Here is a 47,451-nt window from a genome sequence, read left to right on the forward strand (position 1 = left end):
ACACAGAAGTGAAATGCAGTTACGCCGATGGTAGTGCAACGTACGTTTGTGTGAGAGTAGGTCACTGCCAGGCATCCTTTTTAGAAAAACCGCAGTCTTTTGATTGCGGTTTTTTCGTTTCTGTACTACTATAAATTCATGATTAGAAAAGCAAGATTTACTGATATCACAGCAATTAATGATATCTATAATTATGAAGTTATTAACGGTACTGCTACCTTTGATACTGAAAATCGTTCATTTCTAAAAGCTGTTTCATACTATTTCAATCATCGCAGTACCATACACCCTCTGTTTGTTTATGAATTAAATAATAGTGTGGTTGGATTCTGTTCTTTATCATCATATAGACAAAAAACAGCATTTAGATCAACCGTTGAAATCTCACTGTATGTTCATGTGAATCACCGCAATAAAGGAATAGGTTCTAGTCTTCTTTCTTATGTTATAAATTATGCTAAAAAATCATGTGAGATATCTAATATTGTTTCTGTTATTACTAGTGAAAATAAAGGAAGTCTAGATCTGTTTTTTAAAGCCGGTTTTATTAAAAGTGGTTCTATTGAAAAATGCGGTAGGAAATTCAATAGAGATCTTGGAATAACCAATATGTATTTACTTGTATAGGTGCTTTTATGAATGTTTTAGAATGTATAAAAACACGTCGATCAATCAGAAAATTCAAACCAGATCCTGTCAGAAAAGATCTGATATTAAAAGTTATTGAAGCAGGAACATATGCAGCTACAGGCAGAAATGCACAGTCTCCTGTCATCATCGCCGTTACTCAAAAGAAGTTAAGAGATGAAATTAGTAGATTAAATGCAAAAATCTATGGCAATGAGAATATGGATCCTTTCTATGGTGCACCTGTTATTCTAATAGTTGCTGCAAACAAGGCTAATCCTACTTTTGTATATGATGGATCTCTTGTACTTGGCAATATGATGCTTGAGGCACATGAGCTTAATCTTGGAAGCTGCTGGATCCACAGAGCCAAGCAGTCAATGGACTATCCTTTATATAAAGAACTATTTGAAAAACTCGGCATTGAAGGTGAGTATGAAGGTATAGGACATCTTGCACTTGGATATATTGATGGAGATTATCCTGAAAATAAACCAAGAAAAGATGGCTGGTTCTATTTTGTAGAATAAAAAAAGGGACCGAACGTGGTCCCTGTTTATTTGATATTTTTTTACCAGATGTTTATTTCATACTGAATTACCAGACAAACTGCAGTAATTGATAACCAGCATGCTAAACCAAGCATAATTGGCATAAATCCTGTCTTTATCAGTTTTACGATATTGCAGTTAAGACCGATAGCTGCCATTGCCATAATAATGAAGAATAAAGATACATCCTTGAATGGTCTGAATACTGATGCATCTACACCATAATAAACAGCTATTGTGGTGATTAGAGCAGCAATGATGAACATAATGATGAAGCTTGGTACAAGGTTAATTATCTTAAGTCTTGAAACTCTTTCCTGCTCACTAACATTATGCCTTTTTGCATACCATACAGATAAGCAAAGAACAATAGGAATAATTGCCAGTGTTCTTGTAAGTTTAACTGTTACAGCCTTATCAAGAGTGTCGTGACCTAAAGAGAACATGCTATCCCAGGTTGAAGCTGCTGCAGTAACTGATGATGTATCATTGACAGCGGTACCTGCAAAAATACCGAATGCTACTGCATCGTGGCTCATTCCAATAATGTCACCAAGTGTTGGGAATACTAATGCTGCAACCACGTTGAAGAAAAATACAACAGATATTGCCTGTCCGATTTCCTCATCATTTGCCTTGATAACTGGTGCTGTAGCTGCAATTGCAGAGCCACCACAGATTGATGATCCAACTCCGATTAGTGTAGCAAGTTTTGTTGGGAGCTCAAAAATCTTACACATTGCAAAAGAAACAATAAGGGATGTTGCAATAGTTGAAATAATAATAGGGAGAGATTCTTTTGCTGTCAGAAATATAACATTCAGGTTTAAACCAAAACCTAACAGAATTACAGCATACTGCAGAACTTTTTTGGATGTGAATTTGATACCGGCTCCTGCAGCGCCATGATTAGTCCAAAACATGCAGATTAACATACCAATAAGGATTGCAAATACAGGACCGCCAATAATAGGAAACATTTTTCCAAGATAAAATGCTGGAATTGCAATTAAAATGCAAACCAGAATGCCAGGTAAATTTTTCTTAATGAAATCCATATAAAACTCTTAGTAAAAAAAACGAATGACTTATTTTAGATTATTTGATTTGGATATGATCAACTTCATCAATAAAATATGTAGAAACAATCAATTTAATTAAAGGCGCTGTACGCTTTCCACATTCCTTTAAGGCTGATATAGGCATTGATTAGTAAGGTGTATTTTGCTCTGTATGTACTATCTGTAAATAAAAATAGTGATGCTTTAAAAGGAAGACACAAAATAAGAGAACATAAATAATTCTAAGCACCTTTAGAATTTGAGCAGTGAAATATTTTGTGAGGTAATTAGTCACAAAGACTAGATGAACATGCTGATTAAAAGTAGAATATCTAGTATGATAAACAACAGTTTTCACTAAGATTAGAAGCTTTAACATGCAATGATCTGTAGTGAGTCTGGTTAAAAAAGCAGAGTGACTGTATTTTTTTAAGACTTAAGAAAGCAAAACCTTACATTTTTTTTGGGAGTGTAATCATGATTAAGCATATTGTAATGTGGAGATTTAAAGAAGGCACTGAAGAGCAGATGCACAGATTCTTAAACGGTCTGAAAGGATTAGTTGGCCAGATCGAAGTGATCCGTTCTTTACAGGTTGGTGTTAATGTAAATCCAAAAGAGAAATTCCACGCAACCTTAGTATGTGAATTTGACAATATGGATGATCTCAATTCATATGCAACTGATCCAAGACACATTGCTGTTGCAAGTATCTGCAGAGAGATAGCTCTTGAGAGAGTTGCTGTGGATTTTGAAGAATAACCAGTCTCTCTTTATAATTTTTTTTACACTGTTAAGATTTCAAGTAAATAAGCTTTGAAGACTCTCCATTAAGTCTGAAAACCAGCTTAGCTACTGCAGGTTTTGATGGTATAAGAAAGCATATGAACGTGCAGATTAAAAGTAGAATGACAAGAGTGATAAACAACAGTTGTCACCAGGATAACGAAGGATTAAATGCAAGCATAAGATAATCAGTTCAGATTAGCATATAAGCTTGAGCAAAAGTAAAACCTTTTCAGTCTCATCTTTTGCGTCTTTTTCTGACATCTTATTGTGCTAAAGCAAGATGTTATCCTCGCTCAAGGACGAGCATGCAGATATAAGCACTGCAGTAGGGCGCCTCTTGCTTTTGCAAGAGGATGTATCAACAAATGAAAAAAGGAGTTTATATGATTAATCTTGCTATTATCGGTGCAGGTTCCATAGCAGCTGTACTTGCAAAGACCATCGTTATGATGAATTCACGAGGCGATAGCAAAGTAAAACTTTATGCTGTTGGCTCACGTTCAAAAGAAAAATCCGAGTACTTCTCAAAAGAATATGGAGCTATCAAAGCTTATGGCTCTTATGATGAGGTCTACAATGATCCTGAAGTTGATCTTGTCTATATAGCAACACCACATAATTTTCATTATGAACAGGTAAAAAAGGCTTTAGAGCACAAAAAGCATGTTCTGTGTGAAAAGGCCTTTACCATCAATGCAAAGCAGGCACAGGAGCTTTGTGATCTTGCAAAAGAGAATAATGTCCTGCTATGCGAGGCTATCTGGACAAGATATCAGCCAATGCGTCAGATTATAAATGATGTTGTAGCCTCAGGAATTATCGGTGTTCCGATGATGGTTACTGCAAACCTGTCTTATTCAATGGCGCACAAGGAAAGATTGCAAAAACCAGAACTTGCAGGTGGTGCCTTGCTTGATGTTGGTATCTATGCTTTGAATTTTGCAAATATGGTGCTAGGCGATCCTGATTATGTTGAAGCTCTATGTATTAAAAATTCATTAGGCGTAGATATGTCAGATTCTGTAACCTTCACTTATGAGAAAACTGGTCAGATGGCTGTTTTATGTGCAAGTGCTCTTGCTGTATCAGACAGATACGGAATGATTCACGGCACTAATGGTTTTATTCAGGTTGAGAATATCAATAATCCTCAGAAACTTACTGTATTTGATAAAGAGTACAAAGTAGTAAAGGAGATCAACTGTCCTGAACAGTTAACAGGATATGAATATGAGCTTACTGAATGTGCAGAGTGTATTGAAAAAGGTCTGATTGAGTGCCCTTCAATGCCTCATGAAAGAACCATTTATATGATGAATCTTATGGACTCAATAAGAGCACAGCTTGCTGTAAAGTATCCTTTTGAATAGAGGCGAAATATGAAGAATTTACTAGTTGCACTTGATTTAACACAAGAAGAGATAGAAATATTCAAATCAATTCCTGATGTTGCCCTTACTGTAAAAAAGCAAAGTGAGGTTACAGCTGATGATGTAAAGGACAAGCATATTATTGTCGGTAATATAAATCCCAATCTTCTTGAAAGTGCTGCAAATCTGGAATTTTTGCAGTTAAATTCAGCAGGATATGACAACTACATAAAAAAGATTTCTGATAAAACTGTTCTTTGTTCAAGCGTTGGAGCTTTTTCTCCTGCCGTATCAGAGCATATGCTTGCTATGACATTTTCACTAATCCGCCATTTTCATATGTACAGAGATAAGCAGAATAACAAGGACTGGTCAGATCTTGGAAAGATTATCTCTGTTGAGAATTCAACTATAACTGTATTAGGCCTTGGTGATATTGGCAAAAGCTATGCTAAAAAAGTAAAGGCCATTGGCGCATCATGTGTTATTGGTGTTAAAAGAAATATTAGTGAAAAGCCAGAATATATTGATGAGCTTTATACTCTTGATGACTTTGAAAAGGCAGTAAAAAAAGCTGATATTGTTGTTAATGTTCTGCCATCTACACCTCAAACTGTAAATCTGTTTGATAAAATTCACTTTGATATGATGAAGAATGGAGCTTACTTTATAAACGTAGGCAGAGGCGATGCTGTAGACGAGAATGCTCTTGTGCAGGCTGTTAAGGATGGAAAACTCTCAGGTGCTGCACTTGATGTAACAAGACATGAGCCATTAGATAAAAACAGCCCAATCTGGAGTGAGCCTAGAATTTTACTTACTCCTCATGTTGCAGGCTGGTTCTTCTTGCAGGAAACCAAAAACAGAATCGTAAAGATTTCATCTGATAATGTAAGAGCTTTTGTTACAGGTCAGAGTATGAGAAATGTAGTAGAACATTAGGAGTCTGTATGGAATATATTGAATTTGGAAAGCATAAAACTAAAGTTTCAAAAGTAGTTTTGGGTCTAATGAGAATTCCTTCTCTTGATAATTCAAAGATTGCAGAACTATTAGAATGTGCTTTAGAAAACGGTATCAATATTGTTGATCTGGCTGACTGCTATTCAAAAGGAGTAGCTGAGAGCAAATTTGGTGAGGTTCTAAAAGATAATCCTTCTTTAAAAGATAAGTTCTTCATTCAAAGCAAATGTGGTATCAGAATTGGTGAGAAATTTACCTACTACGATTTTTCAAAAGACTATATTCTAAAGTGTGTTGATGCTTCGCTAAAAAGAATGCAGGTTGACCATCTAGACTCTCTGTTACTGCACAGACCAGATGCTCTTATGGAAGCTGATGAGGTTGCTGAGGCTTTTAATATTCTAAAAGAGCAGGGGAAAGTCATAAATTTTGGTGTAAGCAATATGAATTCTCAGCAGATAGAGTATCTGTCTTGTGCTCTTGATCAGGAGATCTGTGCAAATCAGGTTCAGTTAAGTATCTGCCATACACCTATGCTTGATGCTCAGTTTAATGTGAATATGTCAAACAATCGTGCAATTATGCGAGAAGGTGGAATTCTTGAGTATTGCAAAATGAAAAAGATTGTCGTTCAGGCATGGTCTGTAATGCAGTATGGATTCTTTGAAGGTGTATTTATTGGTTCAGATAAATATCCAAAGCTTAATGAGGTTTTAAACAAAATTGCATCAGAAAATGGTGTGACTCCAACGGCCGTTGCAATTGCTTTTGTTCTTAGAATTCCAAATCAGATGCAGGCTGTAATTGGAACAACCAATATAAACAGAGTAATTGAATCATCAAAAGCATGTGATTTCAAACTGACTAAAGAGCAGTGGTATGAGCTGTATTTAGCTGCAGGAAATATCCTTCCATGATACATACACTGTGCACTCTTAAAATAGCACAGAATGCACAGTGACATAAATCAAATCCTCATTTATAGTTTTGCAAAATATGCAAAAAAAAAATTAATCAATATCAAATATAAATAATTTGAAATAGCTCATCTCTTTAATAATATTTTTGCATTATCCTTTTACTGATAGCTTTTAAATAATACATTTTGAGCGATAAAAATGATAATAAAAAAGACTATACAGAGAATATTACTAGGTATGTGCATTTTACTTCCAATGCAGTTAAGTTCAGCTGCACAGGTAAGTAACAACTATTACAACATGCTGTTAGATGATGTATCAGCTAACAAGTATCGTCATGGTGTAGACAAGGCAACTGATGTCTATCAGTTTTTCAAGGCTACAAACACATTTAATGATGTTCTTGTGTATCCTGATTTTGCTGGTTTTTCAAATCTCATCCTGCCGGATACAACAAAAGAGCACCTTAATTATCCTTTAAACATGCTTTCAAAGATAATGACTTTACATAGAAATGTAAAAACAGTTAATACTTTAGAAAGTCTTGAGTATCTTGCAAAGGAATGTAAGAAGGGAAAACAGGTATTCTACTCTTATTATACTGACGAAGAAGTAAAAAAAGATCCGTCACTTCAGAATACAGGCCTGTTCTTCTTTAGAGGAAAGAGGAATGCTCCATATGCAATTGTGGTTCCTGGTGGTTACAAGTACAGAACAATTCTTCATGAGGGCTTTCCTATAGCCATTCCTATTTCAAGACGTGGCTATAATGTATTTGTTTTATCATACAGAATTGGTGAGGTATCTAAGGGATCTGAAGATCTTGTAAAAGCCATTAAATATATACAGAAGAACAGTACAAGATTAGGAGTAAAAGCAGATCAGTATTCATTATGGGGGGCATCTGTTGGTGCACAGGTAATTATCAATGTAAGTCATAAAGCATTAAAAGATGATAAGATCCTGCAGAATCTGCCATCTTCAAATATATTAACCTATCCTTTAAGTTTCTTCCCAACAAAGAAAGAAATTCCTACATTCATAGTAATTGGTGATCAGGATAAGATTGTTAACAGCACAATTCTTAAATCATCAATAGTAAATCTAAAGAAGAATGGAATTGAAGCTGATTATCTTGTAATGCCAAGGTTAGGACATGGTTTTGGACTTGGAATCAATCAGGATTCATCTGTAGGTGTTAACTGGATTTCAAGAGCGGTAAGTTTCTGGTCTGATGTATCAGATTTTTCAGAAGATTGATTTATTCTATTTTTGGTGACAAACAAAAAGGGTTAGTTGAAACTAACCCTTTTTCATATTTAAATCTAGTGATAGATTCTATCTAGTGCATACAAGCAACTAGACTAATTCAGCCATGTCTTACGACAAAGTTGCGTGATTAGTAAAGTCTTGTATGGCGCGCATTTTCGCGGGCCAACTTCTTGGCGTGGCGCTTAATTGCAGAAGCCTTTGCACGCTTACGTACAGTTGTTGGCTTCTCGTAGAATTCACGAGCTCTTACATCGGCTAAAATACCGGCTTTTTCGCAAGAGCGCTTGAAACGTCTTAAGGCAACGTCAAATGGCTCGTTCTCACGTACTTTAATGACTGGCATGTGGAAAACCACCTCACTTTTAAATTTCCAATGTCAAAGACGGAAAGTCTCTGACGGTAAAAAAACATGCAGAATTTTACAGTAAATATGAAGTTTTGTAAATGTTTTGATGTCTATTTTTTTATTCTGGTGCATAAAAAAAATAAGTCTCAGATTGATTTTCGAATTTTTGATCCAACACTTATTTGTGCCGAGCAAAAAAAATCATCGCCATAGAATTTTATGGCGATGATTATTTGATTAAATGACTAATTAGTATTTTTTCATCATAAGTGCATTAAGATCTGCTTTTGTTGTTTCTTCACCAATACATATAAGTTCAGTGCCAGTCAGCATTGCAAACAGAGCAATATCATCTCTTGTAAGAGCAGTAGACACTACACTGTGATGTGCTCCACCTGCAATACACCAGCCTTCAGTACCAATCTTGAAGTTTGGCTTATGTCTGTACATGATTCTTGCAACTGGTAAATTTGGCATTGGTTTTGGCTGTTTAACAAGTTCAATATCAGCACAGATGATTCTGTAATGATCGCCCATGTCAACCATTGTTACCTGAATACCATCACCTTCAACACCGTCGAAAATCAGTCTTGCAGGATCTTCTTTTCCACCAATTCCAAGTGGCATTACATGAATTTCTGGTTTTGTTGCAGCAAATGTAACAGGAACCTCAAGCATGTGAGATGCAAGTTCAAGCTCTTTTCCCTGAGTTAGATCGTAGGTGTAATCTTCAATAAAGCCTGTTGCCCCCTTTCTGCCCTCAGACATCTTCATAAGAACAGCTGCAAGTGCATCAATCTTATAATCACCTTCAGGACCGAATCCGATTCCCTTGGCATTTAGATCCTGTACAGCAAGACCAGGTAACTGCTTTAATCCATACAGATCCTGGAATGTGTCTGCAAAAGCACCTATTCGATTATCCTTTAAGAATTTTTCAAGCCCAATCTGATATCTTGCCTGTTCTCTTACAGCTTTGATGTTATCAGTTTTAAGTTCATATTTTGACTGGTATTCAGTCATCTTTGCATCAATTTCACTTTCTGATACATTGTCAATAATCTTTACAAGATCGCCCAGTGCATAGTAATTGCACTCCCATCCGTACTTAATCTGTGACTCTACACGATCACCGTCAGTCACAGCAACCTCTCTCATATTGTTACCAAAAGAAGCTACCTTAAGGCTACGTGAGAAAGCAATTGCTTTGGCAACATCAACGAACTGTGAAATACCCTCAATTACGTCATTATTCTCATAATATCCTGCCAATACCTGATGAGGTATTCTCATTCTTGAGAGGATAAAACCATATTCTCTATCACCATGAGCTGACTGATTTAGATTCATAAAGTCCATATCGATTTTGTCGTATGGAAGTTCACGGCTGTAGAAATATCGGTCTGATTGGCTGGGAGCAGGGTGATGCTACATGGCTTGGCAGATGGAAAGGATATAAGGCCGGCGTTGAGGCATGGAACAAGGCTCATCCTGACGATTTAGTTGTTTTATCAGAGCCTCAGTATGCTGGTACTTCATCAGAAGGTGGCTCAAAAGCTGCTGAAGCTTTAATGGCTGCAAATCCAAAACTTGATGCTTTATTCCAGCAGGCGGTGGCGGTGATCCTTTACAGGGTGCTATCGCTGCAGTTGAAAGAGCAGGTAAGACCGGCAAGATCAAGATCGTTTCAACAGACTTCCTACCAGATTTAGGTGAAAGACTTACAAATGGTTCAATGGCTGGTCAGTCAGGTGGTCATTACTGTGATCCTTTAATTGCTTTCATGGCTGTATACAATGCTGTAAAAGGCAACTACACAGGATTTGAAGGTAAGTTTGAGGATATCACCTTCCCATATCTGTATGTATCATCACCTGCTGATTATGGCGATTATGACAAGTACTTCGTAAAACAGCTTCCTTTTACAGCTACAGAGTTAGTTGAAATGTCAAAGCTTACATTAGATGATTTAAAGGCTGCAGCTTCAAGAATTTCTATTGAGGATGCAGCATCAAGAGCTGCAAAGTAAAATAGTAATCGTATAGTAAAGCATGAACGACCGCATTCTTTTGACTGCGGTCTTTTTGATTAAATCGATGATTATTCGTTTGAATAGTCCTGTTTTGAAATATTATTTCCTATAACATAAAACATGACTGCATTATTAAATGAAACTACTCCAAAATTTGTTTTCTCAAATCCATCAAAGTTATCTGCCTTTACATTATCAGTATCATTAGATTTATTTACCATACTGTTTTTAATCTGAATGAAATACTCATCATCATAATAGGTTTCAATCTCATCATAATTATTACCGAATATAAAATCCATTATCTTTGACATACTCTTATCCTCATAATATCTTTATCTACATTTTCATGATAAAAAACGATTGTGAAAATATATATGTGACTTTGTAAAAATTAAGAATTATCTAACTCTATTTTTGCAGTACGATCTTAACTAAAGAATTGCTTAAAAATGCGGTCTGGTACCACATTTGCAGTTTAAAAATCAATTTCTTTACTTATTGGGATAATGGTTAGAAGAATTGAAACTTTTGAAGTAAAAATTGCTATTTTAGTACTAACAGATATGCTTCATGTCTAAAAGAATAAGTAATATTGAAATAACTTAAAAATCAGCTAAACTACATATAGTTACTATATATTTGGATACAAAAATGACCGAAAAGACATTCAAACCATTGCCACTTGGCAATGAGGACTTTGTTTCATTAAGAAACAAAGGTCATTACTATGTTGATAAGACTCCATATCTAAAAAAAGTCTTTACCGAGCCTTCATCAGTACTTCTTTTTACAAGACCAAGACGTTTTGGTAAAACTCTTTTAATGGATATGTTTGCCTCATATTTGAGACTTGCACCAGATGGCAGTGACAACAGAGAATTTAAAGAAAAAATCTTTGATGGTCTTGAGATTCTAAAAGATAAAGAATTTACAGATAAATACTTAGGACAGTTCCCTGTTATTTTCATTTCTCTTAAAAGTGTAGATGGACAAGATTTTAAGGATGCTTATGGAAAGCTTGCTGAGCTTGTAGCAGGTCTTGGAGAGCAGTTTAGTTTTCTAAAAGAAAGTGAAAAGATTTCAAAAGAGCAAAAAGAAGTATTATCTATACTTAAAAATCAGGTAACTTTGCAAAATCCTAATTACAGGAGCATTCTTACTGGTGCATTAAAGACTTATTCTAACTGCCTGTACAAACATTATGGCAAGAAAGTCATACTTTTAATCGATGAGTATGATGTACCCTTAGCAAAGGCATCAGAAAAAGGTTATCACGATGAGATGGTAACTCTTATAAGCCAGTTCTTTGATGTCATGAAAATCACACCGAACAATAATGAATATGAGACATCCCCAATAGAAAAGATAGTTCTTACAGGATGTTTAAAGGTAGCAAAGAACAGTATTTTTACAGGTGTGAACAACATCACTGTAAATACTGTGCTTTCAGAGAATAGCAGTTTTGATTCAATCATAGGCTTTACAAAAGAAGAAACAATACAGTTTTTAAAAGACTATGAGCTTGAAGAGTATGCAACGCTGGTTAAAGAAAATTATGATGGATACAGATTCAATGAAAAAGAGATGTTCTGTCCATGGGATGTAGTCAACTTTATAGCAGAGTCATTAGATAAGATTAGCTCTGGAAAAACAATATTACCTGGAAACTACTGGATAAACTCAACCTCAAGTAATGCATTATTATCATATGTAGGATATCTGACTGATAAGTCAACAGACAAGATGCAGTCACTGATGGATGGTTTGAGTATTGAAACATATATCAATGATTCAATGAATTATGATACTTTATCAAAACATGAAGAGATGGATTTCTTCTCCCTTCTTTTGCATACAGGATATCTGACATCTGATGGTTACAGAGTTGAAAATGAAGAGACAGAAAAGCCAAAAGCAATCTATTCACTTAGAATTCCAAACCTTGAAATAAGAGAATGCTTTGAAACTAACATATTGCAGCATTTTAAAGAATCATCAACACAAGGTGAGAATAAAGCTATGCTTATAGCTAAAGCTCTGTTTGAAGGTGATTGTGAAACTGCATCAGATAAAATCTATGATTTACTGCTAAATTATGTATCAGTAAGAGATTTTGCAACAAAGGCAAAACCTGAGAACTACTATCATGGATTCTTATCAGGGGTATTTGCTTGTTGTGGCGATTATATAAATAATTTCAAATCAAATACTGAAACAGGCAATGGTTATGCAGATATTACATTCCTAGATAGAAGAGGATCAAAACTTGTAATTATTGAACTTAAAGCATCAAAAAATATTGAATCTGTAATAATTGACGCAAAAAATGCAATAAAACAGATTGATGATAAAGAATATGCAAAAAGTTATATCACTCATCCATTTGTAAATAAAATATACAGCTATGGAATCAGTTTCTATAAGAAAGACTGCTATATCGAAGTGGAAAAGATTAAATAATCAGATATTTGACCTTAGCTTATCCTTACTAATTTACCAAAGTTCCTAAATAGTTAAACAAATTGATTTTTTTTAACTGGAATTGTGGTGCTAAACCGCATTTATATGCCGACTTTCAGTTAAATGTCAGAATGCAAAAGTTGAGTTATCTAAATTAGAGGACTTTAGAGTATTTTTGATTGATGAAAATGTTTGGAGTGTTTGTTGATTGATGTATATAGGTGAAGAAAAGCTGCCATAAGGCAGCTTTCTTGTCTGATTACTTGTTTAAGTAATCTGTTACATTCTTTTCGATTCTTGCAAGTACGTCACCTGCCTGAACCTTTTCAAACTTCTCGCCAACGATGTTCTCGTATAGCTCTAAGTATCTGTCAGAGATTGACTGAACAATTTCAGGAGTCATCTCAGGAACCTTCTGGCCTTCCTTACCCTGGAAGCCATTGTCCATTAACCACTCACGAACGAATTCCTTTGATAGCTGCTTTTGTGGCTCACCCTTATTGAAGCGCTCCTCATATCCATCCATATAGAAGTAACGGCTTGAATCTGGTGTGTGGATCTCGTCCATTAAGTAAATCTTGCCGTTGTGCTTACCGAATTCATATTTTGTATCAACAAGGATCAGACCACGCTTGTTTGCAATCTCTGAGCCTCTCTTGAAAAGAGCTAGAGTATATTTCTCTAAAAGCTCATATTCTTCAGGTGTTGCAAGACCTCTCTTTAAGATTTCCTCTTTAGAGATGTCAGCATCGTGCTCACCAATTTCTGCCTTAGTTGTAGGAGTGATGATAGGCTCATCAAACTTCTGATTCTCTTTCATGCCATCAGGTAGTTTTACACCACAGATTTCACGAACACCACTCTTATATGCTCTCCATGAGCTACCGCACAGATAACCACGAACAATCATTTCTACAGGGAATCCTTCACACATAACACCAACGGTAACCATTGGATCAGGTGATGCTAATTTCCAGTTAGGGCAGATGTCAGCAGTAGCATCTAAGAATTTAGCTGCGATTTGGTTTAAAACCTGACCTTTGAAAGGAATACCTTCAGGAAGGATTACGTCAAATGCTGAAATACGGTCTGTTGCAACCATAACAAGCTTTTCATTATTGATGTTATAAACATCACGAACCTTTCCGTGATAAACACTCTTTTGACCTGGGAAATTAAATTCTGTGTTAGTTAATGCATTGCTCATGATAAATCTTTACCTAATTTAGCGTGCAGGAAATAGTAAATTATCAGTTCTGCCAAAGCAGAAGATATTGTACAGAGTATATAGTAAAGCTATATAGCATTACTGAGAAAGTGGTATAAAAAACAACCTTTTTTATGCTTCTGTACGATTGTGAAATTATACACGAATTTTAGTTTCTGTTCTGATTTATTGGATTATTTTTATCTAATGCAAGCATATTAAAGGTTATAAAACTAAAGATACATAAATAGATTCAAATCAAAAATTCTGTTTTTAACTCTGTTTATGTCAGCAGTTTTATGATCAGTATCTGTGGTATTAACAGATATATCTTTTAGGCATCTTTGTCTTAGATCCTGCAGTTGATTTAATGAAAACTCATTATCTCTTTTGAATTTTGCAACTTTAGTTTTCTTTTTCATTGTAGACTCCAAAGATTAAGTTCCTATATAAAGAAAACTATAAAAACAGATTGTTAAGATTGCTGTTATTTTCTGTTAAGAATTATCTATAAACTATGTCGATTCAACTAAGATAAATAACAATAATATGTTTGGAAAATTCTGTAATAGAGTAGTGTTATGCAACTGGAGCTCAATAATGGATTTTCTTTAGTAGGAGAATAATATGTAAATACAGGAAGATGTCTGATTTGAATAAGAAAGTTTTAAAATTACAAACTATTGCAAGATAAAAAAAAAACAAATGCCCCTAAAAAGGGGCATTTTTGAAGAGCATTAATATTACTTTAAGCTTACAGCTAAATCGTAAGTGCTCTGCATGAACTTATGCTTCATGTTGTTGATGCAGTCGATGATGTCATAGTGAACTAACTCACCACGCTTTACACCGATACAACGACCTGATTCACCGTTCTTTAATAACTCACAAGCGAATGCACCCATTCTTGAAGCAAGAACACGGTCAGTTGCAGTAGGGCAACCACCACGCTGAATGTGACCTAGAACAGTAGCACGAGTCTCAAGACCAGTTAACTCTTCAATTTCCTTAGCCATCTGGTGAACATCAGTCTGGTTTTCACAAACAACTAGGATTGCATGTCTCTTACCAGCATCGATGCTCTTCTTGATGTCTGCATAAACCTTTTCCTTATCCCATGCAACTTCAGGAACAAGAACAGCTTCAACACCACAGGATACTGCAGCACATACAGCAAGATCACCACAGTGACGACCCATAACTTCAACAACAGAGATTCTCTTGTGTGAAGAACAGGTATCACGTAACTTGTCGATAGCTTCTACAGCAGTCTGTAAAGCAGTATCAAAACCGATAGTAGCATCAGTACCGGCAATGTCGTTATCGATAGTGCCTGGTAATCCAATGCATGGGAAACCTAATTCAGAGATTAGTTTTGCACCCATATATGAACCGTCACCACCAACGACTACTAAAGCGTCGATGCCGTTCTGCTTCATAACTTCAACAGACTCTTTACGGATCTTTTCCTCTCTGAACTGAGGGAAACGAGCAGTACCTAGGAAGGTACCACCACGGTTTAATAAATCTGATACAGAGTGGCTTGTTAATGGGATTAGGTTACCTGCATGAAGACCAGCATAACCATCACGAATGCCAACAACTTCCCAACCGTATGATAAAGCTGTACGTACAACAGCACGTAAAGCTGTATTCATACCAGGTGCATCACCACCTGATGTTAAAACACCAATTTTCTTGATAGCCATAATTATATGTCCTTTAAGAAAAACTAATTAAGCGTTAGCCTTAGCAGCCTCAATGATAGCGGTGAAATCTGCAACCTTTAATGAAGCACCACCGATTAAGCCACCATCGATATCTGGCTGTGAGAATAATTCAGGAGCAGTCTTTGCATTGCAAGAACCACCGTATAGAATACGTACGCCGTCAGCAACTTCTGCTGAGAAGGTCTTTAAGAACTCACGGATGCCCTTGTGTACGTTCTGAGCGATTTCTGGAGTTGCAGTCTTGCCAGTACCAATAGCCCAGATTGGTTCGTAAGCAATGATTGCATTGTTGAATGCTTCAATACCGCATAAATCGATAACAGCCTTGATTTCAGCCTTACATACGTCTAAGGTCTTGCCTGCATCGTACTCAGCTTCTGACTCACCGATACATAAAACAGGAACTAAACCATTATCTAATGCTGATTTGAACTTAGCTGCAACAACTTCGTTGGTTTCATTGTGGTAGCCACGACGCTCTGAGTGACCAACGATAGCATAAGTACAGCCGAATTCCTTTAACATAACTGGTGAGTTTTCACCAGTGAAAGCACCCTGAGTGTGAACGTCACAGTCTTCAGAACCCCACTTTAGGTTTGAACCAGTTGCTAATGACTCAACCATGCCGATGAATACTGCTGGTGCACATACTGCAACGTCAACATTCTTAGCATCGTTAGCTACGGTTGAAAAAGCCTTTACTAACTCGGTTACGGTTGACTTGGTACCATTTAATTTCCAGTTACCCATTACAACAGGTGTTCTCATGATATATGTTCCTCAAAAAATTTATATTGATTTTTGATATATAAAAAGGTGCAGCGTGTTTATTATTAATAATTACCAATGCACAAAAACTTTCGGTATTTTACTATAAAACTTGTCATTTGAGGTTATTTTTTTCTATTACTATGTGACGAATCATTATTTTGGTGCATAAATAAAGGAAAAGAGGTAATAGATTATCCTTTTAATATGTGAAATTATCTTTGCTTTTATTATTTTTATGGTAAGTTCATATCAGTAAAAAGTTTGCTCTAAATATTCTAAGCGTAGTACTTATAATCACACAGAAAAATGCAGAAAATTGATTATAAATAATTGTCAGAAGCTCTTTAATAAATACTTGAGTAATGAATGCATTAGTAATTAAAATCTATATGATAAATTTGCATCAATCTTCTTAAAATTGCCTTTTCTATCTTTACCAAATGAAAGATCTGTACTTATCCAAATATCATTATCTAAGTTTTTACTGTAGCTTATATCGATTCTTTTAATGTATTCTGCCGTATTTTTTTCTTTTGAAAAAATTTTGTTTGCTGCAATATAAACTCGCCCATACTTATTTGTTTGCAGAAAACTGCCACATAAGATTTTTATATACGGATTAGAATTATATTTCGTAAAATTATTACCTACGTCAGTAGATATAAAAGGTCTTAAACCTGTTTCAAAAAAAGAGATGGCTGATCCGACATAAAAATCAGGGTACAGACTTGTGTGTCTTTTCATATTTTCACCATGAAAAGATAATCCAAAATTAACTTTGTACTTATCAATAAGTATGTTTGGGAAGGATTTGATGTTAAAAAGTGTAATTCTGTCAATTAAAAATGCATCACCATAAATCAAAGCTGTTGTTTCAAACAACCTACTTTCATTTAATGAATTTTTAGATTTTATATCTTCCTTAAAATCAGAAATAGCAGGTAGAAATGATAATCTTATTCCATTTTTCTGATATGAATTGAATATATAACCAATGGTAAATCTCGATGGTTTTGGTGATAATAGTGGATTTAGGTTATAGCCTTTATTTAATCTATATTGATCAATCTCTGAAGGTCTTACTGTAATTTTTGTAACACGACCTGAATTTTCAAATATATTTTTTGCATATTCAATTGGGCTAGCAATATTCATCTTGTTTGAATAATCAAAATCGTCTGATACAACAGATAGAACACTATTTGTGCCAGTAGCACAATTATATGTAAAAAATGAATACTTTATTTGATGTGATTTTAATTCATACAGATGCATCTTTAGAAGATATTTTTCTTCTGATGTCATATTTAAATCAAGTTCCCAAAGCGAACGGTTTTCATTGTTTATGTAGTTATATATAGTGTCATTATATGGGGATAAAGTGTATAACCCGTCAATGGAATCAGTTAAGAACTGAAATAATAGACTACTATTTGTGCTTGCATTTGCAACAAATCCTGAACTATGTCTTTTGAGTAGATCAAATTTATTAAATCCCTCTGCTACGATAAAAATGTGTCCCATTGATGAAACAGGTGATGTTTCTGATTCAGATGCTAATACTAAAGAGACAGAATCAAAAGGAACATATTCATTATATTCATTGAAATCAACACATTCATTCCCAATTTTTTTGTTAAATAGAAGATAATATCTTGCTGGGTATAAGCACTTATTTTGAGGTGATTCTTTGAAAAAGAGTAATGTGCTTTCTAATTCTTTAATTGGATCTGTATTACCGTTTTCATTTAAAAAAAAATCGCTACCCTTTTCGATTAAACTTTTCCCTTTTTTATAGTGGAGCAATTTTTTCCATGTTTTATACTTCTCTTCAGATATTTCGAAATTAATATGAGAGAATGAAGAATTCACAAATAAAAATATTAAACAGAAAAATACAAATATTTTTTTCATTGCACAGCATACAAAACCGCCCCAACATATGGGGCGATTATTTAAATTAAATAAAATGAATACTCTTATTTAGTTGTTCCATATGGATGAACTACTGAATTATTATCATAAGGGAATTTATTTTTATTTATTTCTAATTTTGTTCCTAATTTTTTGCTTGAAATAACTTCATTCATTTTTGAAACTTCATTCTTTAGCCATTCTTGACATTCTGGAGTATCCTTAACCTTTGGTGTAACAGTCATTGTCTTATCATATCTCCACATCGCACCAGTTGAGCTGTCAATTGAAGTACTTAAAGGACTGGTTGCAAGCACATCTAAAAGAACTGCTGGATGCATACTGTTGTCGAAACGTTCTTCTGAAGGTAAAATACATTTGCTTTCTTTTACCTGAACGGCAACAGGTTCTCCTTTTCTGTGAATTTCTATAATTTCACCTGGTGCAACATCACCATACTTTACTCTATAAGCATCAGCAATTACGTCAACTTTTACAATATTATCAAGTTTGGATCCAACAACATCATTTTGAGTTCTTACTTCAATATCTTGCTTTATTCCTGTAAACATTGTTGCACAGCCAGACAAAAGTAAAAGCGCAGCAGTAACTCCACACAGATTAAAAATTCTCATTTGTACTCCTAGTAGTTTTAAACGAATTCATTTGTAAGTTCACATACAAACTTGATAATTGTAGAAAAGTTAAAATGTCATTTCAAGAAAATTTAAGATTGAATATATAAACTGTTTTTTAATGATGAGGTCTGTCATATTGTTATTTAGTAGTAATGTGCATTGTTCATTTATTGTTTATATATAATTCACACAATGTAAAGAGCGTTATTAAATGAGAATCTAGTCAAACTGCATAAAGCCTTTTTGAAAGTCTAAAAAGGCCTCTTTGTCTGCAAGCTGTCTTCTCTTAATTCTATTTTCAGCTTTTTTCTTCTGTTCCTTATAGTTGAATCTCTCTTTAGTCTGTTTAAGAGTTGAAAGTTCTTTTAATGTAACAAGATAGATAAAGTAAATCTGATAGACAATTTTGTAATTGTTGTTATTGCTGTCAGCTGAGCTAACATTATTTAACTGTTTTGTAAGTTCACTGTTCAGATATGAAAGTGATCCAATTTTTGATGAAATATTGTTTCTTTCATTTAAGGCGTTGCTTATCTTACTTCTTGTAAGAGAATCAATCATATTATCAATAAGAACTGATACTTTAGATGATACGGGGGTTAGCTTTGTGCTCTCAAGAACAATAGGCATATTATCAAGCACATCAACATTCAGCTCGTCTGAGTTTTGATTAAGTGTATCTAACAGTTCATCAGAACAGATAAGATCATCTAGGCTGTTTTTAAGATCGGTACCTGAATCTGAAGAGTATTGTGAATCATTGTCCTTATTATCTTTATCTGAGTTTTTACTGCCTGTTAAGTTATCGTCTAACTCATTTTCATTCATGCAGTACTCATCTTTAAGATCATCTGTTTTTTTTATATCTTCTAAATCATCAACGTTCTGCTCATAGCAAGCTCTTGTTGTACAAGAAGCTAAAACATCTCGTGAACGGGCAATAGAGTCTGAATAAAAAGAGCTAAAGCTCTCTTTTGATTGAGAGATAGTCTGATTGTCATTGTTAACTGTGCATACTTTCTTTTCAGTAGCACTTGCAATCATATTTAGAGAAAGAATACTGATGCAGTTCATTTTGTTATCTTTATTAGCAATTTGTTTGTACGAATCAGTAAAACAAAAGCATAGTTAGTGCCAAAATATTAACTTATTGAAAATAAATAAAATTATGTTTGAATTGGTTATTAAAAAGAGAAATTCTTATGTAGTATTTGCCAGTTCTTGCAATAATTGCAGTTTCTGCCGTTGCCATATTGCATCACTATATGATTCGTAAGATATATGCTCTGACCATTTAAATTGATTCAATATTATCAGTTAAAAGATTTCTTCTTTACGGAAAGATACAAAAGAAAATTTTTCTGTTATAGCCAATAGTGCAATTAAAGAAGTGTTGCTATATAAAGTCCATATTGATCTAATTGCTCTTTTATACAAATACGATATTATTTTTTTTCTTTATGTAACTGTTTTCATACATTGACAAAGTGCACAATTATCTTGAAAATATACCTTTTATAGAAAAATTATTATCGGTAAAAAATTAAACAGGAGCATTGTTTTATGCGCGTACTAAAGTTTGGTGGTACATCAGTTGCAAATTCTGACAGGTTTGAGGATGTTGCAAAAATTGCCCTTGATACTGCTTCAAGGACTCAGACAGCATTAGTTCTTTCTGCACCTGCAAAGATTACCAACCTTCTGGTAGCTTTAGTTAATCAGGGCGCACAGGGTAACAGTGCAGATAAAGAATTTGAACAGATTAGAGCTATTGTTGAGCCAATCATTACAGATTTAGGTAAAAGACATGCTACCTTTGATACAGATAAGGTATTAGCAGAGTTCAACAATACAATGACTGTCATCAAGCAGAGACTTGATGGTATGGTTCTTCTAGGTGTATGCCCAGAACAGGTTATGGCATTTGTTGAAAGCCGTGGTGAGAGTTTTTCAATTCTAATCATGTCAGAGCTTTTAAAGGCTCTTGGTAAAAAGGTTAGAATCATCAATCCTGTTGAGGTTCTTGTTACAGAAGGTGGCTATATGGAGTCATCTGTTAATATTGAACTATCAAAGGCCAAGTATGCTGCATTGGAGGATGATAAGGAAGCTATCACTCTGATGTCTGGTTTCTGTGGCGGTAATTCAAAGGGAGAACTTGTTTTACTTGGCAGAAACGGCTCTGACTATTCAGCAGCATGTTTAGCTGCAATCTCTCAGGCTGAGTGCTGTGAAATCTGGTCTGATGTTGATGGTGTTTACAGCTGCGATCCTCGTGCTGTTGAAGGCGCAGTTCTACTAAAGAAGATGTCATATGCTGAGGCAATGGAATTATCATACTTTGGTGCAAAGGTTCTTCATCCAAGAACAATTGCCCCTATTGCCCAGTTCAAGATCCCATGCCTTGCAAAGAATACAAAAAATCCTCAGGGTCCTGGTACTTTGATTTCTGAGCAAACAGATTTAAGTGTACCTATCAAGGGTATTACCGATCTTAAGAATATTGCTCTTATCAATATTTCAGGTCCTGGTATGAAAGGTATGGTAGGTATGGCTGGCAGACTGTTTACTGCTGTTTCACGTGCGGGTGTATCTATTACACTTATCACACAGTCATCATCTGAGTACTCAATTTCTTTTTGTATTCCTCAGTCAGAACTTGCAAAAGCAAAGAGAGTAATCTCATCAGAGTTCAGACTGGAGTTTAAAGAAGGCCTTTTAAATCCAATCGAAGTTAAGGAAGGCTGCGCAATTATTTCTGTTGTTGGTGACGGAATGCGCATGGTTCGTGGTATCTCTGGTAAATTCTTCAGAGCTCTTGCAGAGGCTAATGTTAATATCAGAGCTATTGCACAGGGCTCATCAGAGCGTTCTATTTCTGCTGTTATTTCTCAAAAGCGTGCAACTGAGGCTGTAGCATTTGCTCATACAGCTTTCTTCAACTCTCTTCAGAGAATTGATATTGTTCTAATCGGTTGCGGCGGTGTTGGCGGTGAGCTTTTAAATCAGATCAAGCGTCAGCGTGATCATTTAAGAGAAAAGAACGGTCTTGATGTAAGAGTCGTAGGTATCGGCAATTCTCGTCACTTCATTTGTGATGCAAACTGTATCGATCTTGATAACTACAAGTCATTACTTGATGCATCAGACTCAGAACCTTTAACTCCTGAGAGTGCAGAACAGTTAATTAAGGATCTGCACCTTATCAACCCAATTTTAGTAGACTGCACTTCATCTGAGGCTCTTGCTCTTAAGTATGTAGACTATATGCAGGCAGGTTACCACATCGTAACTCCTAGCAAGAAGGCTAATACTAACTCATATGAGTACTACAGGCAGTTAAGAGAAGCTTCAAAGAAACATCACAGAAAGTTCTTATATGAGGCTAACGTAGGTGCAGGTTTACCTGTTATCAATACACTGCAAAATCAGCTTGCTGCAGGCGATAGCCTAATTGAGTTTGAAGGCATCCTGTCAGGTACTCTTTCATATCTGTTCGGTCTTGTTGAAGATGGCAAGACTCTATCAGAGGCAACTTATGATGCATACTCAAAGGGCTTCACAGAGCCAAATCCAGCTGACGATTTAGATGGTATGGATGTTGCTCGTAAGCTTCTTATCCTTGCTCGTGAGTGCGGACTTGAGCTTGAACTTTCTGATATCGATGTTCAAGGTGCTGTACCAAAGCAGTTCTTACAGGGTGCTAATGCACAGGAAGTTCTCTTGAATATCAAGAATGCTGATGCTGACTTTACAAAGATGGTTAACGAGGCAAAGGCTGAAGGTAAGGTTCTTCGTTATGTAGGCTCAATTAAAAACGGCAAGTGTCAGTGTAAGGTTACACCTGTAAGTGCTGACAATGCTCTTTATAAGGTTCGTGACGGTGAAAATGCTCTTGCTCTGACAACAGCATATTATCAGCCTATTCCTTTAGTTGTAAGAGGTTATGGTGCAGGTACTGCAGTTACTGCGGCAGGTGTTTTATCTGACATCTTACGTATTCAGAACTGGGCTCGTGAGGATTAGTTTCAAATGACAAAAATGTATAAGGCATATGCTCCTGCATCTGCAGCAAATCTGTCTGTAGGTTTTGATCTTTTAGGCGCAGCACTAAAGCCTATTGACGGTTCTTTACTAGGTGATGAGATCGTAATTTCTGCAAATGATACAAAAGGTTGTGATGTTTCTGTTACAGGCCGTTTTGCTCATAAGCTACCAACTGATCCTAAGCAGAATATTGTTTATCAAGCATATCTTATGTATAAGGATGCTTTAGAAAAGGAAGGAAAAACAGCTCTTGACGTTCATATGGAGCTTTCAAAGAATCTTCCTGTATGCTCAGGCTTAGGTTCATCTGCAGCATCAGTTGTTGCAGCCGTTGTTGCTCTTGATGCTATTCATGACAATGCTTTAGGCGAGAAAAAGATTGTTGAGCTTATGGGAGCACTTGAAGGCAGAATCTCAGGCTCTATTCATTATGATAATGTTGCTCCTTGCTACTATGGCGGACTTCAGCTCATAGTTGAAGAAAAGGGCATCATTTCTACAACTCTTCCTGATTTTGACAACTGGTACTGGGTATCATGTTTCCCAGGAATTAAGGTTTCAACAAGCGCAGCAAGACAGATCCTGCCTACATCTTATGACAGAAAAAATACCATTACATTCGGTCGTCATCTTGCTACTTTTGTTCATGCATGCCACACTGGTGATGATAAGCTTGCAGCTTCAGTTTTAACTGATGTTATTGCTGAGCCTTACAGAGCATCTTTAATACCTGGTTTTTCTGAGGCAAGAGAATATGGTTCATCAATAGGTGCTCTTGCAACTGGTATTTCAGGTTCAGGCTCTTCAGTGTTCTCTATATTTGAAGATCTTGAAAAGGCTAATCTGATGAAGGATTATCTAGAAAAGAACTTCATCGCAAATGAAGACGGTTTTTGTCATGTCTGCAAAGTTGACAGACGTGGAGCTTATGCACAGGTAATTGATTAGGAAATAACAATGGAATTATTTAATCTAAAAGATCATAACGAGCAGGTTTCTTTTTCACAGGCTGTGCTCAAGGGTATTGGCAAAGATCAGGGCTTATTCTTCCCTGATCATATTACTCCTATTGATAATATTGATGAACTTCTTGATATGCCTCTTGTTGAGCGTTCACAGAAAGTTCTTCGTCATCTTATTGGAAATGATGAATTACCTGAGCTTGAGACTATTGTTGCTGATGCATTCTCTTTTAAAGCACCAATCGTAAAGGCTGATGAGAATATCTATGCTTTAGAGCTTTTCCACGGACCAACCTTGGCATTCAAGGATTTTGGTGCTCGTTTCATGGCACGTGTTTTAGGTGCCATAAGACAGGATAATCACCTAACCATCTTAACTGCAACCTCAGGTGATACTGGTGCTGCAGTTGCAGCTGCTTTTTATGAGCAGAAGGGTATTGATGTAGTTATTCTATATCCAAAAGGCAAGATTTCTGAACTTCAAGAAAAACTTATAGCAACTTTAGGTAAGAATATCCGTGCTGTAACAGTTAATGGAATTTTTGATGAGTGTCAGGATCTTGTTAAGACTGCTTTTGACGATCAGGAGTTTAAGAAGACTGTAGGTTTAAACAGTGCAAACTCAATCAACATCAGCCGTCTGCTTGCACAGGTATGTTACTACTTTGAGGCTGTATCTCAGCTTCCAAAAGAAAAGCGTGATTCTGTTGTGTTCTCTGTTCCATGCGGTAACTTTGGTAACATTACAGCGGGTTTAATTGCTAAGTCTCTTGGCTTAAAGTGCCGTTTTGTTATTTCTTGTAATGCAAATGACACTATCCCACGTTATCTAACAACTGGTAACTATGAGCCACATAAGACTGTTGCTACTTTATCTAATGCAATGGATATTTCAAGACCTAATAACTGGCCAAGAGTTGAAGCTTTAGTTAAGATGCAGGGCTGGTCATTAAAGGATTTTGACTTTGGTTCAATGTCAGATGCTGATACTGAAAAGACTATGCAGGCTTTATACAAGAAGACAGGTTATGTTTTAGAGCCTCACGCTGCTATTGCTTATCAGTTGTTATCCGATAACCTAAAAGAAGGCGAGACTGGTATCTTCCTGGGTACTGCACATCCAGCTAAGTTCAAGGCTGATGTTGATCGTATCCTAGGTATTGATGTAGCTCTTCCAAAGGCACTGCAGGATACAGTTGCTCTTGAGTCAAAGGCTCATAATATGGATCCTGATTACAATACACTAAAGGATTATGTATTAACAGAGGAAGGCTTAAAGTAATCGCTTTTAGTCTAACTTATCTGATTAAAAAAACTGGGGAAAAAATCCTGAATGAATAGTATGCCCCAGAAATTGATCACTTAAGTTTCCAGATCATACAAACTGAATTTAAGGCTTGTTTCCTAAAATTAATTGGAGACAGGCCTTTTAACTAATCAATATCTGTCAGCGTTGTACCAATTTATATAATCTATAATTGCTTTCTCTAAGTCATTTTAGTCCTTAAATGTCATTTCTTTTCCTTAAAACATTTCAACCTTCATTCATCCAAAGAATAACTCAATCATGATGTTGTCATAAGTCTTAGCTGTCCAGACATCCTTTGGATTAGGTTATGTTCTTTAAGCTTGTTTTGGCAGCTCACATGGCTTTAGCCATGAAGAGCTGTCAAATGCTGTAGCACTAGATCCGATCTTAGATGGTCATCTACAAAACTAATCTTTGTTCATTAGTTAATTTCATAACAAAACCTAATTATCAATCGGGTGATCACTAACAGGGGGCGTTCTAATCTTCAGTTGATTGTTTTATGTAAGACAAAAATTTTTTTTATAAAAAGCTGTTGCTTTATGCTAACAGGATCTGTATAGTTAGCAAACGCTAACTTAGGTTAGTTTATGCTAACTCAAGTTAGATGTTACTAACTAAACTTTTGCATTTAAAAAACGGATACCTTGCATAATGGATTTAAAACAGATAATCACTTTGCCTTTTGATGCTATTGTTAAAAAACACACTGATGAAAACGGTGAGGTTGATTTTAATGCTCTGATTGATGGCTTTAAAATTATGGGCAAGGCCATCATGCCAAAGGTCGCAAAAGAAAAAATGATGCCCATGGAAAAGATGATGCAAAAGATGGCTGAAAATGAGTCATCTTTAGATTATAGAGCAGCAATTTCCGATAATCCTATCGAGGATGCCTTTGAACAAAAAACACAGTCCCATATTTCTTCTTCTATGAAGGTAGTTCCACCTCCATTTGTCCCTTATGCAATTGATGTGCTTTCAAATGTTAAAAGAACTACAAAAAGTGCCATTTACATTAATGTTCCTTTCTGTCAGACCAGATGCGCTTTCTGCATGTTCTACATCAGCGCCTATAAAAAAGAGGAATCAAAAAGATATACCGACAATCTCATTAAAGAGATGAGAATGTGGGAGAAGACCAAGGCTGCACAGTCAGGGCCAATTCATGCCGTTTACCTTGGTGGAGGAACACCTACAGCCTTAGAAGCAGAAGATCTGTACAGAATTATATCAACCGTAAAAGAGTGCTTCCCTCTTGCTAATGACTGTGAGATTACTGTCGAGGGGCGTGTAAGTTACTTTTCAGATGAAAAAATTGAAGCATGTCTAAGAGCCGGAGCGAACAGGTTTTCTCTTGGTGTGCAGTCATTTGATACTGAGGTAAGACAGAGACTTGGTCGAATCAGCACTCAAGAAGAGCTTATATCCTCACTTGTTCACCTCTCTTCATATGATGAGGCTGCAGTCATCATTGATTTAATGTTTGGCCTTCCAGGTCAAGATGAAAAAAGCGTTTTGGATTCAATAAAGATAGCCTCAGAACTCCCAATTGACGGAGCAGATCTCTATCAGCTGATCCTTCTTGAAGGTTCTCCTTTAGAGAAGCTTATAAAGGCTGGAAAGATGCCTCTTGCCTATAACTCAAAGGGCAGAGCAAGAATGTACAAGGCAGGATGTGAACTGTTTGCAAAAAAGAATTTCAGAGAGCTTAGTGTATCCCATTTTGCAAAAACCTTCAGAGAGAGAAATCTTTATAACGTGCTGGCAAAGTCTGATGCTGATGTGCTTGCCTTTGGTCCAGGCTCTGGCGGAAAAATTCAGGGGGTAAGCTACATGAATTCAAGAGACTACAAGGAGTGGTCTTCTCTTATAGAAAGTGGAAAAAAGAGCACCAAAATGATGTTTGTTCCTAAAAAGAACTGGCGCGTCTTTAAGGTTTTAGGAGAACAGATGGAGCTTGGATTTATTGACTGGAATGTTCTTGAGAAAAGATTCTCTCTCCCTCTTTATGAGAAGAGCAAAGAGGTGATAACTCAGTGGGAGAGTGCTGGTCTTCTAAATACTGAAGATGGCTTTAGCAGATTTACAATCGCTGGTCGTTTCTGGGCGGTAAACATGGTGAATCTGCTTACAGGTTATCTTGATAAAAACGGGTTGTAACCCCGACACTACATAAAAAAGGAAATCATTATGAAATACAGTAAAATCGCACTGGCTATAGCAACTGTTTTGTTGACAAACATGTCTAATGCTTCAGAGGTTAAGACTAAAGGAATTGATGTTACAGCTACAAGAGTACAAAGAGATCTTTTAGAGGTACCAGTAAGTGTATCTGTAGTTGATGAAAAGGAGATCAGTAAAAAAGCTGTATCCACTATAGGTGATCTTTTAGAGGATGTACCTGGTGTAAGCGTGAATAATGATGGCTCACAGGGACTAAAACGTATTGGAATTCGAGGAGAAAATGCCTACAGAACCTTAATTCTAATAGATGGACAGAGAATAACCGAGCAAAAGTCAATGTCTGGCACACCAATGCTGATTGATCCTGCATCTGTTGAACGTATAGAGGTTATCAAGGGACCAAACTCTGTTTTATACGGCTCAGATGCCATAGGCGGTGTGGTCAATATCATCACCAAGAAGAATTCAAAAGACAAATTCTCAGCAAATGTATCATCAGGATATGACGGTAGCGGCAATGCCTACAGAGAGTCAGGCTCTGTATCAGGAAAGGTAGAAGGTCTTGGATACAGATTTGGTGCAGCTAATAGTGAAAGCGGCAATCTGCGTGTTCCTCATGAGACAGTTAAGAATACCGGATTTAGACAAAAGGCTTTTGATGGTCTTTTATCATATGATTTTACAGATAAGATAACCGCGGGTATCAAAGGTGATTACTTTGATTCAAACATCAACTCCTCAACTGATGATCTGTCAAACTATGATGAGTTTTACGTAAAAATACCAGTCTGGAAAAGAAGCAAGGTAAATATCTTTGCCGACATGCATGATCTGTCTGAAAAGCTGGTCCACTTAAGATTAGATGCTTACACTCAGCGCAATCAGAAAATCATGACAAATCATTTTAAGATGACAGATGTGAAAAATGAAGTATCTCATCAGGTTACAGGACCTTTGACTGTACATATGGAAACTTCCACAAAATCTCAGGTTGGAATGGATATTGATGCTAAGAACAACATTATTACCAATGGAGTAACTCTTCAGAGTGAGTGGCAGTTAGGTCAGAGAAATTATCTGACTGCAGGCGCTGGTTTTGAAAATGACAGTTTTACCTCAGTAACTAATACAAAAGGTAATCTGAATCTTAGTGTTAACGGAACTGGCTACAGATATAATTCTACATCCGGCGCTACCAATCCAATGAACGTGAATGTCAATAGGAATATTGATATGGCAAACAGTGTAACCACACTCTCAGGCGGTCAGAGAACAGTATATGGATATCTGTCAGATGAGATTGAGCTTACAGATGCGCTAAATGCTAATCTTGGAGCCAGATATACAAAGGTTGATACCAACTGTGATTTAAACTCAAAATATGATGCTTTAAATAATAATGTAAGTTTTGCAGATACAGGAGATAGTACCAACAACCGAACTGTATTTAACGCAGGTCTTGTTTATTCAATTACTGATGACACAACTGCAAGATTCAGCTTTGGTCAGGGATTTAGAGCTCCTATTCTTCAGGAAAGATATTTTACCACCTCAATGGGCGGTGGTACTGTTAAGGGAAATGAGAATCTAAAGGCTGAAACCTCAAACTCATATGAACTTGGTATCCGTCATTCATCAAAAGGCTTTTTTGCTGATGCAGCCGTATTTTTAACAAAGTCAAAAAATTACATTTCAACAAAGGATGTAAATGAAGGCGATGACACCATTCAGCAGTACTTTAACGTTGCAAGTGCAAAGACCTTTGGTGCTGAGGTCACTGTATCCTATGAGCTCTTTGACAGAGTAACACCATATACCTCTGTTACCTACATGAGAAGAAGATTTGATGAGAACAGTCCTATTCTCAAGTCCACCTATGATTCTGACACTCCTTCACTTATGGCAAGAGCAGGTGTCAGATACGAGCATGAATTCTCTTTGTTCACTTTAACCACAGATGCCTATGCAAGAGGACAGTCAAAACGTGACTATACCTATGTGTCAAAAGAAAATGTAGCTCACTCTCATCACGGAGGCTTTACCACAGCAAACTTCGAGATATGCGCAATCTTTGGCGAAAACCGTCAGTATCAGATTTCTGCAGGCTGGCTGAATATACTAAACAAGCGCTACTACACAACAGATGCCATTGCAGAGCCAGGTTCACACGGCTTTGTAACTATGCAGGCTAAGTTCTAAGGAGATGGCTGGGCTAGCCCCAGCCTTATTTTATGATTAAACGGTATTTTAACTGTAGAGATCTGGTGGTAATTGGTGTGTTTGCAGCCTCTGTCAAGGTTGTAACCATGATTATTGCACTTGCAGGAGGTGGTCTAAATCCCATCTCGCTGATATTAAAAAATCTTGTTTACACCACTCTTCTGGTGGTGCTTTTGTACAAGGTCAGAAAAACCTTTGCACTGACTTTATTCTCAGCAGTTGGAGCTTTAGTTAGTTTCATGCTTTTAGGTGGAGGTATCACAACAGTGCCAGCTTCAATATTAAGTGCGTTTGCCTGTGAAATTCTGATACTTCTTACAGGAGGCATGAAAAGATTCTATGCCCCTGTCCTTGGAGTCTTTTTTTACGATTTTATCTCAAAGAGCATGTCGCTTTTTGTAAGTTACATCATGATGCGAGAAACACCCGGAGTGATTGTAATGGTAGTTGGAATTGTGCTTGTAGGCTATATAGGATCACTGTGCGGTCTGTTTACTGGTGTTTACTGTGCTAGGGAGCTGCGTCATGCTAGCATCATTAACCGTTAGAAATTCCTATCTGCATTCTTTTAATGTAAAAAGCAAGATGTTCTTGTCTATTGCCTGTTCAATAACAGCTCTGACACTTTCATCCTTTTACCCTCTTTGTCTGCTTTTTGTTCTGACTATTAGCTATGCAATGCTGATGAAACGTTACCGAGTACTTATGGTCAGTTACTTTTTCATGGCTCTTGTAATGGCTATCTCATATATGTGCATTGGAGTTATAGCTTTATATATACCACAGGTAAAAGAGAGCGCGCAGCTGTCTTTAATGAGTGTTCCATTTTTACGTGGAGCCTGTGTTATGAATGCAGTGCTACCTCTTACCCTGACAATTAGGGTGCAGGATCTTTTAACAACGCTGTCAAACATGCATCTTCCTTTTATTATTTATCTGCCAGGTGCGGTTATGATTCGATTTGTTCCTGCCTTTATCAAGGATATCAAGCAAATCTTTGAGGCTATGAAGATAAGAGGATTTGAATTTACCTTAAAGAATATTCTTTTTCATCCTGTACTTTTAATTAGAATGAGCTTCTCTCCTTTAGTATTCATGTCTTTGAGATCTTCTGAGGATCTTGGTATAGCCTGTGAATTAAAGGGAATAGGCAACAATTCGCAGGTAAACATGAAAAAACAGTCACTGCATACTAAAGATTATGCCCTGATGAGTATTGCTCTTATAGTCTGCATTGTCTGCATCTGCATGCAGTACAAGCTCACAGGTACACTTATAAAAATGGCAGGTCACCCATGATTGAACTTAAGAATGTTAGCTATACCTATGCCTCAGAGAAAGATCCATGCCTTAAGGACATTTCTATAAGAGCGGAGAATGGAAAAATCACATTGTGCACTGGCGTTTCAGGCTGTGGAAAATCAACTCTTATTCGTCTTATGAACGGACTTGCTCCTCATTATTTTGGAGGAAAGGTTGAAGGTGATGTGCTCATTGATGGAGTAAATGCCTCAATGATGAGTCTAAATGAGCATTCCACTAGTGTTGGATCTCTTTTTCAGGAGCCAGAGCGACAGTTTTTTGCACTCAATGTTGAAGATGAGATAGCCTTTGCTCTTGAGTGGCAGGGAATTAAAAGAGATGAGATCAAAAAAAGAGTAAACCGTGTGATCTCACTGTTTAATCTTGGGGATGTAAGAAACAATCCGATTGATGCACTCTCTGAGGGACAAAAGCAGAAGGTAGGTCTTGCCTCCATAGTGGCATTAGGTGTTAAGAACATCATTCTTGATGAGCCTACAGCTAATCTTGATGTGGAATCAACATCTGAGCTTGCTTCAATTCTAAATGATCTAAAAGAGCAAGGCTACTGCATCTTTATTGTTGATCACAGACTTTATTATCTAAGTGAATATGCAGATAGTGTAATTGTTATGAGTAATGGATCTGTCTGTAAGGAAGGCGGATTTGAAATTCTGACTGACGAGATTGTAAAAGACTTTGGTTTGAGAAAAGCATCAGTACCAGATAGACGGGATCAGCTAAAAAGAGCAGACAGATCCAAAGATAGTGTTGTCAGAACAGAGGATCTTACCTTTTACTATCAAGAAGGAAAGAGCATCTTTGATAATTTGAACATATCCTTTCCAAAAGGTATTCATGTTCTGCTTGGAAAAAACGGCGTGGGCAAGACTACCTTATGCCGTCTTATCTTTGGGCTTGAAAAGCAAAAAGGAGGCAGAGTAGTTTTTGATGAATCATATACAGGCAACCCTCTTGCCTTCGGATCAATAGTACTGCAGAACACAGATTATCAGCTGAATATGCGTACTGTATATGACGAGCTTGAGTCATGTTTTTATCTTGCAGGCATAAAAGATTCTAAAGACAAGGTAGACAATATGCTCAAAAAACTAGATTTGTCTTTATATGCAAATAGGCATCCGCAATCTCTGTCAGGAGGTCAGAAGCAACGTCTCGTCATTGGCATGGCTATGTGCAAGAATCCCAAAATTATCATACTTGATGAGCCAACCTCAGGTCTTGATGGTAGGAACATGAGAATCATCAAAGATATGCTTAAGGATTATGCACAACAGGGGAACTGTGTAGTGATTATTACCCATGATCTTGAGCTTGTTGATGATGACAGTTTCGATGCAATAGAGATAGGACAATAGGTAAAAAAACATAAGGAGTGTTTATTAAATACCTTTTAGTTCAGTTTTAGCTTTACTTTTAAGATTCAAAACACAATGGAGAGACACGTGAAAATAAAAGAAAAAGTGGCAGAAATACTAAATTCTGGTAAATCAATGGGACTTATGATGGTTGCAAGAAGTGCAGGTTGCACTGAGCTTGAAGCTGCAGAGTCTTTAAAGGATGAAGATAAACTTATACTCGATGGCAGTGAATTTGACCGTGTATACAGCTTTTTACAGGGATTTAATGATCTTACCTTTTTTATTGAAAAGGGAGGAAACATTTTTGAGAACAGAGTAAAACTTGGAAATGGCAAAGATGGTATGGGTTATTTCAACCTCTTTGATGAAGGCTGTTTAAATGGACATCTTCAAAAAAGCAGTGTTTACAAGATAGCTCTTTTAAAGATACCTTTCATGAATCTGACCTCATATCAAACCGTTTTCTTTGATAAGGATGGAAACAGTCTGTACTCATTTTATTTAAGTCGTACAAATCACAAGCACGATGAGGCTGAAGTTCAGATCTTTACACAATTCTTAAGAGGATAATCGGTATGAAAAAGCTGATAGTTGTAAGTTCAAGAACAGGAAATACCTTGAAAGTAGCCAATGCTATTTATGAGGAGCTATCTGAATGTGACCTTGTAAAGACAGAAAAGTTGCTCTCTTTGGATAATTCCAAGATAAATACTGATGATTATGATGTAATCATAGCAGGCTTCTGGCTTGATGCAGGTCATATTGATGACTTCTCAGAGCAGTTTATTCCTTCAGTTAAAAATAAAAAGGTAATTCTGTTTGGAACTTTAGGAGGTGATCCGAAGAGTGATGGTGCTAAAGTGATAATGGACAGGATAATTGAATCACTAGATAAGAGCTGTAACCTTTTAGGTCATTTCTGGATACAAGGTAAGATTGCTTTGGATGTCATTGAGCTTATGTATTCGCATCAACCTGATCTTAAAGACAATAAAGAGCATCAGGAGCGACTCAAAAGAGCATCATCTCATCCTGATGAGAATGATCTTAAAAAGGCTGTTGGACTTGTCAGAAAATTGCTAGGTGAATAAGCATGGATATGCTGTCTTTTTATGAATATGCCGGTCCATGTGGGATCGTCATTTTATCCTTGGCTGTAGTCTCTGTATTTCTAAGTATAAGGTCATATATCTATACCTCACTGGTATGGTCAGAATTTAAAAGAGACTATGTAAAAAAGGATGAGAGTACTCTTTGCCTTAAAGATTATCAGGGACATAATCCTTTTTTGAATATCATAAAGGCAATGGTAAGTACTCACCAGAATCACACAGATGATCTAAGAGCTGAGGTGATGTATCTATTTGGCCGTAATTTCAAGACTATCATGAATTCTCTTACAGTTCTCAAGATGATTTCAGTGATCTCACCTCTTCTTGGACTTTTAGGAACAGTTCTTGGAATGCTGACAATATTTGAGGAGATATCACACCTTTCAGCTTCAGATCCAAAGGTACTGGCCTCAGGTATCTATCAGGCCCTAGTAACAACTGTACTGGGACTTATTGTTGCCATACCTGTACTAGTAGTGTTTTATCTTCTGTCACTGCGCATGAAGATCTTTTTATCAGAGAGCATTGAGTACACCTATCAGGCTGTAAGCACTTTCAACAGGATTAGGGAGCACAAGCATGAAACTTCCGTTTGAGGAGGAGAGTGAGCCACATATTGATCTTACATCTTTAATAGATGTGATTTTTATGCTGCTGATATTCTTCATTCTTACAATGAGTTTTACTCAAAAAGCACTTGATATTGAACTTCCATACAGCAAGCATTCACAGCAGGTAAAAAGGGAAAGCATTATCTGCATCAGTGTGACTAGGAATGGAGAGTACTTTTATAAGGATAAGCTCCTAAGTCTTGATGAGATCAATGAAAATCTGCGATCAGATCCTAAGCTTGAGCTTGAGGTTAGTGCTGATGCGAATGCTCCATTTGAAAAGGTATTAAAACTTGTGGATCTTGCAAAAGAGCTACGTGGAGGGCGGATCCTTATATCTGCGAATGTCCCTAATGAATGATCCACTGCTTAAAAAAAGTAACTGTCAGACAGTTCTGTTTATGCTGATACTGTGTGCAGTATATTTTTATATCCAAATCAGTAACAATCAAAAACATAAGGAAGAGCCTGTTGCTGATAAAAATGAAATCTATTCTCTGACGCTTTTGACACGTGCACCTGAATACAGTCCTGAGTGCAGCTCAGAATTAGATTCATTTAATCAGACAGAGGCAAAAGAAAGTGAACTTAAAAGAAAAGAAGTAAAAAAGCCTGCTTTAAATAATCAAGTATATAAAGCTTTTAAGACACAAAGAAAAGTTTTACCTGAAAAAAAAGTGATATTCAAAAAAAGATCCAAGTCAGATGTTTACTCTGTAGAGAAAAAAAGAAAAAACGACAGTAAAACTTTATCTAAAAATGATTCAGAAATCCAAGTAAATGCTGGTGCAACGAGGAAGCAAGCTCAATTACCTAAGGATTCTGCAAAAGAAAGAGAGAGAGCTGTTTTTGCGCTTTTGTCCTTTCTCCAATCCAAAAGAAAATATCCAAAAAACGCCATACGTCATAATATTGAGGGGGAGTGTGTTTTAAGGATAAGCATCAACTCAAATGGAATTGTTGAAAAGAGCATACTTGAAAAAGAAAGTTCATATTCTGTATTAAACAATGAGTGTAAACGCCTAAGTTCAATTGTAACAGGCTTTAATGTAAATGCGAAAAGTTCCATGTCAGTAATAGTTCCTGTAAGGTTTTTCCTAAATGAGTAAGTTATGGCATAGCAGCAGTACAGAATTAAGCCTTATTTTTATCGTCATGTGAGTATCTTTGAGATTCAAAAGTCAAGATGGGAGAGAATATGATAGACAAAGACAGTAAAGGTATCACACTCTAATACAAATCAGATCCTATAAAAAAGCAACTTTATAACTCAACTTTTGCATTTGAATTTAATTCAAATACAAAAGTTGAGTTTTTTTTATAAAAACTTATTTTAAAAGTTTCTACATGAAGATTGCATGGTGCACTGATCTTAGACCTCGAAGTAGTGAATTTGTGGCACCATACATACCAAAAAGAGTAATAAGCACATAAATATTCTTTTTCTCTACATTCCCTTTTAGTAAAACAAAAAGACCGCAGAGAATAAACAATAAGTGAGAGAACATGCTTGGTCTTTCGATGGATGCAAAAACAGTAGGAGAAAATCCCATTGTACATCTTATAGCATATGCTGAAGCGATTATTAAAATAATGAAGAATTTGTCTTGAATACTGATTTGCATGAACAATACAAAAAGAACTAAAGCTAAAGGCATAGCAAGAAGTATTAAAAAAGAGTGAATAGGAAATTTATTTAACCACTGTATGTCGTGCTCAAGATAATCAGGTCCAATATATTTCTTTAAAAACAAGTTAATTAGGATTGTTAAAAATACTACTAGAGCAAGAGAGAGTCTGATTTTTTTTGTGAATGCATAGATTACAGATGCAAAACAGAATAAAAATGCAACCGGGCCTCTGTAGTTTAAAAAATAAAGAGAGCTTGTTATTCCAAGATTTATTTTATCAAGAAGCTCATAATTCTCGTAACCTGGAAGCCATGTCTTTGATTCTGCAGCCAGTCTGACAGAATTTCCAGGGCAGGTGAAGATGAAAAACAGTCCTATAACTGAAAGAATAAGACATAATGAAGCTAATTTTTTGTCAGAATCTTTATAGAATAGAGCAATTAAAGACACTACAAGCAACAAGATAGCTGTTTGCTCATGATTTACAACATAAGTTGCAAGAATCATTAGTATCAAGTATCCAAATATATTAGCTTTTTTTATAAACAGATATACAAATATCCATAAACCAAAAAGAATTGGATAAAAGTAATTTGTCATAGTTGCAGCATAGCCTGCTGATGTTAATTTATAAAATGGGAAAATTGCAATTAACAAAATACATAATGATGCACTGAGTTTATATTTTTGAGTTGTTATATAAATGGCTATCGGAGCAGACAGGAATAAAAGTATTGTAATCAGCTTAAATATATACTCATGCTTAGCCATGAATGGAAGAATACTTTCAATTACAATTCTACTTGACCATGTATTGTATCGCAGTGAAAGCCATTCAAAATTTGTACTCTGTAAAGCAAAGTAGTTAACATCATCACCAGAAATTGGCGTTGCTACTAAAAAAAACAGAATAAACAGTAGAGCTGTTATAGCAAAAAATTTATTATGTTTTACAAAAAAACAATTATTATCAGCTCGGAGCTTATTTTTATTTATTAATTTATCTCGCTCCATGTAACACATACTCATGAATTATTCCTCATCAACTATGTTCATAATATATTTCGCTACTATTTTTGATCCTACAAATGTGTAGTGATGATCATCGTTATAAATAGGGTAGTGGTTGTCATCATATCCAAGAATTTGATTGTTTTCCTGTCTTAAAGGAATATTTCTATCAATAAATGTAACATTGCTATGTATATCTGCATATTTTTTCAAAGCTGAGTTCATCATAAGTGTTTTATCTTCAATATCATCGGTAAAGGTTTTACAATTTCCTTGAGATATGACATGTCTTAAGAATGAATCCTTTAAATCAAGTTTTGTACACTGAAGATCTTTTCTTGAGATATATGCACCCTGTCCTATAATGTAAAATTTTAGATCATTGTGTTTTTTTATTTGAGAATCAAGATCCGCAACAACAGCTTCAATATACTTCTTATAGTTTTCTGTATCCTTTTTTAAATTGTTTTCTCTAATGAAGATTTCGTAGTGAACGTGCCAGTTACACGCTAATATAACTTTCGAACCTGGTATTAACGTATCAAGCATCTTTTTGTAAAACTCAAAGAATGTAACTCTATTAACTGGATATATATTTAGTGGTGGTGGAAGAACAGTTTTATAATTAGCTGAGATTTCGCCAAATGCCATAGTCGCAGCAATTGATGAAAAATATATTGAATTGTTGTAATCATTCAAATAAAAACTTTTGTACTGTCCTGTGTGTGAGTCGCCTATAATGAATCGTTTTGGTTCTTCCTCATTAGATGCAACTATTTTATCGATACTAAAATTATTCTTAGAAAAATAAATACTGTCTGTATTTTTGTGTTTTTCCGTAAATGAAGATTTTTGAGTCTCTATCATATAATTTTGCAGATAGTTTGTTCCATCTACTTTCTTTACGTATACATAGCATGCAGCGATTAGTAAAACACATAATAGACTGAATATTGCTGAAACCTTTTTAGTTTCTAACGTTTTGTAAGAGCAAAAAGTTGTTGCAATTAAGATAAGAGCTATTACTCCAACACTCATAACTGACAAACCTGTATTGCACTGGAAAGCAAAAACGAATACAGGCCAATGCCACAGATACAGAGAATAGGAGGTTTTTCCTAAAAGTGTTGTATAGCTGTTTAAGATAAAGGAATTCTGATAGTTTGAAAATAAAACTATACAAGTTGCAACTACAGTAAAAGCTGATGTATGTACGTAATATTCACCATAGTTCAGTCTTACTGTAAGAATTGAAACTATTGTTGCAATAATTCCTGCATAAAAATAGAAGGCAGAAATTTTTCTGTTTTCTCTGACAAGAAAGGAATTTAAATCATCCTTAAAAAGGAATAATGATGCTCCAACAAACATTTCCCATATTCTGCACTGAGTTAAAAGATAACCTTTTCCTTCGACACAGAATTTTGGCGCAATGCAAATAAGAGAAATTGTTAGTATCAACACTGCGTATCTGAACTTATTCTTAAACAAAGTTTTGAAAGTAACAAGTATGATTGGAATAAGAATATAAAATTGAATTGTAAGTGCTATATACCAAGTATGAAGCAACGCTTTATCTACTGTTGCAAGTGAAAAATATCCACCAGAATTTGCAAAGCGAAAATTTGCAATTCCAATAAGAGCATTTACTGTTTCAACAACGGCTTCTTTATACAGATCAGGTAAAAGTAAAAAGTATCCAAAGAATGCTACAAATAAACAAAGTGTAATTAATGGAGGATATATTCTTGATAGTCTTCTTTTATAGAATTCAAGAATAGAGAATTCTGAAGAATAAAGTTTTGATACGATTGATCCTGTAATTAGAAATCCTGATACAACTAGAAAAATGTCAACACCAAGAAATCCACCATCAAAAAGAGAGAAATTAAAATTTTTGCTTGATGCTTTTTGAATATCAAAAAAGTGGTAAAGTATTACAGCAATAATTGCAATGGTTTTCAGAAAATCTATATCTGCTCTTTTTTTTGTGTTCATATTTCTCTCATATTGTCTAGTGACATAAACGACTAATTCTAACAAATAATAAATTTGATATACAGCTCAATTTTTTATCTATGGTATAATGGAAAACTAATTTTAGTTTGTTGTGTTAATTAGATTATTGTAAATAAATGGTTTTTTCTAGTTTACCTTTTTTATTTTTTATACTTCCACTGTTTTTAAGTCTAGACTTTTTCTTAAGAAAGTCTGTAACACTCAGAAATATTTCTCTAATACTCATAAGTCTCTTCTTTTATGTTTTTGACGGTGGTTTTCATTCGTTAAAAATACTGTTAGCTTATGGCCTACTTAATTTAGTTTTTGGATATATTCTAGAATCTGTAAAAGAGAAAAAACCAAATTTCAAGAATATAACTTTATTTTTATTTGTAGCTATCAATCTGATTGCATTAGGTTTCTATAAATACTCATATTGGATTGTTGATCTATTCCATCAATTAGGTCTTCTGCTAAACGTTAATGCAAAAATTCAAACTTTACCTTTAGGTATATCATTCTTTACTTTCCATGCAATAAGTTACTTAATCGATATTGCAAGAAATCAACTATCTGGCAAATGTAAAATAACAACATTCCTTGCATATTTTTTCATGTTCCCTCATTTAATTGCAGGTCCTATTGTTCGATTTAAAGATGTCAAGGACGATCTGAATGAAAGAGTTGATTCTCATTCACTATTTAATTATGGATTATATCGTTTCATTTTAGGTCTTAATAAAAAGATTTTAATTGCAAATTCTGTAGCACCTCTTGCTGATATGGCTTTTTTGTTTAACGTAAATAGCATATCTACATCTGATGCATGGATAGGTGCTCTAGCCTACATGATCCAGATTTATTTTGATTTCTCAGCATACTCAGATATGGCAATTGGCCTTGCTGCTATGGCAGGATTCAGATTCCATGAGAATTTTAATTCTCCATATAAAGCGACTTCAATACAGGATTTCTGGCGTAGATGGCATATATCCTTATCATCTTGGCTTCGAGACTATGTATATATTCCATTAGGAGGATCTAGAGTTGCGACATACAGGATTTATTTTAATCTTGTATTTGTATTCTTTTTATGTGGTCTTTGGCACGGAGCTAACATGACCTTTGTTATATGGGGATTATACAATGGTCTGTTTTTAATTCTAGAAAGGGTATTTTTAAAGGATGTTTTAGCAAAATTACCAAAAGTGCTGACTCATTCTTATGCTTTGATTGTGGTACTTGTTGGCTGGGTGATTTTTAGGGCAGATAATATTGAACATGCTTTAGAATACTTAAAAGTAATGTTCACTGTATCAAATCTAGATAATGTTAGTTTAGTTGAAGGAAAAATTGTTAATTATGCTGCTTTAATACTTGGTTTTCTTGTTGCTTTTTCAAGTTTACCTTCATTTTCATCATCTGATGCATATGAACAGAAAACTCATATTAAAGCATACATTGTCCATTCAATTTTAGTTTTCTTCAGCGTGATAATTCTGTTTTTTAATGCACAGAATCCATTTATATATTTTAATTTCTAAAGGGCTAGCAAATGAAAAGAGTAATTCAGATTGTACTTGTTTCTTTAATGTTTGTTGTGCCTATTTTGGGATTTTTAACAACGGATCCTTCATATATAATTAAATCCGAAAACAGAACATTAGCAAAATTTCCAAAGTTCGGAACAAAAGATTTTTTTTCAGATCTTGTTCAATGGTACACAGACAGACTATATGGAAAGATCAAAATTTCAGAAAAGTTCTTTACTCATTTTTATTCTGTATATGCAGATGAAAGTTTTTCACCAAACAGACTTACTGTTTTAGGTGAATCAAACTGGTTCTTTTTAGGTGATGCTGCAAAATTTGTTTATTCTCAGCATACCAAAGAATTAAAGATTCCTATTTCTAATATAAACAGAAAAATAACTTTCTTAAAAAATATTAAAAATCAGTCTTCAGCTCAATTTTATCTTGTTGTAGGACCTGATAAACATGGTATATATCCTGAATTTTTAAGATCATATATTTATGAACCAGCTAAGCACAGAGCTTTTGATAAATATAAACATATTCTTACAGAAAATGGTATTGAATATATTGATAATTTTGAATGTCTGAATAATGCCAAAAAGAGCTTAAAAGATAAACATACTCTGTACTATTCAAATGATTCTCATTGGAATTGTTATGGAGCCTATATTGCTTTTAACAATGTTATGAGTCACATTGTTGATAGCTATGAACCTATAAGCTATTCATTTACTTTTTCTTCTAAAGAGACTGGAGATCTAACTCGAAATATAGTACCTCCAAAACATGGATATTTAGATAACGTTGTAGTTCATAATAACGAAAGTATAAGCATACAAGAATATGTTACTGATGGTTCTTCATATTTGAAAAAGTTTTTTAATAAGAACTCAAAAGATGATAGAAAAGTAATGATTATGGCTGATTCTTTTGGTGGAAGTTTTGCTCCATATGCAATTGACTATTTTAGAAACGTAATTCTATTACCTAGAGTAGAAATTGATGGCATATTGTTTGAGCAAGTGATTAAACAAGAAAAACCAGATCTAATTCTCTATGTGAATGTAGAGCGAAACGTATTCTTTGATTAGTAAATTGCTTTGTGACTAATTCTATATCTATTTTTAGTCACAAAGCTTTAGCAATTTATTTTTTCTCTAACTGCTTCATTATAGCTTCGCCTACAATCATAGCTCCTGCAGCAGATAAGTGGTTGTCATCAAAGAAAAGCGGATTTCCATTTTTGTCTTTAATTTGATACAGATCTTTTTTTACCTGCAACGATTCGTTTCTATCTATAATTTTTACATTAGGGTGTTTACTTTCAAGTGTTTTTAGTTTTTGGTTAATAATAAGCTTCTTATTGTTCTTATAATCAACAGTTGTATTGCATCCTTTAGCATTTAATAGATTTTCCAAGATTGATCCTGATAATTTTAAGTGCAAACAGTCTACTTGAGAGTCTGATAGAGTAATGCCCTGATTTATAATATAAAACTTTAACTTTGGATATTTGCTTATTGATTCGGACAGATCATCAATTATTGCGTTAGTAAATCTGTCAAAATCTCTACTGTTACCTTTAAGATTATATTCTGCATTATAGAACTGTTCATAACCATCCCATCTTGAACTAATTACAATCTTATCTCCATCATGCATCTTATCTAATAGAGAAATATAGGTATTGAAAAAGTCTTTTCTCTGTTCAGGTCCAACCATAATAGTTGCTTTTAGATTTGCAAAATTTGTTCCGTAGCCAATTGTGCCTCTCTGATAGAATGCATAAACAGGAATTTTATTGAAATTCTTTATGTAATAAATAAAGTGTTCTAAGTGAGAATCACCAACAAGTAGAATATGCGGAGTCTCACTCTGTAAACCAAACTGTTCAATATTATGAGAATTTATAGTCATTGCTATTCTTGGTGCATATTCTTTTGGAAGATCAAAATTTCCTTTTTCCATAATTGTTACGGAAGTATTTATGTATTTTGATAAATAATTATGACCTTCTGCTTTCTTTTCATAAATACTGAAAACAAGTAAAGCTAAAAATAGTGAAAGGGTAACTGCAGTTGAAATTTTTGCCTTTTCAGAATATCTATATGAAATAAAACTTAATGTGCTCAGCATTAGAATAAGCAGGCATATATATTCTAAATTCAATGAAAAAGAACACTTTAATATAAAGATAAATATAGGCCAGTGCCATAAATAAATTGAATATGACGCTTTGCCGAGAGTTTGCAGGATTTTATTGGATAGAAACCTTGTCTGAATTCCGTGAAAAAGAATGAAAGCTGTGCAAAGAGCTGTAAGTATAGATGTATGTACTCGCCATCCTGATTGGGAGATTGAAATAATAAACAGTGATAATATTAAAATGAAAAGAGATAGGTAAGTGATTATGTTTTTTGCAAACCATTGTTTTTGTTTAACAAGATCCTTTGATGCATAAAAAGTTGCTGCACCTAAAAAAAGTTCAAAAATTCTGGTATGTGTTAGAAGGTAACTGTTGTTCTGAAATTGAAATACCAAAGCTAGAACAAAGGTAAATGCAAATAGAGCATAAATGGTTTTGTTGATTTTATTAGATAAATTTAACTTTTTGTTTAAGGCGTATACAAAAGGTATTATCAAATAAAACTGTATTAGAACAGATAAATACCATGTATGAAGAAGAACTTTATCTGCGGTATTTACTGAAAAATAGCCATCATTTGATGCAAATTTATAGTTTGATATAAAACACAGTGTATGCTTAACTTCTCTTGCAAGTTCAAGGTATGACTTTGGAATAAGAATAAAGTATCCAATTACAAAAGAGAATGCGATGACAAATAACAGAGGAGGAAGAATTCTAAAGAATCTTCTTTTGAAGAAATCAAATACAGTAAAAGTATTATTATCTATATTCTTTTGTATGCTTTGTACAATCAGGTATCCTGAGATAACGAGGAAAATATCAACTCCCAGGAAACCTGAATCAAATAAGTGAATACTAGTATAATATCCTTCATTTAACAATGTAAATAGGTGATAGAGTACAACAGCTATTATTGCTATACCCTTTAGTCCATTGATATCAGTTCTGTAACTTTTTAGAGTAGAAATTTTGTCAGGCATTCATTATTACCTTTTGTTAAGGTTTTTGATTATGTATTCACCTATTTGGATACCACCTATAGGTGTGTAATGATGGTTATCCCTAAATAGAGGTTTTTTGTTTTTATCTACTGTTGTGTAGATACTATTTTTGTAATTATCAATTTTTAAAAGAGGTTCATTTCTATCAATAAAGAAAACATTTTTGTTGTTTTGCGCATATTGATTAAGTGCCTTATTTATTTTTTGTCTTCTTTCAAAAATAAAATCATATGTTTCAAAGCAGTTATCCTGTTTGATTACATATCGTAAAAAAGAATCATGTAAATCAGTTTTTAAACATTTTGCAATTGTAAATGTTGTGTATATACCCTGACCTACAATATTAAAATTCAGTTTTTTATGTTTTTGAACCTGTGAATCAATATCACTGATCATATCTTTTAAGAATAGTTCAAAACTTTCATCTGAATCTTTCAGAGCCTTTTCTGCAAGATATGGTTTATAGTGCAGAAAGTAATTGTTTGAAATTATTACTGTTGCATTATCTTCTAATTCATTAAGAGTATGAATGTAAGCTTTATAGAAGTTCTGTCGCTTTGATTTACCAATATTAAGGTAGACAGCATTCATATTATTAAATACAGGACCATATGCCATAGTTGCTTCATAGGCAGAGTAATAAACAGATCCTGAATAGACATCGTTAAAGAAATCAAAGTATTGCATAGTATGAGAATCACCAGTAATAAAAATATCTGGTTTTTTATCTGATTTTCCGAGAATAAATACCTTTTGATCATCTAATATAAAATCTATTTTTGGTGTTTTAGGCTCAAAGGTTAGCTTAGTCTCCACCATAAATGATGATAGATAATTATCTCCTTTGACTTTCTTAATATATAAATAGGAAAGGCAAATACAGATTAGAGAAATAATTATAAAAGAATTTTTTAGTTTTCTTTTTTCAATGCTGATAAATGAAATATAGCTAATAATGAGAGTTATAAGTAAAACTACAATACAAGAACTTGCAGAAGTGTTAAGCCCCATTTTTAATGCAAATACGAAAATAGTCCAGTGCCATAAATAGATGGAATATGACATTTTGCCTATAAAATTGAATTTTGTATTAATTATGAAAGATTTTTCATAATTGAGTATAAGAATTAGAGAAGTTGCAATGATTGTTAGAGCTGATGTGCTAGGATTCCAATAAGAATCTGAAAGACTTGTAGTCAGGACAGTATAGACTAACATCAATGCAGCACAATAAAAAATAATCAGAGACAAAGATCCTTTAAGTCTCAGAAGAGATCTAATTTCATCTTGAAACATAAATACTGTTGCCCCTATAAATAACTCAAAAATTCTTGTCTGAGTTAATAGGTAAGCTTTTTCATTTTTTGACAGTAGAACTGATGCAATAATAAGAAATACTGTAAAGCCAAGTACATAAAATTTAGTATTTGCCTTAAAACAACGGTTTAAAATGCTAATTAGTATTGGACAAATAAGATAAAATTGTACTGTAAGTGCAATATACCAAGTATGAAGAAGGACTTTATCAGAATTATCCAGTGAGAAATAGCCACCAGAATTTGCAAATCTTATATTTGAAGTTCCTATTAAAGCATTAACGGATTCAATTGCTGTTTCTTTATATACATCAGGAAATAGTAGGAAGTATCCGAAAATCAGACAAAAAAGAATAAGAACAATTAGTGGTGGATAGAGTCTTAATAATCTTTTACTGTAGAAGCTTTTTAAAGAAAAACTTTCTGAATTCAGGCTTTTAAATATTGAGCCTGTAATTAAGTATCCTGAAATAACTAAAAAAATATCGACACCAAGAAATCCGCCATCGAACAAATGGATGTTCAGATTATATGAAATATTTAAAAGATCAAAAAGGTGGTAAAAAACAACACAAAGTATTGCAACTGCTTTTAAAAAATCAATATCGTTTCTAATTTTCTGCATATCTAATTGTTTTTATCAATTTGATTCATTACATATCTGCCAACTAATTTTGAACCTGAGATTGTGTAATGATGTTTGTCTAAATAGATTGGTCTTTTGTCTTTATCAACTGAGAGAAATGTTTTTTCTTTTTTATCTGCAATTATTGCATCATTTCTGTCAATAAAATGGACATTGCTTTTTGAATTTGCAAAATCCTGTAATGCTTTGTTGATAAGCTCTACATCCTCTCCGATTAAATTTTTGAATGTATAGCATTTATTCAAATCAATAAAATTCTTTAAAAATGTTTTAGATAAATCAACTGCAGTGCAAGTTTTTATTGACTGCGGTTGATATACGTTCTGTCCTATAATATAGAAATTTAGTTTTTCATATTTCTTTATCTGGCTGTCCAGATCTGAGAGTAGATGAGTAATAAACTCGTTTAAATTGTCTTTAGTGTCATTTTTATTTAGAAGAGGTAAAAATTGATTTTCGTATTGGAAATACCAGTTGTTTGATAAAACAACTCGTGAGTTATCGTTCATTTCTTCAAGCATTGAAGAATATAATTTGAAAAATATTTGACCTTTTTTACCTTCCAAATCAGTAAAGAAAGATCCATATGCCATGGTTCCACCAATAGTTGCATAGTAGATAGGCTTTTCATAGTCATAATAAAAGAAATTATGGTACTGACCTGAATGTGAATCTCCAATTACAAAGGTATTGATCTGCTCATTTTTTCGAGGGATTTTATATATGAAATAATTATCTATACTCTTATAGATCTCAAGATCGTAACTGTCACCTAGTAAAGAAACTTCATTTTTAAATGTGAATTTTTTTAGGTATGAATTGTCTTTAATTACAAAATTTGGAATAGCACATAAAACAAAGACTACAAGCAATACTGATTTTTTGTATTTTTTCCTTTCAATGAATGTGTAAGAAAATACAGATATAGCAGTAATTATGAGAGATGTTACAAATAATGGAATAAAGCTTTGGCTTAGACCAAATTTTATAGCTACAACCAATATTGGCCAGTGCCATAGATAAAGAGAATAAGACATCTGACCTGGTATGGTAAATAGTTTTTTATTGAATAATGACTTCTGATAATTAGCAATAATAACAATTGCAGTTGAAGCCAGAGTAAAAAATGATGTATATACCTGCCAGATATTATTGTTAATTCTTACTGTAAAAATAGAAACAATAAGAAGAACAACACCTACATAGTGCATTATAGGTTGAGAAAGTTTTAGCTTCTTGGTGAAATCAAGTAGACAATCTTTATAAAGATAAATGCTTGCTCCTAAGAACATTTCATAGATTCTGCACTGAGTTAAAAGATAACCTTTACCATGCTTATTACAAAGAAAAGCAGTTACTAACAGTAAAGCAGTGAGCAGTAAAATAGAAAGATTGAAATGCGATTTGAAGACTTTTTTTAATGAAACAAGGATAATTGGGCATACAAGGTAGAACTGAATTGTGATGGCAATATACCATGTATGAAGTAAGATCTTGTCTAAAGATTCTAAATCAAAGTATCCTGATGAATTTGCAAATCTAAAATTAGCTGTAGCAATAACAGCATTAACCACTTCACGTCCTGTTTCTTTATATGCATCAGGAAAGAGAATAAAATAGCCAATAAAAAGTATGATTGCACAGAATACTAAAAGAGGCTGATAAATTCTTGTAACCCTTCTAGTGTAGAACTCTAAGAGACTGAAAGAATTGGTATTAAGCTTCGAAACAATAGATCCACAGATTAGAAAACCTGAAACTAGAAGAAAAACATCAACTCCTAAGAAACCACCATCAAATGAGGTTACAGATGAAAGCATATTTGATTTTAATAAATCAAAAAGGTGGTAAAGAATAACACTTAAAATAGCAATAGTTTTGAAAAAATCGATATCTTTTCTTATTTCTTTCATTCTTTGTATTACCAATACACTAATGCAAACATCACCGAAAATAAGTGTTTTTAGGATAGAAGTAGGATTTTACTCTATGGTCAATTTATTATCAATTAAATAAAAAACACAAAGATAAGAATAATGAATGTATATAAAGCTCAATATTCGTCTCTTTAAGTCTTAAATAAAAAAGGTTTGCTCAATCTGTAGCAAACCTCGGAATTATGGGATGTAAATTATTATATTAACAACTAAGAAAGTCTCCTATTTGTCGGATGATAATTTTACACTAACAAATTTGTGATTTCAATCACGCAAAGCGATAATTTTTGTAAAAGATATGTAAAACCCAAACTTTGCAAATCTAGATAGACGATCAAAGTAAGATATATACAAAAAGTTAAAAAAAAACGCATAAGAATGCATGTTTAAAGCGTGCATTCTTTATTTTTATATGTTATACTAGATAGGTATTATGAT

General features: G+C 34.5%; 41 protein-coding genes and 1 pseudogene. 25 read left to right on the forward strand and 17 right to left on the reverse strand.

What is annotated here, in order from left to right; translation table 11 throughout:
* The first annotated feature begins 138 nt into the window (after window positions 1-138).
* Together J5V48_RS05445 and J5V48_RS05450 are read left to right on the forward strand one after the other, a co-directional pair.
* Window positions 139-627: a GNAT family N-acetyltransferase gene (locus J5V48_RS05445; protein WP_219937559.1), complete on the forward strand. Its 489-nt coding sequence runs from the start codon at window positions 139-141 to the stop codon at window positions 625-627.
* A gap of 8 nt (window positions 628-635) precedes the next feature.
* The gene (locus J5V48_RS05450; RefSeq protein WP_219937560.1) at window positions 636-1,157 is read left to right on the forward strand and encodes a nitroreductase; all 522 of its coding nucleotides are present in this window, start codon (window positions 636-638) and stop codon (window positions 1,155-1,157) included.
* Between the two features lie 41 nt (window positions 1,158-1,198).
* On the opposite strand, the gene J5V48_RS05455 is transcribed toward J5V48_RS05450, so the two are convergent.
* Window positions 1,199-2,236 (reverse strand): YeiH family protein, encoded by a 1,038-nt coding sequence (locus J5V48_RS05455; protein WP_219937561.1) that lies wholly within the window; start codon window positions 2,234-2,236, stop codon window positions 1,199-1,201.
* Window positions 2,237-2,716: 480 nt separating this feature from the next.
* On the opposite strand from J5V48_RS05455, the gene J5V48_RS05460 reads away from it, so the two are divergent.
* The 5 genes from J5V48_RS05460 to J5V48_RS05480 all read left to right on the forward strand — a co-directional run bounded on the left by J5V48_RS05460 (window position 2,717) and on the right by J5V48_RS05480 (window position 7,541).
* Window positions 2,717-3,001 (forward strand): Dabb family protein, encoded by a 285-nt coding sequence (locus tag J5V48_RS05460; protein WP_219937562.1) that lies wholly within the window; start codon window positions 2,717-2,719, stop codon window positions 2,999-3,001.
* Window positions 3,002-3,411: 410 nt separating this feature from the next.
* Window positions 3,412-4,398, forward strand: a complete 987-nt coding sequence (locus tag J5V48_RS05465) for a Gfo/Idh/MocA family protein (RefSeq protein ID WP_219937563.1) — start codon at window positions 3,412-3,414, stop codon at window positions 4,396-4,398.
* A 9-nt stretch (window positions 4,399-4,407) separates the two neighbouring features.
* Window positions 4,408-5,340, forward strand: a complete 933-nt coding sequence (locus tag J5V48_RS05470; protein ID WP_219937564.1) for a D-2-hydroxyacid dehydrogenase — start codon at window positions 4,408-4,410, stop codon at window positions 5,338-5,340.
* Between the two features lie 8 nt (window positions 5,341-5,348).
* Complete coding sequence (locus tag J5V48_RS05475; RefSeq protein ID WP_219937565.1) at window positions 5,349-6,278, forward strand: aldo/keto reductase; 930 nt, start codon at window positions 5,349-5,351, stop codon at window positions 6,276-6,278.
* A 201-nt stretch (window positions 6,279-6,479) separates the two neighbouring features.
* Window positions 6,480-7,541: an alpha/beta hydrolase gene (locus J5V48_RS05480; RefSeq protein WP_219937566.1), complete on the forward strand. Its 1,062-nt coding sequence runs from the start codon at window positions 6,480-6,482 to the stop codon at window positions 7,539-7,541.
* 139 nt (window positions 7,542-7,680) lie between these two features.
* Here J5V48_RS05480 and rpsU read toward each other — a convergent pair whose 3' ends face one another.
* Window positions 7,681-7,896: a 30S ribosomal protein S21 gene (gene rpsU, locus J5V48_RS05485; protein ID WP_021888892.1), complete on the reverse strand. Its 216-nt coding sequence runs from the start codon at window positions 7,894-7,896 to the stop codon at window positions 7,681-7,683.
* A gap of 252 nt (window positions 7,897-8,148) precedes the next feature.
* Window positions 8,149-9,249: an L-arabinose isomerase family protein gene (locus J5V48_RS05490; RefSeq protein WP_255557734.1), complete on the reverse strand. Its 1,101-nt coding sequence runs from the start codon at window positions 9,247-9,249 to the stop codon at window positions 8,149-8,151.
* Window positions 9,250-9,272: 23 nt separating this feature from the next.
* On the opposite strand from J5V48_RS05490, the gene J5V48_RS05495 reads away from it, so the two are divergent.
* The gene (locus J5V48_RS05495; RefSeq protein ID WP_219937568.1) at window positions 9,273-9,611 is read left to right on the forward strand and encodes a LacI family DNA-binding transcriptional regulator; all 339 of its coding nucleotides are present in this window, start codon (window positions 9,273-9,275) and stop codon (window positions 9,609-9,611) included.
* Between the two features lie 23 nt (window positions 9,612-9,634).
* Window positions 9,635-9,928: a hypothetical protein gene (locus J5V48_RS05500; RefSeq protein WP_219937569.1), complete on the forward strand. Its 294-nt coding sequence runs from the start codon at window positions 9,635-9,637 to the stop codon at window positions 9,926-9,928.
* Between the two features lie 71 nt (window positions 9,929-9,999).
* On the opposite strand, the gene J5V48_RS05505 is transcribed toward J5V48_RS05500, so the two are convergent.
* A complete protein-coding gene (locus tag J5V48_RS05505; protein WP_219937570.1) occupies window positions 10,000-10,245 on the reverse strand; it encodes a hypothetical protein in 246 nt (81 codons plus the stop codon).
* 340 nt (window positions 10,246-10,585) lie between these two features.
* Between J5V48_RS05505 and J5V48_RS05510 the strand changes: the two genes are divergently transcribed.
* Window positions 10,586-12,394, forward strand: a complete 1,809-nt coding sequence (locus tag J5V48_RS05510; protein WP_219937571.1) for an AAA family ATPase — start codon at window positions 10,586-10,588, stop codon at window positions 12,392-12,394.
* Between the two features lie 259 nt (window positions 12,395-12,653).
* Here the strand turns inward: J5V48_RS05510 and J5V48_RS05515 are convergent, their stop codons facing one another.
* The 7 genes from J5V48_RS05515 to J5V48_RS05545 form a co-directional block, all read right to left on the reverse strand.
* Complete coding sequence (locus J5V48_RS05515) at window positions 12,654-13,601, reverse strand: phosphoribosylaminoimidazolesuccinocarboxamide synthase (RefSeq protein ID WP_219937572.1); 948 nt, start codon at window positions 13,599-13,601, stop codon at window positions 12,654-12,656.
* Window positions 13,602-13,834: 233 nt separating this feature from the next.
* Entirely contained in the window at window positions 13,835-14,023 is a 189-nt protein-coding gene (locus J5V48_RS05520) for a hypothetical protein (protein WP_219937573.1), read from the reverse strand.
* Window positions 14,024-14,344: 321 nt separating this feature from the next.
* Window positions 14,345-15,310 (reverse strand): 6-phosphofructokinase, encoded by a 966-nt coding sequence (gene pfkA, locus J5V48_RS05525; RefSeq protein ID WP_255557735.1) that lies wholly within the window; start codon window positions 15,308-15,310, stop codon window positions 14,345-14,347.
* Between the two features lie 27 nt (window positions 15,311-15,337).
* Entirely contained in the window at window positions 15,338-16,099 is a 762-nt protein-coding gene (gene tpiA / locus J5V48_RS05530; protein ID WP_219937574.1) for a triose-phosphate isomerase, read from the reverse strand.
* 381 nt (window positions 16,100-16,480) lie between these two features.
* A complete protein-coding gene (locus tag J5V48_RS05535) occupies window positions 16,481-18,016 on the reverse strand; it encodes a lipoprotein N-acyltransferase Lnb domain-containing protein (RefSeq protein ID WP_219937575.1) in 1,536 nt (511 codons plus the stop codon).
* 65 nt (window positions 18,017-18,081) lie between these two features.
* Window positions 18,082-18,651, reverse strand: a complete 570-nt coding sequence (locus J5V48_RS05540; protein ID WP_219937576.1) for a hypothetical protein — start codon at window positions 18,649-18,651, stop codon at window positions 18,082-18,084.
* Window positions 18,652-18,873: 222 nt separating this feature from the next.
* The gene (locus J5V48_RS05545) at window positions 18,874-19,728 is read right to left on the reverse strand and encodes a hypothetical protein (RefSeq protein WP_219937577.1); all 855 of its coding nucleotides are present in this window, start codon (window positions 19,726-19,728) and stop codon (window positions 18,874-18,876) included.
* Window positions 19,729-20,217: 489 nt separating this feature from the next.
* Here J5V48_RS05545 and thrA point away from each other — a divergent pair, with 489 nt between their 5' ends.
* From thrA to thrC, 3 genes are read left to right on the forward strand one after another with little or no spacing between them, the layout of a single operon-like run.
* Complete coding sequence (thrA, locus tag J5V48_RS05550; protein ID WP_219937578.1) at window positions 20,218-22,680, forward strand: bifunctional aspartate kinase/homoserine dehydrogenase I; 2,463 nt, start codon at window positions 20,218-20,220, stop codon at window positions 22,678-22,680.
* Between the two features lie 6 nt (window positions 22,681-22,686).
* Window positions 22,687-23,649 (forward strand): homoserine kinase, encoded by a 963-nt coding sequence (gene thrB, locus J5V48_RS05555; RefSeq protein ID WP_418896167.1) that lies wholly within the window; start codon window positions 22,687-22,689, stop codon window positions 23,647-23,649.
* 9 nt (window positions 23,650-23,658) lie between these two features.
* Window positions 23,659-24,945 (forward strand): threonine synthase, encoded by a 1,287-nt coding sequence (thrC, locus tag J5V48_RS05560; RefSeq protein ID WP_219937579.1) that lies wholly within the window; start codon window positions 23,659-23,661, stop codon window positions 24,943-24,945.
* A gap of 155 nt (window positions 24,946-25,100) precedes the next feature.
* Here thrC and J5V48_RS10075 read toward each other — a convergent pair.
* A pseudogene (locus J5V48_RS10075) lies at window positions 25,101-25,157 on the reverse strand (IS3 family transposase); the annotation flags it as partial.
* A 469-nt stretch (window positions 25,158-25,626) separates the two neighbouring features.
* Here J5V48_RS10075 and hutW point away from each other — a divergent pair.
* The 10 genes from hutW to J5V48_RS05615 all read left to right on the forward strand — a co-directional run bounded on the left by hutW (window position 25,627) and on the right by J5V48_RS05615 (window position 34,895).
* Window positions 25,627-27,135 (forward strand): heme anaerobic degradation radical SAM methyltransferase ChuW/HutW, encoded by a 1,509-nt coding sequence (hutW, locus tag J5V48_RS05570; protein WP_219937580.1) that lies wholly within the window; start codon window positions 25,627-25,629, stop codon window positions 27,133-27,135.
* A 30-nt stretch (window positions 27,136-27,165) separates the two neighbouring features.
* The gene (locus tag J5V48_RS05575) at window positions 27,166-29,358 is read left to right on the forward strand and encodes a TonB-dependent receptor plug domain-containing protein (RefSeq protein ID WP_219937581.1); all 2,193 of its coding nucleotides are present in this window, start codon (window positions 27,166-27,168) and stop codon (window positions 29,356-29,358) included.
* A 32-nt stretch (window positions 29,359-29,390) separates the two neighbouring features.
* The gene (locus J5V48_RS05580; protein ID WP_219937582.1) at window positions 29,391-29,927 is read left to right on the forward strand and encodes an MptD family putative ECF transporter S component; all 537 of its coding nucleotides are present in this window, start codon (window positions 29,391-29,393) and stop codon (window positions 29,925-29,927) included.
* On the forward strand, window positions 29,905-30,678 hold the full coding sequence (locus J5V48_RS05585; protein WP_219937583.1) for an energy-coupling factor transporter transmembrane component T family protein: 774 nt from the start codon (window positions 29,905-29,907) through the stop codon (window positions 30,676-30,678). Before J5V48_RS05580 ends, J5V48_RS05585 begins: the two co-directional genes overlap by 23 nt.
* Complete coding sequence (locus tag J5V48_RS05590; RefSeq protein WP_219937584.1) at window positions 30,675-32,060, forward strand: ABC transporter ATP-binding protein; 1,386 nt, start codon at window positions 30,675-30,677, stop codon at window positions 32,058-32,060. The genes J5V48_RS05585 and J5V48_RS05590 overlap by 4 nt, the downstream gene beginning before the upstream one ends.
* Window positions 32,061-32,147: 87 nt before the next feature.
* Window positions 32,148-32,633: a ChuX/HutX family heme-like substrate-binding protein gene (locus J5V48_RS05595; RefSeq protein WP_219937585.1), complete on the forward strand. Its 486-nt coding sequence runs from the start codon at window positions 32,148-32,150 to the stop codon at window positions 32,631-32,633.
* A gap of 5 nt (window positions 32,634-32,638) precedes the next feature.
* Window positions 32,639-33,154, forward strand: coding sequence for a flavodoxin family protein (locus tag J5V48_RS05600; protein ID WP_219937586.1), 516 nt, complete (start codon window positions 32,639-32,641; stop codon window positions 33,152-33,154).
* 2 nt (window positions 33,155-33,156) lie between these two features.
* Window positions 33,157-33,771, forward strand: coding sequence for a MotA/TolQ/ExbB proton channel family protein (locus tag J5V48_RS05605; protein WP_219937587.1), 615 nt, complete (start codon window positions 33,157-33,159; stop codon window positions 33,769-33,771).
* Window positions 33,755-34,147 (forward strand): ExbD/TolR family protein, encoded by a 393-nt coding sequence (locus J5V48_RS05610; RefSeq protein ID WP_219937588.1) that lies wholly within the window; start codon window positions 33,755-33,757, stop codon window positions 34,145-34,147. The genes J5V48_RS05605 and J5V48_RS05610 overlap by 17 nt, the downstream gene beginning before the upstream one ends.
* Window positions 34,140-34,895, forward strand: coding sequence for an energy transducer TonB (locus J5V48_RS05615; protein ID WP_219937589.1), 756 nt, complete (start codon window positions 34,140-34,142; stop codon window positions 34,893-34,895). Before J5V48_RS05610 ends, J5V48_RS05615 begins: the two co-directional genes overlap by 8 nt.
* 234 nt (window positions 34,896-35,129) lie before the next feature.
* On the opposite strand, the gene J5V48_RS05620 is transcribed toward J5V48_RS05615, so the two are convergent.
* Both J5V48_RS05620 and J5V48_RS05625 read right to left on the reverse strand, forming a co-directional pair.
* Window positions 35,130-36,446, reverse strand: coding sequence for a hypothetical protein (locus tag J5V48_RS05620; protein WP_219937590.1), 1,317 nt, complete (start codon window positions 36,444-36,446; stop codon window positions 35,130-35,132).
* 3 nt (window positions 36,447-36,449) lie between these two features.
* Window positions 36,450-38,426 (reverse strand): acyltransferase family protein, encoded by a 1,977-nt coding sequence (locus J5V48_RS05625; protein WP_219937591.1) that lies wholly within the window; start codon window positions 38,424-38,426, stop codon window positions 36,450-36,452.
* A gap of 137 nt (window positions 38,427-38,563) precedes the next feature.
* Between J5V48_RS05625 and J5V48_RS05630 the strand changes: the two genes are divergently transcribed.
* Complete coding sequence (locus J5V48_RS05630) at window positions 38,564-39,973, forward strand: MBOAT family O-acyltransferase (RefSeq protein ID WP_219937592.1); 1,410 nt, start codon at window positions 38,564-38,566, stop codon at window positions 39,971-39,973.
* A gap of 11 nt (window positions 39,974-39,984) precedes the next feature.
* Window positions 39,985-41,055, forward strand: a complete 1,071-nt coding sequence (locus J5V48_RS05635; protein ID WP_219937593.1) for an alginate O-acetyltransferase AlgX-related protein — start codon at window positions 39,985-39,987, stop codon at window positions 41,053-41,055.
* 55 nt (window positions 41,056-41,110) lie between these two features.
* Here J5V48_RS05635 and J5V48_RS05640 read toward each other — a convergent pair whose 3' ends face one another.
* From J5V48_RS05640 to J5V48_RS05650, 3 genes are read right to left on the reverse strand one after another with little or no spacing between them, the layout of a single operon-like run.
* Window positions 41,111-43,093 (reverse strand): acyltransferase family protein, encoded by a 1,983-nt coding sequence (locus J5V48_RS05640; protein WP_219937594.1) that lies wholly within the window; start codon window positions 43,091-43,093, stop codon window positions 41,111-41,113.
* A gap of 6 nt (window positions 43,094-43,099) precedes the next feature.
* The gene (locus J5V48_RS05645) at window positions 43,100-45,055 is read right to left on the reverse strand and encodes an acyltransferase family protein (RefSeq protein ID WP_219937595.1); all 1,956 of its coding nucleotides are present in this window, start codon (window positions 45,053-45,055) and stop codon (window positions 43,100-43,102) included.
* A 2-nt stretch (window positions 45,056-45,057) separates the two neighbouring features.
* The gene (locus J5V48_RS05650; RefSeq protein WP_219937596.1) at window positions 45,058-46,989 is read right to left on the reverse strand and encodes an acyltransferase family protein; all 1,932 of its coding nucleotides are present in this window, start codon (window positions 46,987-46,989) and stop codon (window positions 45,058-45,060) included.
* Between the last annotated feature and the right edge of the window lie 462 nt (window positions 46,990-47,451).

Origin of the sequence: Succinivibrio faecicola, assembly GCF_019448115.1 — a bacterium.
Taxonomy (GTDB): domain Bacteria; phylum Pseudomonadota; class Gammaproteobacteria; order Enterobacterales; family Succinivibrionaceae; genus Succinivibrio; species Succinivibrio faecicola.

Excerpts from the sequence above, each read along its gene's own strand:
- J5V48_RS05590 (WP_219937584.1), top strand. The coding sequence starts at position 30,675 with ATGATTGAACTTAAGAATGTTAGCTATACCTATGCCTCAGAGAAAGAT.
- pfkA (WP_255557735.1), bottom strand. The coding sequence starts at position 15,310 with ATGGCTATCAAGAAAATTGGTGTTTTAACATCAGGTGGTGATGCACCT.
- J5V48_RS05615 (WP_219937589.1), top strand. The coding sequence starts at position 34,140 with ATGAATGATCCACTGCTTAAAAAAAGTAACTGTCAGACAGTTCTGTTT.
- J5V48_RS05480 (WP_219937566.1), top strand. The coding sequence starts at position 6,480 with ATGATAATAAAAAAGACTATACAGAGAATATTACTAGGTATGTGCATT.
- thrB (WP_418896167.1), top strand. The coding sequence starts at position 22,687 with ATGACAAAAATGTATAAGGCATATGCTCCTGCATCTGCAGCAAATCTG.
- J5V48_RS05475 (WP_219937565.1), top strand. The coding sequence starts at position 5,349 with ATGGAATATATTGAATTTGGAAAGCATAAAACTAAAGTTTCAAAAGTA.
- J5V48_RS05585 (WP_219937583.1), top strand. The coding sequence starts at position 29,905 with ATGCTAGCATCATTAACCGTTAGAAATTCCTATCTGCATTCTTTTAAT.
- J5V48_RS05645 (WP_219937595.1), bottom strand. The coding sequence starts at position 45,055 with ATGCAGAAAATTAGAAACGATATTGATTTTTTAAAAGCAGTTGCAATA.
- J5V48_RS05515 (WP_219937572.1), bottom strand. The coding sequence starts at position 13,601 with ATGAGCAATGCATTAACTAACACAGAATTTAATTTCCCAGGTCAAAAG.
- J5V48_RS05460 (WP_219937562.1), top strand. The coding sequence starts at position 2,717 with ATGATTAAGCATATTGTAATGTGGAGATTTAAAGAAGGCACTGAAGAG.
- J5V48_RS05500 (WP_219937569.1), top strand. The coding sequence starts at position 9,635 with ATGGCTGGTCAGTCAGGTGGTCATTACTGTGATCCTTTAATTGCTTTC.
- J5V48_RS05545 (WP_219937577.1), bottom strand. The coding sequence starts at position 19,728 with ATGAACTGCATCAGTATTCTTTCTCTAAATATGATTGCAAGTGCTACT.
- J5V48_RS05610 (WP_219937588.1), top strand. The coding sequence starts at position 33,755 with ATGAAACTTCCGTTTGAGGAGGAGAGTGAGCCACATATTGATCTTACA.
- J5V48_RS05450 (WP_219937560.1), top strand. The coding sequence starts at position 636 with ATGAATGTTTTAGAATGTATAAAAACACGTCGATCAATCAGAAAATTC.
- J5V48_RS05505 (WP_219937570.1), bottom strand. The coding sequence starts at position 10,245 with ATGTCAAAGATAATGGATTTTATATTCGGTAATAATTATGATGAGATT.
- J5V48_RS05510 (WP_219937571.1), top strand. The coding sequence starts at position 10,586 with ATGACCGAAAAGACATTCAAACCATTGCCACTTGGCAATGAGGACTTT.
- J5V48_RS05580 (WP_219937582.1), top strand. The coding sequence starts at position 29,391 with ATGATTAAACGGTATTTTAACTGTAGAGATCTGGTGGTAATTGGTGTG.
- J5V48_RS05600 (WP_219937586.1), top strand. The coding sequence starts at position 32,639 with ATGAAAAAGCTGATAGTTGTAAGTTCAAGAACAGGAAATACCTTGAAA.
- J5V48_RS05640 (WP_219937594.1), bottom strand. The coding sequence starts at position 43,093 with ATGCCTGACAAAATTTCTACTCTAAAAAGTTACAGAACTGATATCAAT.
- J5V48_RS05605 (WP_219937587.1), top strand. The coding sequence starts at position 33,157 with ATGGATATGCTGTCTTTTTATGAATATGCCGGTCCATGTGGGATCGTC.
- J5V48_RS05535 (WP_219937575.1), bottom strand. The coding sequence starts at position 18,016 with ATGAAAAAAATATTTGTATTTTTCTGTTTAATATTTTTATTTGTGAAT.
- J5V48_RS05495 (WP_219937568.1), top strand. The coding sequence starts at position 9,273 with ATGGAAGTTCACGGCTGTAGAAATATCGGTCTGATTGGCTGGGAGCAG.
- J5V48_RS05575 (WP_219937581.1), top strand. The coding sequence starts at position 27,166 with ATGAAATACAGTAAAATCGCACTGGCTATAGCAACTGTTTTGTTGACA.
- J5V48_RS05620 (WP_219937590.1), bottom strand. The coding sequence starts at position 36,446 with ATGAGTATGTGTTACATGGAGCGAGATAAATTAATAAATAAAAATAAG.
- J5V48_RS05520 (WP_219937573.1), bottom strand. The coding sequence starts at position 14,023 with ATGAAAAAGAAAACTAAAGTTGCAAAATTCAAAAGAGATAATGAGTTT.
- tpiA (WP_219937574.1), bottom strand. The coding sequence starts at position 16,099 with ATGAGAACACCTGTTGTAATGGGTAACTGGAAATTAAATGGTACCAAG.
- J5V48_RS05455 (WP_219937561.1), bottom strand. The coding sequence starts at position 2,236 with ATGGATTTCATTAAGAAAAATTTACCTGGCATTCTGGTTTGCATTTTA.
- J5V48_RS05630 (WP_219937592.1), top strand. The coding sequence starts at position 38,564 with ATGGTTTTTTCTAGTTTACCTTTTTTATTTTTTATACTTCCACTGTTT.
- hutW (WP_219937580.1), top strand. The coding sequence starts at position 25,627 with ATGGATTTAAAACAGATAATCACTTTGCCTTTTGATGCTATTGTTAAA.
- thrC (WP_219937579.1), top strand. The coding sequence starts at position 23,659 with ATGGAATTATTTAATCTAAAAGATCATAACGAGCAGGTTTCTTTTTCA.
- J5V48_RS05470 (WP_219937564.1), top strand. The coding sequence starts at position 4,408 with ATGAAGAATTTACTAGTTGCACTTGATTTAACACAAGAAGAGATAGAA.
- J5V48_RS05490 (WP_255557734.1), bottom strand. The coding sequence starts at position 9,249 with ATGAATCTAAATCAGTCAGCTCATGGTGATAGAGAATATGGTTTTATC.
- thrA (WP_219937578.1), top strand. The coding sequence starts at position 20,218 with ATGCGCGTACTAAAGTTTGGTGGTACATCAGTTGCAAATTCTGACAGG.
- J5V48_RS05650 (WP_219937596.1), bottom strand. The coding sequence starts at position 46,989 with ATGAAAGAAATAAGAAAAGATATCGATTTTTTCAAAACTATTGCTATT.
- J5V48_RS05445 (WP_219937559.1), top strand. The coding sequence starts at position 139 with ATGATTAGAAAAGCAAGATTTACTGATATCACAGCAATTAATGATATC.
- J5V48_RS05540 (WP_219937576.1), bottom strand. The coding sequence starts at position 18,651 with ATGAGAATTTTTAATCTGTGTGGAGTTACTGCTGCGCTTTTACTTTTG.
- J5V48_RS05465 (WP_219937563.1), top strand. The coding sequence starts at position 3,412 with ATGATTAATCTTGCTATTATCGGTGCAGGTTCCATAGCAGCTGTACTT.
- J5V48_RS05635 (WP_219937593.1), top strand. The coding sequence starts at position 39,985 with ATGAAAAGAGTAATTCAGATTGTACTTGTTTCTTTAATGTTTGTTGTG.
- J5V48_RS05625 (WP_219937591.1), bottom strand. The coding sequence starts at position 38,426 with ATGAACACAAAAAAAAGAGCAGATATAGATTTTCTGAAAACCATTGCA.
- rpsU (WP_021888892.1), bottom strand. The coding sequence starts at position 7,896 with ATGCCAGTCATTAAAGTACGTGAGAACGAGCCATTTGACGTTGCCTTA.